This is a genomic window from Amycolatopsis sp. cmx-4-61, from assembly GCF_046548775.1.
Classification (GTDB): Bacteria; Actinomycetota; Actinomycetes; order Mycobacteriales; family Pseudonocardiaceae; genus Amycolatopsis.
In genome coordinates this window covers 225,275-281,279 of record NZ_JAEBEI010000008.1, presented here as the reverse complement: position 1 = coordinate 281,279, position 56,005 = coordinate 225,275, and the positions used below count along the sequence as shown (strand labels likewise).

Sequence of the window (56,005 nt, the reverse complement as noted above, 5' to 3'; positions counted from 1 at the left end):
GGCGGGCGCCCTGTGCTTCGGCCACCTCGCCGGCCTCGGGCACGAGCACGTCGCCCTGATCGGCTCGCCGGCCGCGGCCTACCGGCGCGGCAGCAGTTCCGCGACCCGGCTCGCGCGGGGCTTCGCGGCGGAAGCGAACCGGCGCGGCCTCCGCGCGACCACACTGGCCTGGGGCAACACCCACTGGCGGACGCTGCGCGGCCTGGACGAGCTGTTCGCCCGGCACCCCGACGTCACCGGATTGGTGGTGCACAACGAATCGGCGCTGCCCGCGGTGCTGGCCGGCCTGCACCGCCGGGGCCTGCGGGTGCCCGAAGACATCTCCCTCGTCGCGGTCTGCCCGGACAGCCTGACCGCGCCCGGCCTCCTCGACCTGACCTGCGTGGCGATCCCGGCGCGGGAGATCGGCGCGCTGGCCGTCGAAACGCTCATCGGGCAGCTCGACGGCACCGGCGCGCCCGGCACCCGGCTCCTCGCCCCAGCGCTGACCGCCCGCGCCAGCACGGCGCCGCCACGCCTGCCGGTGCCGCCCCCGGCATCCGGGTGAATTGAAATTCGCCCCATTTCGGGCGTGGCAGCATTCCGGTGATCAATTGTCGGCTGTTGGTTCACGGAATCGACGTATTGCCTGATCCGCCCCGGCCGGTGTTAACGTGTCCGCGGCCATTCCGCAGCATTGTGGACGGTGCCGACGTAAATCCGGGGGAAACGAGCTCGGCCGGAGGGTCCTGACATGCATCGAAGACAGCTGGCGGTGGCGACCGTGGTGGTGGCGGGTTTTTCCCTGCCCGTTCCGGCGGTCGCACAACCGGTCGCATTGCCCGCCGACCACGGCGATCCCGGGCAGTCGGTCACGCTGATCACCGGCGACCGGGTGCGGGTGCTGCCGAATCCACGCGGGAAAAGCACGGTCGTGGTCGAACCGGGCCCTGGCCGCGACCGGATCGGCTTCTTCCGCGAAACGACCACCGGCACGAAGCCCGGTGATATCACCGTGGTGCCGTCGGACGCGCTCGCGCTGGTGACCTCCGGCAGGCTCGATTCCCGGCTGTTCGACATTTCCGAACTGCTGCGCCAGCACCTGGCCGACCCGGCCGGCACCCTCCCCCTGATCCTCACCTATTCCGCCGGCGCCCCCGCCACGCCACCGGCCACCACGGCCGTCCGCGACCTGCCGAGCGTGCGCGGTTCGGCGCTGCGCCAGGACCGGCGCCGCGGGACGGAGTTCTGGCGCTGGCTCACCGCCGGGTCCGCGCTGCGGGGCGGCGTCGACCGGGTCTGGCTGGACGGCCTGGCCACCCCGGCCCTCGACGTCAGCGTGCCGCAGATCGGCGGCCCGGCCGCCTGGCAGGCGGGGTACACCGGCCTCGGTGTCACGGTCGGCGTGCTCGACACCGGGGTGAAGGCCGACCACCCGGACCTGGCCGGCAAGGTCGTGGCCGCCCGGGACTTCACCGGGACCCCGCCGGACGCGAGCGACGACCTCGGCCACGGCACGCACGTCGCCGGCATCATCGCCGGCACCGGCGCCGCCTCCGGCGGCCGCTACCGCGGGGTCGCCCCGGACGCCCGGCTGATCAGCGGCAAGGTCTGCGTCGCCTACGGCTGCCCGGAATCCGCGGTCATCGCCGGCATGGAGTGGCTCGCGCCGCAGGTCCGCGTGGTCAACATGAGCCTGGGCGGCGACGCGACCGACGGCACGGATCCGGTGTCGCAGGCGGTGAACACGCTGTCCGCCCGCTACGGCACCCTGTTCGTCGCCGCGGCGGGCAACGACCGCTCGCTCGACCTGCCCGAACCGATGCCGGTCGTCGCGCCCGCCGCGGCCGATGCGGCGCTGGCCGTCGGCAGCGTGTCGGCCCAGGACACCACCAGCGCGTTCTCCAACCGGGGCCTGCGGCTGGGCGACCACGCGGTCAAGCCCGACCTCGCCGCCCCGGGCGAGGGCATCGTCTCGGCCAGGGCGGCGGGCACGCGGGACGGCGACCTCGCGCCGGTGGACGCCGACTACGCCCGGCTGTCCGGGACGTCGATGGCGGCGCCGCACGTCGCCGGCACGGCGGCGCTGCTGCTCCAGCGGCACCCGGACTGGCTCGCCGGCCGGCTCAAGTCGACGTTGACGAGCACCGCGAAGCCCACCGCCGACGTCGTCGAGCAGGGCGCCGGCCGGGTGGACGCCGGGCGGGCGGTCACCCAGCAGGTCACCGCCACCACCGGCAGCCTCGGCTGGGGCTTCGTCGCCTGGCCGCGGGCGACACCCGTCACGAAGACCGTGACCTATCACAACGACGGCGATGCGGCCGTCACGCTGGCGCTGGCCGCGACCTCGCCGCTGTTCACGCCGTCGGCCGCGTCGGTCGTGGTGCCCGCGCACGGTGACGCCGACGTCGGCGTCACCCTCCGGGCGGGCGGGGACGCGGCCGGGCAGTACGGCGGCAGGCTGACCGCCACGGCGCCCGGGGTCACCGTGCAGACCGCGCTGGGTGCCTTCCTGGAAACCGAGAGCTACGACGTGTCCGTGCGGCTGATCGGCCGGGACGGGCGGTTCACCGCGGGCGTCGCCACGCTGGTCGACACCACGACGGGGGCCGCGTTCGGCGTCCGGCCGTTCCGCGCCGACGGCACGGCCGTGGTCCGGGTGCCCAAGGGGCGCTACGACCTCAACGCCTTCGACGTGTCCGGTGATCCCAGCGGGCAGACGCAGCCGGCGGCCGTCACCCTGCTGTCGCGGCCCGGGCAGGCGGTCACCGGCGACGTGGCGATCACGCTCGACGCCCGCACGGCCAAACCGCTGCGAGCGGTGGTCGACCGCCCGGACGCGCGGCTGCAGGGCGGCGAACTCGGCCTGGTTTCCGGAAATCCGGCCGGGACGCGCACGAACACGCTCGCGTGGATCATCCAGCCCGGCACCGAGCTGTACGCGGCCGGCTCGGACCGCGAGGTCACCGACCACACCTACGGGCTGTACTTCCGGGCGACGCTGGGCCCGCAGCCACCCGGCGGGTACGTCTACCAGCTGGCGCTGCTCGAACGCGGCCGCGTGCCGGCCGACCCCGTGTTCCGGGTGCGCGACCGCGATCTCGTGGTGGTCGACGCCCGGTACCACACCCAGGGCAAGCCGGCCGACAGCCTGCGCCTCGACGACGTCACCTTCGGCTTCCCGGGCGCCGACAGCGGGACCTACCAGGTCGCGGCGCAGGCGCTGCCGAGCCGGCGCACCGAGTACTACACGACCGGGGTGAGCTGGCAGCACCTCCTGGCGGTGTACCCGGATCCCTTGACCGACGCGGAAAGCAACTATTCGTACCGCACCTACCGGCCGGGGTTCCAGCGTTCGGGGTGGAACCGGGCGCCGCTCGGGCCCGCGTTCGGCGCGCCGCAGGACGGCTGGGGCGTGCTCCGCGCCGGGAACCAGCTGGTGTACGCGATCCCGCTGGTGTCGGGCAGCGACCCGGAGCAGTACACCACACCCCCGGCGGGCCTGACGGGCACGGCGACGCTCTCACGCGACGGCGTCACGCTGGCGACGGCCGCCAACCCGGCCATCGGGGCACTGGCCATCCCGGACGGCCCGGGCACGTACACCCTGCGGTCGGTCGCCACGCGCAGCGTGCCGTGGTCGGTGGTCGGCACCGGGGCGGACGTGGCCTGGACGTTCCACGAGCCGGGCCTGACGGCCCCGGCGAAACCGTTGCCATTGCTGGTGGTCCGGGCCGAAGGCGCGGTCGACGACCAGAGCCGCGCCCCGGCGGGCAAGCCGTTCGTGCTCGCGTTGACCGCGCAGCGGCAGCCGGGCGCGGGCGAGTTCCGGCTGGCGGACCTGCGCGTCGAAGCGTCCACGGACGACGGTGCACGGTGGACGGTGGTACCGGCGGCGCGCATCGGCAACGGCGGCCTCGCGGTGGTGCACAACCCGCCGGGCGAGGGATTCGTGTCGCTGCGGATCACGGCCCGGGACACGGAAGGCAACTCGGTTGTCCAGACGGTGATCAGGGCGTACCAGACGGCACCGTAACGGCGAGCGGGACGACAAAGGCGGCCCCGGTCAGGAGATTCAACTCCCGACCGGGGCCGCCGTTCGCCGTCCCGGCCACTCCCCATCCGCGACACCGAAGGCAACGCCGACAACCAGACCGCGATCAGGCCGTACCGGACAACACCGCGATCGCAGTCAGTGGCACGACGAAGGCAGCCACGGTCAGGAACTTCAGCTCCCGGCCGTGGGCCCGCCACTCACCATCCCAGCCGCTCTCCCCGTCGTACCGCAGGTTCGCCGTCGTCATCAGCGCCCGCCCCAGCCCGAATCCCACGCCCGCGCACAGGGCCGCGGGGATCGAAGCCGTCAGGGCCACCGCGATCGCCGCCACGTACGGCAGGCCGCTCGGGAGGTAGGTGCGCGCGCCCGTGCCCATTTCGAAGCCGAACTGGAGCGGGCCGAGGTGGCGGCCGAGGCGGAACACCGTGTCCGGGACCAGCCTGCGGTTCTCCGGCAGCCGGAACGACCACACGCCGGTTTCCCGCAGCAGCACCGCACCCAGCGCCGCGGCCACCACGGCCCAGCGCGCGAACCCCGGGAGCGGTTCGCGCAGCAGGGCACCGGCCACGATCAGGACCAGGGCGCTCAGCGCGCCACCGGAAACCAGGCCGGCGCAGAACGCCAGTGTCGGAGTGCCCCGCCAGACCGGCGAGCTCAGCACGAAGGCCGAGTTCCGGCTTCAACTGGAGCCGCTCGTGGCGAAGCCGGCCGACGCGCACAGGACCAGCCACGCGGCCGGCAGCAGCCGGCCCGGCGCGACCACCAGCGCGATCGTCACCGCGGCCGCCGCCAGCACGAGGCCGGCGGCGATCGTCAGCGGGTGCCACCGGCGCCGGGGTTCCCCGGCCGTCACAGGGCGGCGCGGCAGATCGTCAGGTAGGTCTGGCCGGTGTACCCGCCGCCCCAGAACGTCGAGAAGCCGTCGGAGCAGCGGTAGACCTTCTGATCCGGCGTGGTCCACCGCCACGCGTTCTTGCCGACGAACTGGCCGCACGTGTTGGCCACCGGCTGGTGGTCGACCTGGATGCCGCCCTCGTTCCACGTGCCGTACTTGTGCCAGCCCGCTTCGCAGTAGGTGCTGCCCCGCCAGAACCCGCCGAAGCAGGCGGCGTAGCTGCCGACGTACGCGCCGCTGGTGTCGGTCAGTTCCGCGTAGCCGGTCGGGTAGGCGTCCCGGCAGTCGTTGCGGTCGAAGCCCGGCATGCCGTACGGGCTGAACTCCGCGTTCGCCTGCCGCACGCGGGACAGGCCCGACCAGTCGAGCGCGGTCGCGCCGATCGTCAGCGCGCCCAGCGCCACCGCGCGCAGGAACGTCCGGCGCGTGCCGCGGGTCTTCAGCTTCCGCCCCGCGCGCGTCTCGCCGGCCACCGGCCCGGGCCGGTCAAGCTCCGGGATGTGCGACAACTCCAGCGTCACCGGCTCCACCTCCTGACTGCGGGCCGGCCCATTCGGCCAGCGTCGTGTCCACTTCGGCCGCCCGGACCGGCAGCAGCACCCGGCGAACGCGACCGGTTTCGCCGAGCAGCATCAGCACCGGCGGCGAAAGGTGGGAGACCGATCGCCACGCTTCGCCGTCGCTGACCACCGGCAGGCCGCGAGCCAGGTCCGCCCACCTCGCCGGGGACTCGTGGGTCAGCAGGGTCGCGTCCGCGCCGAGCCCGGCCAGCCGCTCGACCACCGTCAGGCACAGCGGGCAGCCCGAATCGACCGCCGCCACGATCCGGCCGCTCTCGCCGGCGAACCGCGGGCCGAGGTCGAGATCGGGGGGTGCGGCCGTGAACCCGTCGGCGTTCCGGGCGACCACGCCGCGCAGCAACCGGACTTCGCGCAGGACGGCCGCCAGCCCGAAGAACAGCAGGAGGATCGCCGCCCAGGTGAGCAGGGTGACCGCGAGGGACGGGGTCATCGGCGGTCCCAGGCGATGTCGATGCCGTCGAGCCAGTCGAGCCGTTCCCGCTCGGTCCTGGCCGGCGTGTCAGCGAGGTGGACCTCGGCCACGCCGGCCGGGCAGCCCAGCACGAACGAGCGCGCGGCATCCCCGCCGTACCCGGCCTTCCAGACCTCGCCGTGCCGCGTGCGCGCGCCCGCGTGCCGCGGCAGCAGGGCCGCGGCCTGGCGCGGCGCGGGGATGGACAGCGAACCGTGGTCCTGCACCACGACCACGAAGTGCTCGTTCATCGCGTCCAGCAGCGTCTCCGCGCGCGGGACGACGGTCATGCCGTCGACGTGGTCTTCGATCCGCAGCGCCCCGAACAGGTCGAGCACGCGGCCGCGGCGGGGCGCCGGCCCGGCGAACACCGTCATCAGCTCGTGGTGTTCGCCGATCAGGGTGGCCACGGACGACTGCCCGTCGCGCGCCTCGGCGACGACCACCTCCCGGCCGTGCACGACCAGCCGTTCGCGCGGGTCGGCCGGCGCGACGTACGTGCACGCGAAGTCGTGGTAGCCGCGCGCGCCGATCTGGAACCCGGTGCCGTACGAGCCGCCGACGAACCGGACGCCGGCCACCACGTGGGAAACCGGGGCGGCCGAGGGCAGGCCCACGGTCACCCGGTCACCGCCCGGTGCCACCAACCGCAGCCGTCGAGTCGCCATGTGCCCTCCGATTTCCGGAATCCGCCCGGTGAGACTAACCGACGGATTCGGCGGTGGCCACGATCGTTTTCCGATAACGGAAAGATTGCTCCGATCGGGGACGGCATTTTTGTCAGGGAATACACTGGGTCTCATGCACACGGCGTTCACGCCCACGTTCTGGTCCGCGGGAACGACGGCACTGACGGCGTTCGGGGCGATTCTCCTGACCGCCGCCGGCGCGGTCCACGCGGTACGGCCCCGGGAGCACCGGGCGGTGCTGCGGGTGCACCGCCTGCTGCCGCCGGCCGTGGCTGCGGCGAGCACGGCCGCGGAACTGCTCGTGGGCGCGGCCGTGCTCGCCGTCCTGCTCACCGCCCCGGCGGCCGCGGGCGTGCCCGTCACCGCGCAGGCCGTCCTGTACTGCGCTTTCGCCGGTTACACGGCAGTGTTGCGCACCCGCCGGGCGGGGGTGCCGTGCGGGTGTTTCGGCGCGGGGACGGTGTCGTGGGCGGTGGTGGTCCGGGCGGTCGCGCTCGCCGCGGGCAGTGCCGGGTGCGCGGTGCTGGGCGCGCCCCAGCCGGTCCCGGACCGGTGGTCGTGCGCGGCGGCCGGCGTGGTCCTCGCGATGGCGCACCACCTGCTTCCCGCGTGGCGCGGTTCCGGCGCTCGAAAATCCCCCCGCGCTTTTCGATGATTCTTTTACGAACGCCCGGTCGGTGAATCTCCGGGTGTTCGCCGGAAAATCACCGCCGTCAGGGCCCGCGTTCTCAATTCCCGGAAAATCGGCTGCGTGGCGCCCTCGGCATGGGTCGCGTGCCTGAAGATCGGCTTTTGCCCCGGGCTCGCGAACCAAGTCGTCGCCCGCGGAACTACGACGGTTTGAGGATCTCCGTGGGCAGCCCCAGTGTCTCGACGATCCGCGCGACGGCGTCGCCGATGCGCACGAAGTCCGCGCCCAGCGGATCCACGACCAGACGGCGGACCGTCGCGACGTGCTCGGGCGCGGCCGCCGCCAGGTGCGCGCGGCCGGCGTCGGTCAGCGTCGCGGTCGTGAACCGGCGGCCCTGCCCCGTGCAGACCTCCCGCGTGACCCACCCGCGGTCCTCCAGGCGCGCCACCGCGTGGGAGATCCGGGGCAGTGACCCGTTCGCCATCTCCGCGATCTCGCTCATCCGCAGGCTTTCGCCCGGCACCGCCGAAAGCCGGGCCAAGATCATGTAGCCCAGCAGCGTCAGGTCGGCGTCCCGCAGCAGCTGGCTCTCCAGCGCACCCGGCAGCGTGAGCAGGACCTTCGCCAGGTTGATCCAGGCCCGCCGCTCGTCTTCGCCGAGCCAGCGGGCCGGCTGTTCGTCGCTCACGGCCTTGACTTTAACACGCAACCCAACCTACCTTCTGGTTGAACACGCAACCCAAGGAGAACCGATGTCCCCCAAGCTCACCGCGCTCCGCCTCGGCTTGGCCCTGCTGGCCGCGGCCGCGGCGAACACCGTCATCGCGCTCGGCGCCTCGGCCCTCGACGACGGCGGGATCGGCATGGGCCTGTCCCCCGCGGCCTACCTGCCCGCCACCGTGCTCGGCCTGCTGCTGGGCACCGTCGGGTGGTCGGTCATCGCCCGCCGGGCGCCGCACGCGCTGCGCGTGGTCGTCCCCGCGGTCCTGGTTCTGACCTGGATCCCGGACCTGATGCTGCTCACCGCGGGCGCCACGGCGGCCAACGTCGTCGGCCTGATGCTGATGCACCTGGTCGTCACCACGGCGTTGGTCACCGCACTCCGCCCGACGCTGACGCCGGCCGCCCACCCGCAGCCGGTCGCCGCCGCCGACTAGGGTGCTCTGCCGGACCAGGTGTGGGCGGTGCTCGAGCCGACCTGCGCCGGTGCCGGGATGGTGGGGAGCACCGCCCAGTCGGCTCCGCGATTCCGGGAAGCACCGGCGCGTGGCGTGCCTTGCGTGAACGTCGAAGTCCCGGTGCCGCTGCCGGACGGCATCAGCGTCGCACTCCTCGTGGGCCGGGCGTCACCGGCCGGCCGACAGGACCGTGCGTGGGCTCAGGCGGCCCTTCTCCGGTTGCCGCGTGATCTGGCCGGCCGCCACGGCGGCGGTCAGCGCGCCGACCGCGTCTTCGGGCCGGTAGATCGTCTCGAGCAGCGTGAAGCGCTGGAGCTCGGCGACGGTGCCGGTGCCGCGCCGGGCCAGTTCCGCCAGCAGCGCCCGCCGCAACGGCAGGAGCGGCGGGGTGAGCGAGATGTCGACCAGCGTGCCCTCTGCGTCACCCGGGTCGCGGTAGCGGATGCCGGCGAACTCGTCCACCGCCCACAGTTCGTTCTTGAACGTCGCGAGGGTGCCGGCTGTCCGCCGTCGCGAAGACCAGCGTGCGGGCTGTCCCGTCCTCGGCGACGAGGTCCACGGCCACCGCGCACCCGAGCCCGGCGGCCCGCAGCCGCTCGCGGTGGCCCGTTCCCGGTGGCGCCGTGAGCAGGACCTCGTGCGCCTTCCCCCGCACCAGGGACGGCGGCCAGGCCCCGGCCAGGTGCGCCAGCATCGGCCCGGGCACCCGGACGTCCCCGAGGTCGCCGGCCGTCCGGACCGGCAGACCCGCCGGCACCCCGTCCGGCACGCCCGCCCCGACGAGCACCACCTCGAGGTGGTGGCCGTCCAGCCGGTCGGCGAATTCGCCGAAGACCCGGACGGCGTCGGCCGCGAAGGCGCCGCACTCGACGTAGGTGCCGCCGCGCGGCGACCGCAGCACGGTCGCGGTCCACGCGTCGAGGTACCGCACCAGCACGTCACGCTCGACGGAACCGTGCGGGTCGGGACGCCGGACGCGCTCGGCCACCTTCCGGTTGTACCGCACCGCCCCGCGCGTCACCAGGGTGAACACCCGGGCCGCAACCTCCCAGGACCTCGACACCGAGCCGGCGGCCATCGCCGCGACCCTCGTCCGGAACGACCCCCGTGCCCGCCCCGGCCGGAGAGGGAGTGACGCCCAGCGGGTTTCCGGTTGGCCGGAGCCGCCCCGGGTAGCGGCCCGGATGACCGACAACGGGAATCCCGCACCGGGCGTGTCCGTCCGGCAGTTCACCGACGAGCTGCTCGGCGCCGCGACGGCGGGCGACTACGACGACGTGACCGAGGCGGTGGCCGTCCTGGCCCGCTCGGGTTCGACCCGGGTGGCGGCCGCGGTCGCCGGCGAGCTCGTCGACCGGTGCCGCACGGCGATCGGCGCGCGCCGGGGCGCGGACGCCGGGGCGTTCTTCACCGTCGTCGTCGAAGACGCCCACGGTGAGTCCGCCGAAGTGGAGCGGCTGCCCCCGGGGCCGCGCTCGGCGTTGCGCGCGCTGCTCGCGGCCCTCAACGACGACGGGCCGAGCCGCGACATCCACGTCGAGCTGGCGGCGCGCGGCCGTCCGCCGGACCTGGTCGCGGTGCTCACCCACCTGGTGGTCTGGTACCTGGAACTGTCCGGTCCGGCGGCGGCGGTGTTCCCGCTGCTGAGCTGCTTCTCCGACTGACCCTCACCCCGCGGCCGCCCGCGACCGCGCCGGATCCACCGCCGCCAGCAGGTCACGCGCGCACGCCCGCGCCGCAAACACCGCCGGGCCGCGGTACCCCGGCCCCGCGTGCCGCGCCGGATCGAGCAGGCGCTCCGCCCGCTCGGCCGCCGCCACCGCCCGGTCCACGCTTCCGGCGTCGGCCAGCACACCGCACGCTTCCGCCAGCTCCGCCACCGCCTCGTCCCACGCCCGCGGCAGCTCTTCGCCGGCGTCGACGGCGGCGCGGGCGACGCGCACCAGCCCGAGCACCGCGTTGGCCTGCAGGGTCAGGTGCCTGCTGCGGGCGATGGCCTGGAGCACGTCGCGCCGCGACCGCCACCGGAGCGGGGCGATCAGCACCACCTGGCGCGCCGTTCCGCGGGCCTGGGACAGGGCCGCCAGCCGGGTGTGGATGCGCTGGCCCGTCGCCAGTTCGCGATCGGGGTCGGCCCCGCCGGCGGGGACGTCCGAGAGCCCGGCCAGCGCGTCGCGCAGTTCCGCGAACAGGCCGCGCTCGGCTTCGGCGAGCAGGCGGTGCGGGTCCGCCGGCACCAGCAGGACCCCGATCACCACCACCACACCCCCGCCGACGAGCGCGTCGACCAGCCGTTCGGTCCCCGATCCCGGGCGGTGCAGCGCCAGGATGAGGATCGCCGACGCCGCGGTCTGGTTGACGAACATCAGCCCCTGGCCGAACGGGCCGCCGCCGAAGGCCAAGGCGCCGTACACCGCCAGGAGCGCCGCCGCCGCGAACGCGACCGGCCCGGTGCCCGCCACCGCCTCGACGACCGTGCCGAGCACGATCCCCAGTGCGACCCCGCACATCAGCTGCAGCGCCCGCTGGCCGCGCAGCACGTCGCTGGCCGACAGCGAAACCGCCGCCGCGATCGGCGCGAAGAACGGCTGCGGGTGCCCGAGCAGGTCGTGGGCGACGAACCAGGACACGCTCACCGCGACGGCGGTCTGGACCACCGCCCACCGCGGCCGCCGGAACCGCGCGGCGGCCGCCCGCGCCGCCTCGCGCAGGCGTTGCCGCGCCCGGACTTCCATCACCGGCGGGTACCCGCCGGGGCGACGGTCAAGCCGGAAGTCCACTGTGGACTTTCCGGCGCGGCGGAACGCCGGCGGGCCGTGGTGGGGCAACCGCCGACGCTCCTGGTGACCACGCCGTGCGTGGTGGTCAGCCCAGTCCCGGCCCCCGCGCCGCCTGCGGGCCCGCCGTGCTCCGGCCCGCGCGGGACGTCAGCAGGCCCAACGCGATCATGCCGACACCCAGCACCAGGTGCAGCCAGTTGTCGGCGTTGTTCACCGGCACGAAGTTCGCGTCGCTGCCGCGGTCGATCAGCAGCCCGTACAGCCACAGCACCAGGTACACGACCCCACCGGCGATCAGGAACAACCGCGCGCCCCGCGCGGTCCGGGCCGAGGCCAGCCCGACCACCCCGAAGAGCAGGTGCACGATGTTGTGCAACACGGACACCATGAACAACCCCAGCAACATCGCCATCGAATCGTGCCCGGCGAAACTCAGCTGGTCGTAATGAGTGGTGACACCCGGGATGAACCCGAGCACGCCGACCAGCAGGAAAACGACCGAAACGACCGCGGCCGCGACCTGCACCGGCGTCCGGGAGCCCGTGTGAGTGGCAGTGGACATGGCATTTCCTTTCCGCACGCGCCACGGGAGCGGCGCCACGACCTGCGCATACCCGCGCTCACCTCCGTTAAGCGGACGTTCGCCGCCGGCTTCGGGGCGCGATCGGCAGGCATATCCGGCGTCGCAGCGGTTAATCTGAGCCGGACCAGACGAACAAGTGCCACTCCCCTGGCGTAACGCTGCGGTCCCGTGCGCGGCCGCGGAAAGGCGAGGGTCATGGCGGAAGTCCGCATGGAGCTCACCCACCGGCCGCGCTCGGCCGTGCTCACCCTGAGCGGAACCCTCGACCTGCGGTCCCACGCCACCGTGCGCGACGGCCTGCTGAAGGCCGGCACCGAAGCGCCGGACGGCCTGATCGCCGACGTCTCCGGCCTGGACTTCGCGAGCGACGCCCGGCTGAGCGTCTTCGCGCTCGTGGCGATGCGCCTGGGCAACTGGCCGGGGATCCCGTTCGCGCTGGTCGCCCGGTCACCGGAGAAGGCGGCGCTGCTCCGGCGTCTGCCCATGGCGCGCTACGCGCCGGTGTACGGCGACGCGGGCGAAGCCGAGCGCGAGTTCGGCGGTCCGGTGCGCCGTCGTGCCGTCCGCGAGTTCGCGCGCACCGGCACGACCGCGCTCGCCGCGCGGGAGTTCGTCGCCGAGGTGTGCCGCGCGTGGGGCGTCCCGGACCTCGTCGAGGACGCCCTCGTGATCGTGACCGAGCTGGTGGAGAACACGCTTCAGCACACCGGCTCCTGCCCGGAAGTCCGCGTCGAGCTCCGCCACGGCCTCTGCACGATCGCCGTCGCCGACGACGACCCGCACCCGGCCGAGCTCCGCGAGCGGCAGTCGACGACGGAACCCGGCCTCGGCCTGAAGCTCGTGGCGCAGTTCGCCCGCGTGTGGGGCTGCAGCGGATCCTGGCGCGGCGGCAAGGTCGTCTGGGCCACGTTGAGCGTGGCCACGGACCTCCTGGGCGCCGACGCGGCCCGGACCGGCCGGCGACTCCGCTGACGGGTCCCGCCTCGGTCAGGCAAGGCAGGGGCGGCCGCGAGCGGAAGCGGAGACGGCGCCGGGCTCGGCCGGAGAGGGACGCGGCCGGTGGTCGGGCCCGCACACCCACGATCCGGTGAGCGGCGCCCCACGCGTGCGGGGCGCCGCTCACCGGCGTCAGCGCTGCAGGGTCAGGACACCCGGGCGCCAGGGCAGGTGGTTGTAGTCCGTGCCGTCGGAGCTCGGGTTCCGGCCCTGGTACAGCAGCTGCAGGTGGCAGGGATCGATGGTCTTCGTCTGGTCCGGGTTGGCGCGGACCAGGTCACCGTGGCTGATGTCGTTCGTCCAGGTCGTTCCGCTGTTGGCCTTGCCCGCGAAGGGGTTGCTCTCCGTCGCCGCCTGCGGGGTCCACGAGCCGCCCAGGCTGGTGGCCGTGAAGGAACGGAAGAACCGCCCGTTCGCGCCCATCGCCTCGACCAGCATCAGGTACTGGCTGCGGCCCTGGACCTTGTAGACCTCGACCGCTTCGAACAGGTTGGCCGTCGTGTCGCTCATGATCGTCGTGTACGACGAGCCGAAGCTGCCCGGGAAGCTGCCGATCGGCATCGTCGCCCGGTAGATCCGGCCGTTGTCACCGGCGAAGAACAGGTACATGTTCGTGCCGTCGCCGATGAGGGTCTGGTCCAGGGGCGCCGAGCCGGGGATGCTGCCGGAGAACAGTTCCTGCGGCGCCGACCAGCCGTTCGCGTTGGCGGGGTCGCTCGACGTCCGGTAGCTGAACGCGGTCGGGCCCCACTGGTAGGCCAGCACCCAGACGTTCTTGGGCGCGAAGTAGAACAGCGTGGGCGCCACGGTGCCGGAGTTCATCCCGTTCTGGCCCGCCGAAGCCATGTCGGACCAGTTGGTGAACGGGCTGAAGGCCATCGAGCCGTACGACCCCGCCGAATTGACCGTCGACCCGTAGACCAGGTGCTTGCCGTTGTAGACGACGCTGCTGAAGTCCTTGAGCGCGATCCAGTCCCCCTTCGGGGTGGCCAGCGGACCGGTCGAGGACCAGCGGTACGTCGACGGCAAGGCGCACGAGGAGGTGTCGCCGACCCGGACGAGCTGCCACTGCTGGTTGGCGCCGTTCCAGTCGCCGTACTGGACGACGGCCGCGCCGTCCGCGGTCGATGCGCCCGTCACCTCCACGGCCTTGCCGCTGTTGCGGTTGATCAGCCGGACGTAACCGCCGTCGGAGTCGGCGAGGGCGAACTGCTGGTTCGTGCCGTTCAGGTCCGTCCACTGCTGGACTTTCGCGCCGTCGGCGGTGGACCGGTTGCCGATGTCGAGGACCTTGCCGGAGTTCTTCGACTTCAGCCGGTAGTACCCGGCGCCGGAGTCGGCGAACTGCCACTGCTGGTTGGTGCCGTCGTGGCGGGACCACTGGTTGATCGCCGCGCCGTCGGCGGTGGACGCCCCCGAGACGTCCATCGCCTTGCCGCTGTTCCGGTTGATCAGCACGTACCAGGCATTCGGGTCGACGGTGGCCGCCGACGCCGCAGCCGCGCCGGCCACGACCACCCCGGTGGCCCCGAGGACTGTGGCGAGCAGAGCGCTCAGCGCGCGCCCCCACCGGCTGCGGCGCCGTGGCACCGGACCCGTCGAATTCATGGGGTTTCTCCTTCGTCGAGACCAAGTCGAGTTAGCGCTAACACAATTGGCCGGGCAAATCACCGGCCCGCTTCCGCGCCGGTAAGCGGAAACTGCGATTGCGGGTTGCCACACCTGGGGTTCGAGCCAATGTAACCAGCCGACGTGACCCCGTCAACGGCCGATCTTCAGTCCCAGAGCCGGAAATTGGCCACCTCTGCACCGATCGACCACCGCCCACCTTGTCGAATGCCATTCGACAAGCCGCTCCGGGAAAATATCTCCGGACCGCCGCGACAAACGAATTCTTCGAACGGCGGCCCGCCCGGTTGGCCGAAGCCGATTACCCCTTCGGCCGCGTTGCTTTCGCCCCGCGTCGGGTAACGTCGACCGGTCGTTGCCCGCCACCGGACGTCCGGTACCGCACCGAGCGGAGGCCACCGGGCGCGCCTTCCTCACCGGACGCCGCACCGGCGGAGTCGCGGCGGCCGGCCGCACAAAGCGGGCGCTTACAATGAGCACGACCGGGCCGGCCGTCGTGGCCGCCGGGGCGGCGGTACCAGCTGGGAGGATCACCGGATGACGATGTCGCTGTCGGCCGAGCTCTGGCCGGACGTGCAGCCGGAGACCGCCCGCCGGCTCATGCTCGCCGGGGTGGAGGCGTTCGCCCAGCGGGGCTACCACGCCACCACCACCCGGGACATCGCCGGCGCCGCGGGGATGTCGCCCGCCGCGCTTTACGTGCACTTCCCCTCCAAGGCCGCGCTGCTGTTCGCCATCAGCCGGTACGGCCACGAGCAGACCCTCGCGCTCGTCGAGAACGTCGTCGCCAAGGAAGCCGATCCCGTCGAGCGGATCCGGCTGATCGTCGAGGACTTCGTCGCCTGGCACGCCCGGCGCCACACCGTCGCGCGGGTCGTCCAGTACGAGCTGCAGGCCCTGCCCGAGCAGGAGTTCGAGGTGGTCGCCGCCCTGCGGCGCCGGATCGAGCGGATCGTGCGGGACGTCATCGCGGAGGGCGCCGGCGCCGGTGTCTTCACCGTGTCCGACCCCCACGTCGCCGCGCGCGCGGTGCTTTCGCTCGGCGTCGACGTCGCCCGCTGGTACAGCGAGCGCGCCCGCCAGACGCCGGCCGCGCTGGGCAAGGAGTACGGCGGGCTCGTGCTGCGCATGCTGGGCGTGTCCGCCGAGTAGCGGACACATCCTGACCGCTATCTCTGGCACGGTGCCCCCGTGTCCAACGTTCTCGACGCGCGGGCCCTCAACCGCGCCACCCTCGCCCGGCAGCTGCTGCTCGAACGCGCCGAGCTGCCCGTGCTCGACGCCGTCGCCCACCTCGGCGGCCTGCAGGCGCAGGAGCCGCAGGAACCGTTCACCGGGCTGTGGTCGCGCCTGCGCGGGTTCGACCCGGCCGCACTGGACGCGCTGCTGACCGGGCGGCGGGTCGTGCGCACCCACCTCCTGCGCCGCACCGTCCACCTCCTCGCCGCCGACGACGTGCTGGCGTGGCGGAGCCGGTTCGACGCCATGCTGCTGCAGCGGGTCGTCGGCGTCTACCGCCGCGAGCTCGAGGGCGTCGACTTCGCGGAACTGGCCGCGGCCGGCCGGGCGGTGCTGGCCGACGGCGAGCCGCGTTCGATGGGCGAGCTCGCGCGGGCGGTCGCCGACCGGTGGCCCGAACCGGGCCCGCGTCCGCTCGGCGAGCTGCTGGTCGCCGCGCTGATCCCGTCGGTGCAGCTGCCGCCGCGCGGGCTGTGGCGCACCAGGGCGGGCGTGCGGAACCTCCCCCTGGCCACCTGGCTCGGCCGCGAGGCGGACCCGCTCGACCCCGGCGACGGCGTCGGGCGCGCGCTGGTGCGGCGCTACCTGGCGGCGTTCGGCCCGGCGGCGACGGCGGACCTGCGCGCGTGGTGCGGCCTGGCCGGGCTGCCGGCGGCGGTGAAGGCGGTGCGCGAGGAGCTGGTGGTCTTCCGCGACGAGCGGGGCCGCGAGCTGCTCGACCTGCCCGGAGCGCCCCGCCCCGACCCGGACACTCCGGCCCCGGTGCGCTTCCTGCCGGCGTTCGACAACGCGATCCTCGGCTACGACGACCGCTCCCGCATCATCGACGACGCCCACCGCGGGCTCTCGGTCGCGGGCGAGCGGGTGGTCCTGCTCGACGGCCGTGTCTCGGCGACCTGGACGGTGGCGGACGACGCGGTGGTGGTCCGGCCACTGCGGCGGTTGACGAAGGCGGAACGCGCCGAGGTGACGGCCGAGGGCAGCGAGCTGGCCGCGTTCTTGAGCGAGGGCGAAAGCGCTTGCGTCCGGGTGGAAGCGCCCTAGCCGGCCCTCCTCAGCCCACCGCGCGGGCGAACCGCTCCGCCACCTCCCGCAGCCGCTCGACCAGCCCCGGTGGGGCCTCTTCCACCACGAAGTCGAACCCCCACTGGGCCAGGTGGTACGGCACCGCATCGAGGTCGTTCGCCCCGGTGCGGACCCGGCAGCTGTGCTCGTCGATCGCCTCCACGACGCCCGACGTCGGCGGCACCCGGCGGGCCACCACGCCGGCCGGGACCGCCACGCGCAACACGAGCTGGTGCGGGTACGGCGCCGTCGAAATCTGGCGGGACACGTACTCCGCGAGGTCCGGCGCGGGCGGCTCGCGCGGGGTGAAGCGGAACCCGGCCACCGGCACGCCCGTGATGCGGTCCACCCGGAACGTGCGCCAGCCCGCGCGGTCGACGTCGAAGGCGACCAGGTACCAGCGCCACCCCGTGTGGACCAGCCGCAGCGGCTCGACCGACCGGTGCGTCGCGGCGCCGGACCGGTCGGCGTAGCCGAAGCGCAGCCGCTCGTGGTCGCGGCAGGCCGCCGCGATCGCCGTCAGCACCGAGGCGTCCACCGTCGGACCCGTGCCGGGCAGGGAGACCGTGGCCGCCTGCAGAGCGCCGACGCGGGGACGCAGGCGGGCGGGCAGCACCTGCTCCAGCTTCGCCAGTGCGCGCACCGACGTCTCCTCGATGCCGGCGACCGTGCCGCTCGCCGCCGTGCGCAGGCCGACCGCGACCGCGACGGCCTCGTCGTCGTCCAGCAGCAGCGGGGGCAGCGCCGCGCCCGCCCCCAGCCGGTAGCCGCCCGCCACGCCCGGCGTCGCGTGCACCGGGTAGCCGAGGGAGCGCAGCCGCTCGACGTCACGGCGGATCGTGCGGACGTCGACCTCGAGCCGCGCCGCGAGGTCCGCGCCCGGCCAGTCCCGGCGCGCCTGCAGCAGGGACAGCAGCCGGAGCAGCCGTTCCGAAGTGCCGTACATGAGCACGCAGTGTGCCAGACATCGCGGACAGCTCCTGTCCGTGATTCGCCGGAAGGTGCCGAACACTTGCCAGGCACCACCCCGGCCGGAAAGAGTGACGCATGCCGATCGATCCGCACGCGCTGCTGGCCGTCGCCCGCGAAGAAGCCGAACTGGGCAAAGCCGAAGGGGGCGTTCCGATCGGGGCCGCGCTCTTCGACTCCGCGGGCACGCTGCTGGGCCGCGGGCACAACCGGCGGGTGCAGGACGGCGATCCGTCGATGCACGCCGAGACCGCGGCGTTCCGCAACGCCGGCCGCCGCCCGCACTACCGGGACACGATCATGGTCACCACGCTCTCGCCGTGCTGGTACTGCTCGGGGCTCGTCCGTCAGTTCGGTATCGGGCGCGTCGTCATCGGTGAGGCCGAGACGTTCCACGGCGGTCACGACTGGCTCGCCGGGCTGGGGGTCGAGATCACCCTGCTCGACGATCCCGGCTGCACCGCGCTGATGACCGGGTTCATCGCGGCGCGCCCGGACCTGTGGTTCGAGGACATCGGGGTCGAGAAGTCCGAATAGGACAGTTCTGGCGAGGAGCCGGTATGCCGTCATCCGTTCCGCTCGTGGACCTTTCGCCGTGGTTCGCGGGCACGTCCGAGGGCCGGGCCGAAGTGGCGGGCCGGATCGACAGCGCGCTGCGGGAGTCCGGCTTCCTGCTGGTCACCGGGCACGGCGTCCCGGACGACCTGCGGCACCGGACCCGCGAGCTGGCGCGGGAGTTCTTCGCGCTGCCCGAGGACGTCAAGCAGCGCTACGCCGTCACGGTCGGCGGCCGCGGCTGGCTGCCGCCGGGCGTCGAGGCCAACGGCTACGCCGAGGGCACCGAAACCCCGCCTGACCTCAAGGAGTCCTATTCGGCGGGTGCCGACACCCGCACCGGCGTCGCGGAGATCGACGGGTTCTGGTTCCAGCCGAACGTCTGGCCGCACGAGGTGCCCGGCCTGGGCGAGGCGGCCACGGAGTACATGCGCCGGATGCGGGCGCTGGCGGACCACCTGCTGGAGATGTTCGCCGCCGCGCTCGGCCTCGCCCAGAGCCACTTCACCCGGCACACCGGGCACCCGACGTACACGTTCAACATCAACTGGTACCCGCCGCTGACCCGCGTCGGCCCGCCGGCGCCGGACCAGTTCCGGATCGGCCCGCACACCGACTTCGGCACGGTCACGGTGCTCGACCGCCAGGCCGGCGCGGGCGGCCTGCAGGTCTGCACGGCCGGCGGCGAGTGGGCGGACGCGCCCTTCCACCCGGACGCGTTCACGGTCAACATCGGCGACCTGATGGCCCGCTGGACGGGCGACCGCTGGCGGTCGACGCGCCACCGCGTCCTCCCCCCGCCCGCGACGGCACCCGACGAGGACCTCGTGTCGCTGATCTTCTTCTACGAGACCGACCACGACGCGCGGATCACCTCACTGGCGCCGCCGCTGGGCACCCGGACCTACCCCGAGGTGATCGCGTCGCAGTACCTGAAGGAAAAGCTCAACGCGATCACGATGAGCTGACGATCAGTCGCAGATCCGTGCGGCCACCGCGCCCGGGAGAACCGCCGGTTGCACCCCTTCCACAACGGTGGGGTCACGACTCCCGCTCGGCGCACACCGTCCGGTTCCGGCCCGCCGCCTTCGCTTGCAGCAACGCCTGTTCCGCCGCCAGCAGCGCGTCCGCGAGGACGCCGTCCGGCGCGCAGCCCGCCACGCCGATCGACACCGTCACCCCGACGAACTGCGGGCCGTCGCCGGAGGCCTTCAGCGCCACCAGGGTCGAGGCGATCCGCAGCCGGATCCGCTCGGCGATCGCCATCGCGTCGAAGGGGCCGGTGCCCGGCAGCAGCACCGCGAACTCCTCGCCGCCGGAGCGGCCCACGAGGTCGGCGGCCCGGACCTCGTCGCGCAGGGTGCCGGCGACCGCCCGCAGGACCGCGTCGCCGACGCGGACGCCGTAGCGGTCGTTGAGCAGGCGGAAGTGGTCGAGGTCGAGCAGCAGCACGGCCGGGCCGGGACCACCCGGGCGGTCCAGCCGGGCTTCGGCGGCGCCGCGCCAGGAGGCGGCGGTCAGCACGCCGGTGCCGGGGTCGAGGGTGACGTGGTCGCGGCGCCCGGCGCCCAGCCCGCCGCGGTGCAGCACGACGGTGGCGCCGGCCAGCACCGGGACCAGCAGCGGCGCCGCGACGACGGCCCAGGCGAGCGGGAGGCCCAACGCGGTCATGGCGGCGTCGAAGGCGTGTCCCGCCGCGGCTTCGCGCGGGCGGCGGGGGCCGTCGGCACCGGTCACCAGCGCCGCGTTCACCACGAGGAACACCAGCCCGGCCACGGTCAGCAGGCCGACGGTCCGGGCGTCGAGGACCTCGCCGAGCGGCCGGACGCCGGTCGCGGTGAGGAACGCACCGGCGGCGAGCCCGGCCAGCGTGGTCGCCGCGGCGCCGAACACCTGCCGGTACCCGGGTTTTCTGCGGACCCGGGACCACTGGTGCAGCGCCGAGAGCACCACCAGCGCGACGGCGAAGCCGGGCCGCAGCACGAGCACCCCGGCGAAGATCCACGGCGTGTCGACGCCGGGCCCGAGGAGGGTGTCCTCGCGGTGGCGTTCGACCGGCCGCGCGAGCTCCGCCGAAACCAGCATCCCGGCCGCGAGCAGCGCGAACGGCGTCAGCATGGCGGTGGCGGGCGGGAACCGGAGGGCGGCGAGCGCGACCGCGGCGACGGCGAGCGCGTCGACCCCGACGAGGTAGCAGACGCTGCCGCGGCGCGGCAGCCCCCACAGCGCCCACCGCCGCAGGGCCCAGCGCCGCGGGACGAGGGCGGGCAGGAACCGGCCCGGGCGGCGGTCGCCGCCGGCGGCGACCGTGGAATCCCCCACCATTTCGGCAAAGTAGCCGGAATGCGCGCCAGTGTCGATCCGCCTTAAGGGGAATTTAACACGGTGGGATCGCACCGGCACCGTCAGTCATTTTCCGACCGACGGAGGGTTGACACGCAACATTGGTCTAGTCCACTGTGTGGTGGCACACAGCACTCCTCCCGGGTTGATCCCGCCGCCTCAAACCGGAGGTGCTCCACCCTGCACGTTCGGAGGACCCCCATGAAATCAGTGCGCCGTCTGCTCACCCTCGCGGCCGCGGCTTCGGCCGCCCTGGCCACGACGGTCGGGCTCGCCCCGCAGGCCATGGCCGCGGTCGACCCGGTGCTCGCCTCCCCGTACCTCTACCAGTGGGGCGGGCAGACCAGCCCGACCGCGGCGATGTCCGCGACCGGCGTGAAAGCGTTTACGCTGGCCTTCGTCCTGTCGGACGGCACCTGCAACCCCAAGTGGGACGGCACCCGGTCGCTGACCGGCTCCGACAAGACGATGATCCAGAACATCCGCAACGCGGGCGGGGACGTGATCCCCTCCTTCGGCGGCTGGTCCGGCACGAAGCTGGGCTCGAAGTGCACGTCGGCCTCGGCGCTCGCGGGTGCCTACCAGAAGGTGATCGACGCCTACGGCCTCAAGGCGATCGACCTGGACATCGAGAACACCGACGAGTTCCAGAACAACACGGTCCAGGACCGCATCCTGAACGCGGTCAAGCTGACCAAGCAGAACAACCCGAACCTCAAGGTCGTCATCACCATCGGCACCACCACGACCGGCCCCGACTCGTGGGGCAAGCGCCTGATCAACCAGGCCAAGGCGATCGGCGCGCCGGTCGACGTCTGGTCGGTCATGCCGTTCGACTTCTCCAGCGGCGGTGACATGGCGGCGCTGACGAAGTCGGCGGTCGACGGGCTGAAGAACCAGCTCAAGACCACGTTCGGCTGGAGCGACGACACCGCCTACCGGCACAGCGGCCTCTCCTCGATGAACGGCAAGACCGACAACGCGGGCGAGACGGTCACGGTGGCGAACTTCAATTCCATCCGCGGCTACGCGGCGAGCCACCACCTGGCCCGCTTCACGTTCTGGGCCACCAACCGCGACTGCAGCGGCGGTGGCGAGTGCAGCGGCATCACGCAGGACAAGTACGCGTTCACCAAGATCGTCGCCGGCTACACCGGCTGACACGGGCCCGTAGTGGGGCAGTCGGAGGCCCTCTCACCGGCATCGGGGCCGGTGAGGGGGCCTTCGCGGGTCAGCGTCGCCAGCCGCCGCAGTAGTACGGGTTGCACGGGTAGGAGTTCCACCGCGGGTCCCATGTGGACGGCTTCGTCGTGACGGGGGCCGGAGGCGGCAGTTCGACGGTCACGGTCGGGGTGGGAGTCGGCGTCCGGCGCGCGTGCATGACCACGGGTGACGGCGTGGTCGTCTCGGTCGGGACGGCGAGCGCGGTCGACGACGGGGGAACGGCGGTGGCCGGCTGCAGCTGCGGGAACTGCGTGGACCCGGGCACGGGATCCGGCCGCGTCGCCAGCACGAGCACCAGCCCCCCGAGCACGACGATCACCGCCGACGCCAGCGCCATCCGAGCGGCCCCACCGGTCGCGCGTCCGGGCTCGCCGCCGCGCAGCGCCGCCAGCTCGGCCGCGCGCGAGCCGGGTTTGCGCGGCCGCGCCCCGGTCTGTTCCAGCAGTTCGTCGACCGTGACCCGGTCCCGCCGCCTGCGCGCCCTGCGCGTCATGCACGACCTCCACCCGTACCCGGCCGCCGCGCTCGCCCGCGGCCGCATGATCCGGGGTGGATAGTAGAAACCCTTGCGGCAATTGTAAACGCGCTGATCGCCGCGGTCTCGTTACCGGTTCGAGACAACCGGACGGCGTTCCCGGCCGTAGCTGTCAACGAGGCCGAGCGGCTTTGGGCCGCACCCTTCACCGGGCCACGAGCCGCCGCCGCAACCCCGCCACCCGGCGGGTCACCGGAGCGAACTCGGGCAACCTCAGCAACGCCAGCAACCCGAACGGCACCGCCATCCCCAGCAGCCCCTGCACCGGCAGCTTCACCCACGCCCCCGCGATCACCCCGAGCGAAGCCGGTACCGCGCGCCCCGCCAGCACCGCCGCCACCACGCCCAGGCCGCTCACCGACAGGGTGATCAGCCCGACCCGCAGCGACCGCTTGCTGCGCAGGTGCCCGAGCCGGACCCACAGCCAGACCTGGCCCAGCACCGCCCCCACCACGAACCCGGCGCCGTTGACGAGCATGACTCCGTAGACCACGTGCTCGCCGTCGAGCAGACCCCGGCACAGCAGGAGCAGGGGGATCTTCACCGCCGTCATCACCAGCATGATCAGCGTGGGCGTGCGGGCGTCCTTCATCGCGTAGAACACCCGCAGCTGCAACATCACCAGCGCGAACGGCAGCAGCCCGACCGCCGACACGGCCAGGGTCTGGCCGAGCCGCTCGGCGTCGTCGAGGGTGCCGCGGCCCCACGTGAAGATCGCGATGCCGATCGGGGTGCCGACCACCGCCAGCACCGCCGAAATCGGGACGAAGAGCACCGTCGACATGCGGGAGGCGAGCGAAAGGTCGCCGACGAGCGAGACCGTGTCGCCGTCCGCGGCGGCGCGGCTCATCCGCGGCATCAGTGCCGTCAGCAGCGAGACCCCGAGAATCCCGTACGGCAGCTGGAAGAGCAGGGACGCGTAGCTGTAGGCCGTGACGCCACCGCTGTTGCCGCCGGTCAGCACGCGGGTGGTGATGACGAACCCGACGTGGCTGACCACGACGTAGCCGAGGATCCACGCCGCGAGGCCGCCGAACTCCTTGATCCGCGGGTCGAACCCCCAGCGCCAGCGGAACCGGAACCCGGTGCGCAGCAGCGCCGGGACCAGCACGACCGCCTGCGCCACGATGCCGAGCGTGGTGCCGAGGCCGAGCACCAGCAGCTTGGGGTCGCTCATCCGGACCGGGTCGAGGGTCAGCTCCCCCGGCACGACGGCGAACACCACCAGCGTGCCGGTGACGACGACGTTGTTCAGCACCGGCGCCCAGGCCGGCGGGCCGAAGACGTTCTGCGCGTTGAGGATGGCCGAGAACAGCGCGAACAGGCCGTAGAAGAGGATCTGCGGGAGCAGCAGGTACGCCAGCGCGGTGGTCAGCGCCGAGTTGGCCGTCGCGGACGATCGGTCGACGTAGAGCGCGGTGAACAGCGGGGCGATCGCCACCGCGACGGCCGTGCCGACGGTCAGCAGCACCAGCGCCATCGTGATCAGCCGCTGGGTGTAGGCGCGGCCGCCGTCCGGGTCGTCGTGGGAACGGACCAGCAGCGGCACCACCACGCTGGCCAGGACACCGCCGAAGAGCAGTTCGAAGACGATGTTGGGCAGCGTGTTGGCGACGGTGAAGGAGTCGTTGACGACCCCGGCCCCGGCCACGGCGGCGAGCAGCAGCTTCGCGACGAATCCGGTGACCCGGCTGACGGCGGAGGCGACCGCCATCCGGCCGCTGGAGCGGGCCAGCGACGAGCCGGCGCCCTCCCCGCGGCCGGCGCTGACCGGCGACGCGGGCGGCCGCGCGACGATCTGGCCGGCGAACTCATCGTACGGCCGCCGCGAGACGTCGAGGTCACGGGTGGGCCAGTGCGGGCCCCGCAGCTCGCTCGGGAGGAAGACCGTCGCCTCGTCGTCCACCGGTGGTGGGTGCTCCGCCATGGGGACAAGCCTGCCAGTTCAAGGCCTTACACGGGAGTCCGAACACCTGTTCGAACGCGCGACCCTCCGTGACGCTCAGGCCGCGACGGTGATCGCCAGCGCGGCCCGCCCGGCCTCGGTCAGTTCGGCGGGCACCCGCCCGGTGGCGCCCTCGACGGCTGGCCGCAGGTAACCGCCGTGCGCGAGCGCGTGCGCGGTCATCTGATCGCAGCAGGCGAATCCGTCGATGAAGAGGTCCGGCTCGCAGCTGCACGACATCTGCGCACGTCCCGCGGCCACCGCCTTCAGCATGGCCATCGCGCGGTGGGTGAGCTCGACTCCTGAACCGGACACCGGACTGCCTTTCTCGTTGCCGCTACAACGGGTTATTCGCCCGTTGGGCCGATTGTGTTACTTACGGCACTATGACGCCCGGGACGCGACCGAGGTTCCGTCCGGGCGCTCAGCGGCGGGGTTCGAGCTTCAGGTCCCCGCGCATCACCGCCCGGATGTGGTCGCTCGCCAGCAGGTCGTGCGGGTAGCCGAGGTCGACGGCGCCGGCCTCGTCGAGGCGCGCCAGCTGGTCGCCGGTGAACTCGACCGCCAGGGCGTCCAGGTTGCCGGTGAGCTGCTCCGGTGTGCGGGCCCCGACGATCGGGGCGGTCACGCCCGGGTTCTGCAGGGTCCAGGCCAGCCCGACCTGGGCGGGTGTCCGGCCCAGCTCCGCGGCGACCGCCTCGACCACCTCGGCGATGGCGAGGTTCCGGTCGGTGACCACGCCCAGCCCGGCGTTGAACTTCGCGCGGACGCCTTCGGGGGTACCGCCGCGGCGGTACTTGCCGGTGAGCAGGCCACCCGCCAGCGGCGAGTACGGCGTCACCCCCAGTCCCATCGCCCGCGCCATCGGGATCAGGTCGCGTTCGGCGGCGCGGTTGACCAGGTTGTACTCGATCTGCAGCGCGACCAGCGGAGACCAGCCGCGCAGGTCGGCGATCGCCTGCATGCGCGAGATCTCCCACGCCGGGGCGTTGGAGATCGCCACGTACAGGACCTTGCCGCGGCGCACCAGGTCGTCCAGACCACGCAGGATCTCCTCCACCGGGGTCGTGAAGTCCCACACGTGCAGGTAGAGCACGTCGAGGTAGTCGGTCCCGAGCCGCCGCAGGCTGGTTTCCACCGACGCGAACAGGCTCTTGCGGTGGGCCCCGGTGGCGTTCGGGTCGCCGGGGCGGCGCAGCGTCGTGTACTTCGTGGCCAGCACGAGGCTCTCCCGGCCGCTGCGGGTGAACTCGCCGAGCAGCCGCTCGGAGCTGCCGTCGGTGTAGGTGTTCGCGGTGTCGATGAAGTTCCCGCCGCGTTCGACGTAGGTGTCGAACAGCTTGCGCGCTTCGGCTTTCTCCGCGCCCCAGCCCCATTCCGTGCCGAAGGTGGCCGTGCCCAGCGCCAGCGGGGAAACCCGCAGCCCGGATCGGCCCAGCAGCCGGTAGGTGTCGAGGGTGAGTGGCATCCGTCCTCCCGTTGATCTGTCGGGAGTGAGTCTCGGGCCGCGGCGGCCGCGGGGTAAGGGAAGCGGTTTCCTGGGAACACGAGTCCCACCCCGGCTGTTGCAGTGATCATGACGACGCCCACCGCGGAGCTGGCCGCGTTCCTGCGCGCCCGGCGGGAACGCCTGGACCCGCGCGACTTCGGGCTGCCGCCCCGCCGCCGGACGCCGGGACTGCGCCGTGAAGACGTCGCCGAGCTGGCCGGCATCAGCGTCGACTACGTCGTCCGGCTGGAGCAGGCGCGCGGGCTGCGGCCGTCGGCCGAGGTCGTGGAGGCACTGGCCGGCGCCCTGCGCCTGACCCCCGGCGAACGCGCGTACCTGTTCGACCTGGCCGGGCAGCGCCCCCGTGACACCGGCGGGGTCGCCACGACCGCGGCGGCGCCGCTGGCCCGGCTCGTCACCGACCTGTCCCCGCTGCCGGCCATGCTCCTCAACCACCGCTACGACGTCCTGGCGTGGAACCCCGAGATGGCCCGGCTGCTGGTGGACTTCGGCACGCTGCCGCCGGCCCGGCGCAACGCGATCTGGCTGTGCCTGATGCACCCGCGGGTGCGCGAGTTCTACGTCGACCGGGACCGCGTGGTGCGGGAGGGGATCGCCCACCTGCGGGCCGCGTGGGCCGCGCACCCGGACGACCGGGCGCTCACCGGCCTCATCCGGGAACTGACGAGCGGGAGCGCGGAGTTCGCGCGGCTGTGGGACCGGCAGGACGTCAAGGTCAACGGCCGCGGGCGCAAGGTCGTGCGCCACCCCGAGGCCGGCGTCCTCACCGTGCAGTTCGAGACGCTCCGGCCGCTGGAGGACCCCGGCCAGCTGCTGGTGATCCACCGCGCCGCCGACGAGCCGAGCCGGGCGGCGCTGGACCGGCTCACCCGAGCCGCAGCTCCAGCGTCCGCGCCCACTCCCTGACGATCTGCTTCCGCCGCCGCGCGTCGTCGGTCAGCAGGTTCGCCAGGCCGAGGCCGCGGGCCAGGTCGAGGGTGGCCTGGACCAGTTCGCGCACCCCCGGCCGGGACTCGTCGACGCCGAGCAGCTCCACCGTCACCCGGTGCGCCTCGCGGCCGACCCGGGCTTCCAGCGGCACGAGCACGTCGCGCAGGGCGTCGTCGGTCGCCGCCACCGACCACAGCTGCAGGGCCGCGCGGAACAGCGGGCCCGTGTACAGGTTCAGCACCATCTCCACGACCCGCTCGATGCGGGACGCGCCGCTCGGCAGGTCGGCGGCCTGCGCGCGCAGCTCGTCGATCTGGGCCTCGCCGAGCAGGTCGACCGCCGCCACCACGAGGTCTTCGCGCGCCGGGAAGTGGTGCTGGGCCGCGCCGCGGGAGACGCCCGCGCGCTCGGCGATGCCGGCCACCGTCACGCCGTGCCAGCCGCGCTCGCCGAAGCTGTCGAGCGCGGCTTCGATCAGCCGCCGCCGTGTGGTGCGGCTGCGTTCCTGCTGGGGTTCGCGGATGCCGGTCAAGCCGGCCCCTAGTACGACTTCGGGAGGCCGAGGCTGTGCTGGCCGACGAAGTTGAGCACCATCTCGCGGCTGACCGGGGCGATCCGGCCGAGCCGCACCGCCGTGACCAGCGTGCCGAGGCCGTATTCGGTGGCCAGGCCGTTGCCGCCGTGGGTCTGCACGGCCTGGTCGGTGGCGCGGATGGCGACCTCGGCGGCCGCGTACTTGGCCATGTTGGCCGACTCGCCCGCGCCGAAGTCGTCGCCGGAGTCGTAGAGCGACGCCGCCTTCTGCGTCATCAGCTTCGCGAGTTCCAGCTCGATCTTGATCTCCGCGAGGGGGTGCGCGAGGCCCTGGTGGGTACCGATCGGGGTGCCCCAGACCTGCCGCTGGTTCGCGTAGCCGACGGCCTTGGCCAGCGCGTACCGCGCGATGCCGAGGGAGAACGACGCGCCCATGATGCGTTCGGGGTTGAGCCCGGCGAACAGCTGCGCGATCGCGGCGTCCTCCTCGCCGACCAGCGCCTCGGCGGGGAGCTTGACGTCGTCGAGGAACAGCGAGAACTGGTTCTCCGGCGCGACGATGTCCATCGGGATCTTCGTGTACTCGAAGCCCGGGGTGCCGGTCGGCAGGATGAACAGCGCGGGCTTGAGCCGGCCGGTCTTGGCGTCCTCGGTGCGGCCGACGACGAGCACGGCGTCGGCCTCGTCGACGCCGGAGATGTAGACCTTGCGTCCATTGAGGACCCAACCGTCGCCGTCGCGCTTGGCGGTGGTGGTGATCTTGTGCGAGTTCGACCCGGCGTCCGGCTCGGTGATCGCGAAGACCATCCGCTTGGTGCCGTCGGCGATGCCGGGCAGCCACTGCTTCTTCTGCTCTTCGGTGCCGAAGCGGGAAATCACCGTGCCGCAGATCGCCGGCGAGACGACCATGAGCAGCAGCGGCGAACCCGCGGCGGCGAGTTCCTCCAGGACCGCGGCGAGGTCGGCGATGCCGGCTCCCCCGCCGCCGTACTGCTCGGGGAGGTTCACACCGAGGTAGCCCAGGCGCCCGGCCTCGTCCCACAGCTCGTGGGTCTTCTCGCCGGCGCGGGCCTTGCGGGCGTAGTACTCGTGCCCGTACTTGGCGCCGAGTTCGGCGACGGCCTTGCGAAGCGCGATCCGCTCCTCCGGCTCGATGAAGTTCATCGCGTTCATTCTGCTTCTCCCACCACGGTGTCCGATCGTGCGTCTCCGACGACGGCGAGGATCGCGCCCACTTCGACCTGCTGTCCCACCCTCACCGGCAGTTCCGCGACCACGCCGTCGGCGGGGGCGGCGATCCGGTGTTCCATCTTCATCGCTTCGAGCCACAGCAGCGGGTCGCCCGCCTTGACCGGGTCCCCCGCCTGGACGGCGAGCCGGACGACGGTGCCCGGCATCGGCGCGACCAGCGATCCCGCCGCGAGTGCGGCGTCCGGGTCGGCGAACCGCGGCTGCGCCTTCAGCGCCACCGAACCGAGGACCGAGTCCACATAGGACACGCCGTCGTGGCGGGCGACGTCGAAGGTGCGCCGCACCCCGGCGACGTCCAGCACGACCCGGCCGGGCTCATGGGACACCAGCTCGGTGTCGAAGCCCTCGGCCTCGAGGCCGTCGCGGGTGAGCGAGTAGACGATTTCGTGCTCGCGAGCGCCGACCGTGAAGACCTTGCGCTGCCCGGCCGACCGGACGTTGCGCCAGCCGCTGGGCAGCCTGCGCTGCGTCGTGGCTCGCGCCCGGTTGCCTGCGGCGTCCGCCAGGGCCGCCGCGAGCGCGGACAGCCGTTCGGTGTCGGGCGTGGCCAGCGGCGCGGCCAGGGTGTCGAGGCCGTGGCGGTCGAAGAACGCCGTGTCGGTCTCCCCGGCCAGGAAGGCTTCGTGGCGGAGGATGTTCACCAGCAGGTCGCGGTTGGTGACGACGCCGTGGATCTTCGTCGTCGCCAGGGCTTTGGCGAGCCGCCGGGCGGCTTCGGCGCGGGTCGGCGCCCAGGTGATGACCTTGGCGAGCATCGGGTCGTAGTGGACGCCCACCACCGAGCCGGTCTCGAAGCCGGAATCGAGCCGCAGCCCGGGTCCGTGGGTGAACGACCGGTCCACATCGGGCACTTCGAACGTGTGCAGCGTGCCGCTCTGCGGCTGCCACCCGGCGGCCGGGTCTTCGGCGTAGAGCCGGACCTCGATGGAGTGGCCCACGGTCGGCGGCGGGCCGGCCGGGAGCCGCTCGCCCTCGGCGATGCGCAGCTGCAGCGCGACGAGGTCGAGACCGGTCACGTTCTCGGTGACCGGGTGCTCGACCTGCAGCCGGGTGTTCATCTCGAGGAAGTAGAAGCGGCCGTCGGGTGCGGCGAGGAACTCGACCGTGCCCGCGCCGACGTAGTCGATCGCCTTCGCGGCCTTGCGGGCCGCCTCGAACAGCTCCTCGCGCATGGCCGCGTCGACGAACGGCGACGGCGCTTCCTCGACGACCTTCTGGTGCCGCCGCTGGATCGAGCATTCCCGCTCCCCCACCGCCCACACCGTGCCGTGGGAGTCGGCGAGCACCTGGACCTCGATGTGGCGCCCGGTCTCGAGGTAGCGCTCGCAGAAGACGGTCGGGTCGCCGAAGGCGGACCCCGCCTCGGCGCTCGCGCCTTCGACCGCTTCGGCCAGCTCGTCGAGGGACCGGACCACGCGCATGCCGCGCCCGCCACCACCCGCCGACGCCTTGACCAGCAACGGAAGGTCGGCTTCGGTGACCGAGTCCAGGTCCAGTTCGGACAGCACCGGGACACCGGCCGCGGCCATCAGCCGCTTGGACTCCACCTTGGAGCCCATGGTTTCGATGGCCTCCGGCGGCGGCCCGACCCAGGTGAGCCCGGCGTCGAGGACGGCCCGCGCGAACGCGGCGTTTTCCGACAGGAAGCCGTAACCCGGGTGGACGGCGTCGGCGCCGGTGTCGGCCGCGGCCTTCACCAGCAGCTCGGCCCGCAGGTAGGTCTCGGCGGGTGCGTTGCCGGGCAGCCGGACGGCCACGTCGGCTTCGCGGGCGTGCGGGGCGGCGGCATCGGCGTCGGAGAACACCGCGACCGTGCCGATGCCGGCGTCGCGGCAGCTGGAGAAGACGCGGCGGGCGATCTCGCCGCGGTTGGCGACCAGCAGGTTCTGGATCATCGCTGCCTCACATCCGGAAGACGCCGAAGCCCTCGGCGCCCTTCACTGGTCCATTGTGGATGGCGGACAGGCTCAGGCCCAGCACCGTGCGGGTGTCGCGCGGGTCGATGATGCCGTCGTCGTAGAGCATGCCGGAGAGGAACATCGGCATCGACTCGGCCTCGATCTGCCCCTCCACCATGGCCCGCATGGCCTTGTCGTGCTCCTCGTTGTACTCCTGGCCCCGGCTTTCGGCCGCGGCGCGGGCCACGATGGACAGCACGCCGGCCAGCTGCGCCGGGCCCATCACCGCCGACTTCGCGCTCGGCCACGCGAACAGGAACCGGGGGTCGTAGGCGCGGCCGCACATGCCGTAGTGCCCGGCGCCGTAGGACGCTCCCATGAGGACGGACAGGTGCGGCACCTTCGAGTTCGACACGGCGTTGATCATCATCGCGCCGTGCTTGATGATGCCGCTCTGCTCGTACTCCTTGCCGACCATGTACCCGGTCGTGTTGTGCAGGAACACCAGCGGGGTGTGGATCTGGTTCGCCAGCTGGATGAACTGCGCGGCCTTCTGCGACTCCTCGCCGAACAGCACACCCTGGGCGTTGGCGAGGACGCCGACCGGGTAGCCGTGGATACTCGCCCAGCCCGTGACCAGCGAAGAACCGTACAGCGGCTTGAACTCGTCGAAGTCGGAGCCGTCGACGACGCGGGCGATCACCTCGCGCGGGTCGAAGGGCACCTTGAGGTCGGTCGGCACGATGCCGAGCAGGTCCTCGGCGTCGTACCGCGGCTCGGCGTAGTCCGGCTTCGGCGTGGGCCCCTGCTTGGTCCAGTTGAGCCGCTTCACGATGTTGCGGCCGAGCCGGATGGCGTCCTGCTCGTCGACGGCCAGGTAGTCGGCCAGGCCCGACGTCCGCGCGTGCATCTCGGCGCCGCCGAGCGACTCGTCGTCGGACTCCTCGCCGGTGGCCATCTTGACCAGCGGCGGGCCGCCGAGGAACACCTTGGCGCGTTCCTTGACCATCACGACGTAGTCGGACATGCCCGGCAGGTACGCGCCACCCGCGGTCGAGTTGCCGAAGACCAGCGCGATCGTCGGGCAGCCCGCGGCCGACGCCCGGGTGAGGTCCCGGAAGATCCGGCCGCCCGGGATGAAGATCTCCTTCTGCGTCGGCAGGTCCGCGCCGCCGGATTCGACGAGGTTGATCGACGGCAGCCGGTTCTGGGCGGCGATGTCCGCGGCCCGGAAGCTCTTCTTCGTCGTCCACGGGTTGCTCGCGCCGCCCTTGACCGTGGGATCGCTGGCCGAAATCAGGCACTCGACGCCTTCGACGACCCCGATCCCGGTCACCAGGCTGGCGCCGACGCGGTAGTCGGTGCCCCACGCGGCCAGCGGCGACAGCTCGAGGAACGGCGAGTCCTCGTCGAGCAGCAGCTCGATCCGTTCCCGGGCCAGGAGCTTGCCGCGCTTGCGGTGCCGCTCGACGTACTTCTCGCCGCCGCCGGCGACGGCCTTGGCGTGTTCGGCGTCGATCTCGGCGAGCTTTTCCAGCATCGCCTCGCGGTTCGCGCCGAACTCCGCGGCCCGCGTGTCCACTGTGGACCTCAGGGTGGTCATGAGGTGTATCCCAATCGCTTCGCGGCCAGGCCGGTGAGGATCTCGGTGGTGCCGCCGCCGATGCCGAGGATCCGAACGTCGCGGTAGTGTCGCTCCACTTCGGACTCGCGCATGTAGCCGAGCCCGCCGTGCAGCTGGACGGCCTCGTTGACCACCCATTCGGCGGCCTCGACGGCGGTGTTCTTGGCGAAACAGGCTTCGGCGATGACCTCTTCACCCGAGACGTGCCGGATCGCGGCCTGCCGGGTGTAGGTCCTCGCCACGTCGACCTTCCGCGCCATCTCGGTGAGCTTGTGCTGCACGACCTGCCGCGAGATGAGCGGACGGCCGAACGTCTCGCGCAGCCGGCACCAGTCCAGGGTCAGGTCGAGGGCGCGCTGGGCGTGGGCGTACGCCTGCACGGCCAGGGACAGGCGTTCGGTGACGAACTGGGTGGCCACCTGCGCGAACCCGCTGTTCTCGGCGCCGACGAGGTGCTCCACCGGCACCCGGACTTCCACGTAGGACAGTTCGGCGGTGTCGGAGCAGAGCCAGCCCATCTTTTCGAGCTTGCGGCTCACCGTGAACCCCGGTGTCCCGCGTTCGACGACGATCAGCGAGAGCCCGTGGGCGCCATCGCCGCCGGTCCGCACCACTGTCGTCACGAAGTCCGCGCGGCACCCGGAGGTGATGTAGGTCTTGGCGCCGTTGATGACGTACTCGTCGCCCTCGCGCACCGCCGTCGTCCGGATGCCGGCGACGTCGGAGCCGCCGTCCGGCTCGGTCACCGCGAGGGCGCCGATCTTGGCGCCTTCCAGGGTCGGGCGCACCCAGCGTTCGATCTGCACCGGGTCGTTCGCCTCGGCGATGTGCGGGAGGGCGATGCCGCAGGTGAACAGTGAGGCGAACAACCCGCCGGAGCCACCGGCGTAGTGCATCTCCTCCGCGACGACCAGTGCGTCGAGGTAGTTGCCGTCTCCCCCGCCGACCTCCTCGGGGAACGCCACCCCCAGCAGGCCGAGATCACCGGCCTTGCGGTGCAGGTCGCGGGGCAGCTCCCCGGCGCGCTCCCAGTCGTCCAGGCGCGGCAGGACCTCCTGCTCGACGAACCTGCGCACGGTCCTGCGCAGCTCGGCCCGTTCGGGCGTCCGGAACGGGTCGGTCACAGCAGCACCTCCGGGACGTCGATCTCCCGCGACCGCAGCCACTCGCCCAGTGCCTTCGCCTGCGGGTCGAACCGCGCCTGCGAAGCGACGCCCTCGCCGAGGATCCCGTCGACGACGAAGTTCACCGCCCGCAGGTTCGGCAGCAGGTACCGGGTCACCGGCAGATCGGCGGTCTCGGGCAGGAGGAGCTTGAATTCGGCAACCGTGAGCCGGTGCGCCAGCCACCGCCAGGCTTCGTCCGAGCGGACCCAGACGCCGAGGTTCGCGTTGCCGCCCTTGTCGCCGCTGCGGGCCCCGGCGATCGAGCCGAGGGGCACCCGCCGCACCGGCCCGTGTCCGAGCGGCTCGGGCAGCGCGGGTTCGTCTGCTTCGGACAAGTCCTGAGTGGACGCCGAGGGCGCGATGTCGACCCGCATCCCGTCCGGCAGCACGGCGACGTGCGGCACCTTCGCCGCATCCACATAAGCCGCGGTGTAGACGCCGTACGGCGAGGCGTCCGACGGCGGCGCGGTGACGTGGAAGCCGGGGTAGCTGGCCAGCGCGAGTTCGACGGCCGCGCCGGTGAAGGCACGGCCGGCCACCTTCGGGTCGGCGTCCTTGACGGCCACGTGCAGCAGGGCGCTCGCGGTCTGCTCGGTGTCGGCGTCACGGTGATCGGTGCGGGCGAGCGTCCACCGGACGTCGGCCGGCGGCCGGTCCTTCAAGGACGCTTCGAGTTGGGCCTTGACCAGCGCGGCTTTCGCCTCGATGTCGAGTCCGGTGAGGACGAACGTCGTCTCGTTCCGGAAGCCGCCGAGCGTGTTCAGGGCGACCTTCAGCGTCGGCGGCGGCGCTTCCCCGCGGACGCCGGAGATGCGGACGCGGTCCGGGCCGTCCTGGCTCAGGGAAAGCGTGTCGAACCGGGTGGTCACGTCCGGCCCGGCGTACCGCGCGCCGGTGATTTCGTACAGCAGCTGCGCGGTGACCGTGCCGACGTTCACCACACCGCCGGTGCCCGGGTGCTTGGTGATGACGCTGGAGCCGTCGGCCTCGATCTCGGCGATCGGGAAGCCCGGGACGCCGAGGGAGTGCTCGGTGAAGAAGGCGTAGTTGCCGCCGGTGGCCTGGGCACCGCACTCGATGACGTGCCCGGCGGCGACCGCGCCGGCGAGGGCGTCGAAGTCGTCGCGGGCCCAGCCGTAGTGCGCGGCGGCCGGGCCGACGATCACGGAGGCGTCGGTGACGCGGCCGGTGACGACGACGTCGGCGCCCGCGTTCAGGCACTCGGCGATGCCCCAGGCGCCGAGGTAGGCGTTGGCGGTCAGCGGTTTCCCGAGGTTCAGCTCGTCGGCCCGGGCCACCAGGTCGTCGCCCTCGACGTGCGCGATCTTGACGTCGAGGCCGAGCTTGGCCGCCAGTTCGCGGAGGGCGCCGGCGAGCCCGGCGGGGTTGAGCCCGCCCGCGTTGGCCACGATCTTGACGCCTTTTTCCTGCGCCAGCCCGAGGTTTTCCTCCATCTGCCGGAGGAACGTCTTGGCGTAACCGCGGTTGGCGTCCTTCATCCGGTCACGGCCGAGGATGAGCATGGTCAGCTCGGCCAGGTAGTCGCCGGTCAGGACGTCCAGCGGGCCGCCGGTGAGCATCTCGCGGACCGCGGAGAACCGGTCGCCGTAGAACCCGGAGGCGTTGCCGATGCGGTACGGCTGGGTCACGGCCGGCTCCGCGGGGAAGAGTCCGTCGCCGGAGCGAACTGCCCCGGCTCACGGCCGTTCCCCGGCGGCCCCGCGAAGGCCTGCGCGACGGTGAGCCACTCCTCGACGTCGGCGCCGTGGGCGACGAGGCCGGTGTCGGCCGGGTGCCGCCGCTGGGTGACGACGAGGCAGAAGTCCAGGGCACTGCCGGTGAGCTTCTGCTCGGCGTCCTCCGGGCCGAACGCCCAGGTGGAGCCGTCGGGCGCGGTCAGTTCGACGCGGAATTCTTCGGCCGGCGGCGCGAGGGAGTTGACCTTGTAGGCGAAGTCGCGCGTGCGGGTGCCGAAGCGGGCGATGTGCCACAGCCGCATGGTCGGTTCGCGGGTGATCCCGAGCGCGTCGAAGATGTCCTGGCCGTGGGCCCAGGTTTCCATCATCCGCGCGGTCGCCATCGAGGCGGCGCTCATCGGCGGCCCGTACCAGGGCAGTTTCTGCCCGGCCGGCACGGCGGCGAGGGCTTCGGCCAGCTGCCTGCGGCCCTCGCGCCAATCGTCGAGGATCTCCTGCGGCGGGAGCTGGGCCCCGGCCGCGGCGCCGTCGTCGACGTAGGTCTCCCCGGCTGTGAGGAGCTCTTCGACCTCGGCCTGCCAGTCTTCCGGGTGCGCGGCGGCGATCAGCGCCTTCCGGTCGGTCCAGGCCAGGTGCGCGACCTGGTGCGCGATCGTCCACCCCACGGCCGGTGTTTCCCGCGCCCAGCCGGCCGCGGGCAGCGCCGCCACCACGTCGTCGATCGTCCGTGTCTCCGCGTCGAGATCCCCGAGGATCACGCCGAGGTCCGCCATCGCCCGCCTCCTTGCGTCCGGCAGCCAGCGTGGCACCGGCCCGGAGAAAAATCAAGCACGCCTGATTGTTTTTCCCGGGACGACCGGCGCGTGGTGGCCCAGCCCCTTCCGCCGACCTGCCCGAGCTAGCGCCGCCACAAGGAGAAGCGGCGGAGGACTTCAAACGCACGGCCACGATCGGCTCTCGGGACTCGCCGATCGCGGCTCAGATCGTCGACCAGGTCGAGGATCGTGATCCGGTCCAGGCCGACGTTGCCGACGGGGTTCATCCGGAAGTCTTCCGAGGTGTGCGTGCGGACGTCCACTGAGTCCGGGAGCCACGCGTGCTCGCCGAGCAGGATTTGGGCGAGCAACTCGGCCGCGTCGACACGCGCCACTCCTGTCATGCTCCGGTCGCCGACGAAACCGATGAGGAGGTGAACCGCGGCAGACTCGTCGATGGATCCCAGCAGGCCCGCGACGAAGACCCGGGCGCGGTCACCGAGGGAGCGGTCGCCGACCAACGACTTCACCGCGTCGGCACCTCGGGAGCCCCCGGCTTCGAGCATGATCTCGAGAAGCCGGAGCCGCCCGTCGTCGTCGAGCGTCGTGTCCCGGACCATCGACTCGAGCAGCTCCATCGGGTTGTACTCGTCCGTGGCGGCCAGCATTTCGACCGCGCCGATCCGCACGTTGGGGTCGCTCAGGTGCTGCATCGCGATGCGTTCGAGCTCCTTCAGCGCGTCCTTGTCCCCGCGTTCCGCCAGCGCACCGGCGGCGCGGATCCCGATGTGCGGCTCAACCGCAAGGTCCGACCCCAGTTTCGACAACACAGTCTCCGCCCTGGAGCCACCGTGCTTGACCAGCGCACGAACCGCCTCCTCGCGTATGTAGATCGGCAAGTCGGCGGCCCGGGCCAGCCCGTCGAGCAGCTCGATCCCACGCACGTCCCCCGCACCGGCGAGCACGCCGGCGGCCCGGACTCGCGAGTACCCGCTCATCCTGGTGTCCAAAGCGAGCTCGACGAACAGGTCCGACGCCAGCCGGGCGTCGTGACCGCGGAGAGTCATGACCGAAGCGACCCGCTCACGTCCGGCCAGCGTGGCGTCTCGGGCAAGCTCGGCGAGCAGCCGGGACACGTGGTCCGGATCCAGCGACTCGACCCGCGCCGCAAGGGTGGCCCGCATCCGTGAGCCGATCGATTTGTTCCTCGCCAGTTCGTCCAGCAATCCGACCGCGGTGGTCACATCGACGTCGAGGTCGAGAACGGCTTCGGCCGCTCTGGCTCGGACGGCGGGGTGAAGGTCGTTGTCGCAGGCGATCGAGCGCATCCAGTCGAGCGCGTCCTCCGAGCCGACGGAACCCAGCAGCCGAAGGGCCAGGAAAGCCTTCTCGAACCGCTCCTGATCACTGCGCACCACTCCTCGGGCACGACGAGGCGGCGCGGGCTTCACGGTGTTGCCCAGAATCCAGACCAGGTCCACGAGCTTCCTCGCCATCGCAAGGACGACGCTCCGCGGAACGTGGGTGCCGAGCCGAAGCAGTACGGCGATGAACCCGCACCCGGCCAAGCCACCGCGGTCGACCAGCCGGAGGAGGCAATCGGCGACCGCGTCCGGAACCGCACCGCACTGGTCGAGGACGAATCCCGTGTAAGAGGCGTCCACCTCCGGCGGCGGCGAGGCGCGCCGGACGAAGAGTCGTTCGACGAGGGGAACACGGCGCCTCGTAGGGAAGAGAGCGGCCAGCGACTCCACGCAGGCCGATGCCGATCGCGTCGCGTGCGCCGCGGCCAGGAACTCCCCGACCGTCTGGTGGAAGAACGACAGCTCCCCGCCCCGCAGGATCACCAAGCCGCTCCGCAGCAACAGGCTTTGCAGGTACTCGCGCCAGACGGTGACCGGTACGCGCTTGGGACACTCGGCACCCGGCAGCCCGGAGAAGACCTCCAAGATCGAATCCGAACGCCCACCGTGCAGCTCCGCGGCCGATCGGGAGATCAGTTCGGGCAGGCGTTCGAGCGTCCGCCAACCCTCTCCCAGCGCCTCGTCCCCGTAGCGGGTCAAGGCGGCCCGCACCTGTGCTTGGATACCCGACGTGTCCGCGCTCTGCATACGTCGCGTCAGCTGCTCCACGTACTTGCGGAAAATGTCGCCGCGGCTGGCCGGCAGCGGAGCGCTCGGGTTCGCACCGTGCAACTGGCAGAGCAGCGTCGCCATCAACGGTGTCCGCGCGAGCCCGAAAATCCTGGTCCGCCGCACCGCGCTCGCGAACCTCTCCGCTACCCGGTCCGGGTTCTGGAGTCCGAGGACCCGGAACCAGTCGGCGGAAACGCGGTTCAAGTCCGCCCAAGTGAACGGTTCCAGCTCGTAGACCGGAGCCTGTGCCCCGAGGACGGCGAGTTCCCATTCCGGCAGGGGACGGGTGGCGATGACGAACCGATATTGACCCCCACGGCCGCCGTCGGAAATCTGCTCCAGCGCGGCCAGCAGGTTCCGGCGGGCGGCCGGGTCGGTGATTTCGTCGAGGCCGTCAACCATGACGAGCCAAGGCACGTCCTCGTAGGGACAGTCCTTGAACAGGTCGTCCGGCAGCTTCTCGAGCAGGCCGAAACTGCCCAGTTCGGCGGTCGCCGCCTCCGCGAGCGCGGCCGCCAGCGGTCTGCCCGACAACGCGGCGGCGGACACCAGGATCGGCAGCGGAGTCTCGAGCTCACCCGCCGTCCTCGCCGCCACCGCCCGGACGAGGTGGGTCCGGAAGAGACTGGTCTTGCCTCCGCCGGGGGTTCCGACGATCACGCAGATGCGGTCTCTGGCCAGGATCTCTTCGGCGGACATCCGCTCGGACACCCGCCGGGGTGGCGGCACGGACGCCCACGCCGCCCCGTCACCGGCCACGGCGGAGACCGGTCCCCCGAGTTTCCCGGGGAGCGGGGGCCGTGGGCGTGCCTCCCCCACCCGGACCCGCTGACGGACGTAGACGTCCGTGAGGGGCGGCGTGTTTCCCGGCAGGACTCCCGGGTACGGGTGTTCTCGAGCCGCCCGGACGGCTGCCGCGATGTAGTCGTCGATCAGCGAGTGAGCCGGACTGCCTGCCGGCTCGGCCTCGGGTCGTGCCCGGCTCTTCGCGGATCGGTCGGGTTGGGCGGCCTCCAGCAGGTCGGCCCAGTACCGTTCGGCCGGAGCGGGAACGCCCGCCTGCTCGCTCCAAACCCGCACCAGCGCGAAGACCGCAGCCAAACTGCCTGGCGACGGTGTTCTCGTCTTCGAAAAATCTTCAGCCAGCCAGTCGCTGAGCCGCTGTCCCCGGAAATCGGCGACGAGATACGGCGATTTGCGCAAGATCCGTTCGGTTTCGTCTTGCGACAACGGACGGAGTCCGGCGTTACGGCGTGCGGCGTCGGCTTTGCCCTTGAGGGCACGCAACTCGTCGTACAAGCGACGCTCACTGCGCGTAGCGATGTCTCTCTCCCCGCCGCTATTCCTCGCCCGCAGCGGGTGAAATCTCGACCCGAAGCAACGTGCAGCGTAGCCCACGAGCTGCCCGCTTCACCCGTTCGGGGCACCGACTCGCCGCAACCACCGAAGGATCGTCCTCGGCAACCACCTGACCGAGGAGGACCTGTGCACAACCGGAAACCCGGACGCGACGAGAAGACGACAACAACGGAGCAGATCGGTGCCAACTCCAGCGAAGAATTGCACCGCCGGCCCGCGAACGCCCGTTCTTCGTCGCTCGCCCAAGTGATCATCTTTGTCTCCACCTGCGACCGGGGAACCTTTGTAAGGATCGTTTCGCTCTTCATCCTGATAGTCGGCGCCGTGGTTCTTGTCGGCACAGCGCTCCCGTGGGTCGCCACCGCTGCGGCAGGCGGCGGTTCGGCCTGGGCGAGCAGCCGGGCCCGACGCAGCGCCGGCACGTCCATCCAGGCACGGGCGTGAACAAAATCGGCGAATCCACCCTTCCCGACCACCGGCTTGCCCGCCCGGCCGTCGCGGAGCCTCTATTGACATCTTGCCAGTAGCACTCCCGCTGCCCTAGCGTCGTCGCATGGCCGACTACGCCGAGATCACCTACGCCGTCGCGGATCGGGTGGCCACGGTCACGCTGAACCGCCCCGAGGCGCGCAACGGCTACACGATCCGGATGGCCGACGAGCTCGCCGCCGCGATGGACCGGGCCGATCGCGACGAGGACGTCCGCGTCGTGGTGCTGACCGGCGCGGGCACGGACTTCTGCGTCGGCGCGGACCTCTCGCAGGGCGGCTTCGACTTCGACCCGGCGGACGGCCCGGACGCGGCCTGGCAGGAGCCCGCCGGGCGGTGCTCGAAGCGGATCTTCACCATGAACAAGCCCGTCATCGCGGCCTTGCACGGCGCGGCCGTCGGCGGCGGCCTGACCATCACGCTCTCCTGCGACTACCGGCTCGCGTCGGAGGACTCGCGGTTCGGGTTCGTCTTCACCCGCCGCGGCATCTACCCCGAAGGCGCCTCCGCGTGGTTCCTCCCCCGGCTCGTCGGCATGGGTACCGCGCTCGACTGGATGATCAGCGGGCGCGTCTTCGACGCCGCCGAAGCCCGGGAAAAAGGTTTGGTGCACCAGGTGTTCCCCACCGGAACCGTGCTCGAGGAGGCGGGGAAGCTCGCCCGGGAGATCGTCGAGAAGACCGCCCCGGTGTCGGTCGCCGTCACCCGGCAGCTGCTCTACCGGATGGCGAGCGCCGAGTCGCCGTTCCCCGTGCACGCACTCGACTCGAAGCTGATCGGCGGCCTCGGCGCGAACCCGGACGCCGTCGAAGGCGTGCTGTCTTTCTTGGGGAAACGGCCGCCGTCGTTCGGCATGCGCGTCGAAACGGACCTGCCCGACTACCTGCCCTGGCTGGAGAAATGACCCCGTACCCGCCGCAGCCCTGGAACCTGGTCGCCGACGCCCACGTCTCGATCTGGCGCGTCCCCGCGCGCGACGTGCACCCGGGCGCGCTGTCCGTCGCCGGGTACACGTCCGTGTTCACCGCCTGGATCGCCTACCGCGCGCCCGGGCAGCTCAGCTACCACGAGCTGCTCGCGGCCGTCCCCGTCCGCGGGAAGCGGGTCACCTGCACGATCACGCAGATCTGGGTCGACTCCGAAGTGTCCCTCGCCGGCGGCCGCGAGTTGTGGGCCATCCCGAAGGACCTCGCGGCGCTGCAGTTCACCGACCGCACGTACACCGCGGCGACCGACGGCGACTGGATCGCCACCGCGGCCTTCACGCCGAGGCCGGGTGCACCGCTCGCGCTCCCCGGCCGCTTCGACGTCCGCCAGGACCGCGACGGCACCCCGGTGCGGACGCCCGTCGCCGCGAAGGTCCGGCCCGCGCTCGCCGCCGCCGACTGGACGGTCAACCCGTCCGGTCCGCTCGGCTACCTGGCCGGCCGCCGGCCGTTCCTGAGCCTCGCCCTGCCCGGCAGCGAGCTGCGGTTCGGCACCGCTGGGTGATCACGTAATCCCGTCAGGGTGAACTCGCGACACGCCATCTAGGGGCCCGTGCGGGCGATCACCCCAACATGTAGTCTCTCAACACCGGCAGCCCCCAGCGACGGGGAGACCGCTGCGGAGGGTCGCCGGGCAGCTTTGGAGAAACCGCAGCACACGGCCTCATGCGGCCGTGTGGCGATCGAACGCGCCCGAAAACTTGGAGACACGCATGTCAGTCGATACCGGTCAGCGGCCCTCCGCGACCGCCTCACCCACCGCGATCCGGGTCATCCGGCGGGACGGCAGCGTGTCGCCGTTCGACGCCGGGAAGATCTCGGTCGCGCTCACCAAGGCGTTCCTCGCGGTCGAGGGCGGCGACGCCGCCGCGTCCTCCCGCGTGCACCACGTCGTCGCCGAGCTGACCCAGCAGGTCGAGACCACTCTCCTGCGCCACGCCGGCCCCGAGACCGCCCTGCACATCGAGCAGATCCAGGACATCGTCGAGCTCGCGCTGATGCGCGGCGAGCACCACAAGGTCGCCCGCGCCTACGTCCTCTACCGCGAAGAGCGCAGCAAGGCCCGCTCGGCCGTCAAGCCGGCCACGACCGAGGCCGCGCTGAACGTCAGGGGCACCGACGGTGTCCTGCGCCCGCTCGACTGGGCCCGCGTTTCCCACGTGGTGGGCGAGGCCGTCGCCGGCCTCGACGACGTCACGGCCGAGCCGGTGCTGGCCGAAACCAAGCGCAACCTCTACGACGGCATCAGCGCCGACGAGCTGGCGCTCGCCCAGGTCCTGGCCGCCCGCGTGCTCGTCGAGCAGGAGCCGAACTACTCCTACGTCTCCGCCCGCCTGCTGCTGGACAAGCTGCGCGGCGAGGCACTGAGCTACCTGGCGAAGCAGCCGCGCCAGGCCAGCCAGGACGAGATGGCGGCCGAGTACCCGGCGTACTTCCGCGCCTACCTGCGCCGCGCCATCGAGCTGGAGCTGGTCGACCCCGAGCTGCAGCGCTTCGACCTGGGCAAGATCACCGCCGCGATCCGCCCCGAGCGCGACCTCGACTTCGGCTTCCTCGGCCTGCAGACGCTCTACGACCGGTACTTCCAGCACCACGACGGCACCCGCTTCGAGCTGCCGCAGGCGTTCTTCATGCGCGTCGCCATGGGCCTGGCGATCCGCGAAGACGACAGGGAATCTCGTGCCATCGAGTTCTACGAGCTGCTGTCGAGCTTCCACTTCATGGCGTCCACGCCGACGCTGTTCAACTCGGGCACCACGCGCCCGCAGCTGTCGTCCTGCTTCCTGACCACGGTGGACGACGACCTGGACTCGATCTTCCAGGCGTACAAGAACAACGCGCTGCTGGCCAAGTACTCGGGCGGCCTCGGCAACGACTGGACCCCGGTCCGCGGCCTCGGCGCGCACATCAAGGGCACCAACGGCCAGTCGCAGGGTGTCGTGCCGTTCCTCAAGATCGCCAACGACACCGCCGTCGCGGTCAACCAGGGCGGCAAGCGCAAGGGCGCGGCCTGCGCGTACCTCGAGACGTGGCACGTCGACATCGAGGAGTTCCTCGACCTGCGCAAGAACACCGGTGACGACCGCCGCCGCACCCACGACATGAACACCGCGAACTGGGTGCCGGACGAGTTCCTCCGCCGCGTCGAGGCCGACGCGCAGTGGACGCTGTTCTCGCCGAACGAGACCCCGGACCTGCACGACCTGTACGGCAACGAGTTCTCGCGGCGCTACCGCGAGTACGAGGCGATGGCCGACCGCGGCGAGATCAAGGTGTTCCGGCGCGTCCGCGCGGTCGACCTGTGGCGCCGCATGCTGACCATGCTGTTCGAGACCGGTCACCCGTGGATCACCTTCAAGGACCCGTGCAACCTGCGCTCGCCGCAGCAGCACGTCGGCGTGGTGCACTCGTCCAACCTGTGCACCGAGATCACGCTGAACACCAACAGCGAAGAGGTCGCGGTCTGCAACCTCGGCTCGGTGAACCTGCTCAAGCACGTCACGCCCGAAGGCCTGGACACGAAGCGCCTCGAGAAGACCGTGCGCACCGCCGTCCGCATGCTGGACAACGTGATCGACATCAACTTCTACACGATCCCGGAGGCGCGCCGCTCGAACCTGCGTCACCGCCCGGTCGGGCTGGGGCTGATGGGCTTCCAGGACGCGCTGTTCGAGCTCGGCCTGCCGCTGTCGTCCGAAGCGGCCGTGCAGTTCGCCGACACGAGCATGGAGCACATCTCCTACTACGCGATCTCGGCGTCGACCGACCTCGCCGAGGAGCGCGGCCAGTACCAGTCGTTCGAGGGCTCGCTGTGGAGCAAGGGCATCCTGCCGATCGACTCGATGCAGCTGCTCATCGACGCCCGCCAGGGTGACAACCTCGACGTCGACCTGTCGACCACGCTGGACTGGGCGCCGCTGCGCGAGCGGGTCAAGACCGTCGGCATGCGCAACTCCAACGTGATGGCGATCGCGCCGACCGCAACGATCTCCAACATCTGCGGCGTCGGCCAGTCGATCGAGCCGCTGTTCCAGAACCTGTACGTCAAGTCGAACATGTCCGGCGACTTCACCGTGGTGAACCCGCACCTGGTCCGCTCGCTCAAGGCGCGCGGGCTGTGGGACGAGGTCATGGTGAGCGACCTCAAGTACTTCGACGGCAGCCTCGGTCAGATCGACCGCGTCCCGGACGACCTGAAGGCGCTGTACGCGACGGCGTTCGAAATCGAGTCGAACTGGCTGGTGGACGCCGGTTCGCGGCGCCAGAAGTGGATCGACCAGGCGCAGTCGCTGAACCTCTACATCGCGGCGCCGAGCGGCCGCAAGCTCGACCAGCTGTACCGCTACGCGTGGCACAAGGGCCTCAAGACCACGTACTACCTGCGGGCCCAGTCGGCGACGCACGTGGAGAAGAGCACCCTGCGCGGCACCGACGGCAAGCTGAACGCCGTCTCGGCCACCCCGGCCCCGGCTCCCGCCGCCGCGGCTCCGGCGCCGACGCCTGCCCCGGCTCCGGCTCCCGCGCCGACGCCTTCGCCTTCGCCGAAGCCCGAGCCGGACGTCGACTTCGTGGCCACCGAAGGCGCCGCCTGCCGCATCGACGACCCCGACTGCGAAGCCTGCCAGTAAAGGAATTCCTGCACCGATGACCAACGTGGAGACGACGGACGCGACCGGCCTCGGGGAGATCGAGGTCGGCGCCGCCCGGATCAACGTCGACGACAAGCGCATGATCAACGCGCGCGCCGACGTCAACCAGCTGCTGCCCATGAAGTACAAGTGGGCGTGGGAGAAGTACCTGGCCGGCTGCAACAACCACTGGATGCCGACCGAGGTCGCCATGCAGGCCGACATCGCGCTGTGGAAGTCCCCGGACGGCCTCACCGAGGACGAGCGGCAGATGCTCAAGCGCAACCTGGGCTTCTTCGCGACCGCGGAGTCGCTGGTGGCCAACAACATCGTGCTTGCGGTGTACCGGCAGATCACCAACCCCGAGTGCCGCCAGTACCTGCTGCGCCAGGCGTTCGAGGAGGCCGTGCACACGCACACCTTCCAGTACATCTGCGAAAGCCTCGGCCTGGTCGAGGGCGAGCTGTTCAACATGTACCGCGAGGTTCCGTCCATTTCGGACAAGGACGCGTGGGCGCTGAAGTACACGCAGAACCTGGAGAACCCGGACTTCGAGACCGGCACGCCGGAGGCCGACCAGGCGTTCCTGCGTGACCTGGTGGCGTTCTACGTGATCTTCGAGGGCATGTGGTTCTACACCGGCTTCGCGCAGATCCTGTCGCTGGGCCGGCGGAACAAGATGGTCGGCATCGCCGAGCAGTACCAGTACATCCTGCGCGACGAGTCGATCCACCTGAACTTCGGCATCGACTGCATCAACCAGATCAAGATCGAGAACCCGCACCTGTGGACCGAGGAGTTCCAGGAAGAAGTCCGCGGGATGCTGAAGGAGGCGTGCGAGCTCGAGGTCAACTACGCGCGCGACACGATGCCGCGCGGCATGCTCGGGTTGTCGGCGCAGCTGTGCGAGCAGTACATGCACTTCATCACCGACCGCCGCGCGCAGCAGATCGGCCTGGCCCCGATCTTCGGCGAGACGGAGAACCCGTTCCCGTGGATGTCCGAGGCGATGGACCTGAAGAAGGAGAAGAACTTCTTCGAGACCCGCGTGATCGAGTACCAGTCGGGCGGCGCCCTCGACTGGGACTGAGTCCCGACGTGAAACGGCCCCGCCCCGGTTCGCCGGGCGGGGCCGTTTCACGTCGTCACCCGCGCGGCGATCTCCGCGTCGAGCGGGCTGAGCCTCAGCCGGGGCGCGGTGGCGAGCTCGGTCCGGTAGACGGCGAGCAGGACGGCGCCGGCGTGGACGACCACGACCAGGGAGGCGGGCAGCGGGCCCAGGTGCGGCAGCTCATTTTCGGCGACGCGGCGCACGGCGAGCAGCACGTTGCCCGCCCGGTCCCGCAGCGGAAGCTCGGCCATCCCCGCATTCTCCCGGGTCAGTACGCGTAACGGCGCACGGTTTCCGGGTGGATCACCAGGCGGACCAGCTCGGATTCCAGGATCGCCTCGAGTTCGGCGGCGCGAGCCGGGTCGGCGAGGTCCCAGTACCGGGGCGCCAGGCGCGCGGCGAGGTCGTGGGCGCCGTCGGGTTCCACCGTGATCCGGCCGGCGACCGACACCCACCGCTCGCGCTCTCCCACCGGGGCCGCGACCACGAGCGACGCCCGGGGATCCCGGCGGGCGCGGCGCACCTTCAGCGCGTCCGTTTCGGAGAAGAGCTGGATCAGGCCGTCGCCGGTGGCCTCGAACCACACCGGGCGGGGCTCGCCGGTGGACACGGTCAGGAAGCCGTGCAGGGGACGCCGGAGGAACTCGAGATCGTCGGGGGTCAGCTCGTTCATGAGATCCAGTGAACCGCAGCGGCTCGGACGATCCCATGGGTGAAGCGCCCGGATCCCTGTCCATCCGTCTAATCTGGCCCCGTGGACGATCTCTTCCGCGGCGTGCGGGCCCGCGGCTCGCTGTTCGGAAGCTCGACGCTCTCCCCGCCGTTCTGCCTGCACTTCGTCGACGGCCCACCGCTGACCCTGTGCACCGTGCTCTCCGGCGGCGGCTGGATCGTCCCCGAACACGGCGAGCCGGAGCCGCTGACCGCCTACGACACCGTCGTCGTGCGCGGACCGGGCACCTTCACCTTCGTCGACGAACCCGGCACCGGCGCCGAAGCCGTCGCGTGCGGCGAGTTCTGCGCCGCTCCCGAACTCGGCGGCACGCGGCACCGGCGCGGCTGGCACGACGACGGCGACGGCCCGACGACGCTGATCGTCGGCGCCTACCCGGCCGGCGGCGAGGTCAGCCGTCCGCTGCTGGACGCCCTGCCCGTCGTGCTGCGCGTCGGCGGCGGGGGCACCGGCGACGCCGTGCTGGACCACCTCGCCGCCGAGGTCGCCACCGACACGCCCGGGCAGCAGGTCGTGCTCGACCGGCTGCTCGACTGGATGCTCGTCTGCACGCTGCGCGCGTGGTTCGACCGGCCCGGCGGCGAGCCCCCGGCGTGGTGGACGGCCCAGCGCGACCCGGTCGCCGGCCCGGTGCTGCGCCTGCTGCACGACGAACCGGCGGCGCCGTGGACGGTCGCCACGCTGGCCACGCGCGCCGGCGTGGCCCGCTCAACGCTGGCGAAGCGGTTCGCCGAGCTCGTCGGCGAACCGCCGCTGACCTACCTCACCCGCCGCCGGATGGCGCTCGCCGCGGACCTGCTGGCCGACCGGCCGTCGGTCACCGTGGCGGAAGTCGCCCGCCGGGTGGGGTACGCCGACGCGTTCGGCTTCAGCGCGGCGTTCAAGCGGGTCCGCGGCGTCACGCCGAGCGAGTACCGGCGGACCGCCCAGCGTCGCGCGTCCGAGGTTCGTGGACAGCGGCCCGGCTCTCAAGCGCCCCAAGGCGGCCTTGGTTGCGTCTGACGCACCGAAGGCCGCCTTGGGTGCGTCACACGCACCGAAGGCCGCCTTGGGGCGCCCGGGACCACCTGAAAGGACGGCCACCCAGGTATTGTCAGGTCGTCAACAAGGGGGCATCGTGGTGGCGTAGCCGTTCTCGACGCAGGAGATGGTCACTTTGCCGGGCACCGTGAGCCGAGCCACCGAAGCACTGCGGGAACGCGTGCCGCCGCTGACCGCCTTCCCCCTGCCGCACAAGGTCGACGAGCGGTGGCTGCGGTCGCGCTGGCCGGTCGAGGAACTCGCGGCGCCACCCGCCGGCAGCGGCCTCAAGCCGGTGCTCGGGGACGAAGGGCCGCCGGTGGTCGGGCACATGCTCGAGATGATGCGGTTCGGCCCGGCGTTCGGCCTCCGCCGCCACGAGCTCTACGGCCCGGTGTCGTGGACCGGCGGGTTCGGCCGCCGGATCGTGTCGCTGTCCGGCCCCGAAGCCACGCAGATCGCGCTCGTCAACAAGGACAAGGCGTTCTCCCAGGAGGGCTGGAAGTTCTTCATCGAGAAGTTCTTCGAGCGCGGCCTGATGCTGATGGACTTCGGCGAGCACCACCTGCACCGCCGGATCATGCAGGAGGCCTTCACGCGCCCGCGGCTGGCCGGCTACGTCGGTGAAATGGGGCCCGCGCTGCGCGAAGGCGTCGCGAGCTGGAACGGGGCCGAGCGGCCGCGGCTGTACTGGGCGCTCAAGCAGCTCACCCTCGACGTCGCCACCCGCGTCTTCATGGGGATGCGCAGCGGCGCCGACGCGGCCCGGATCAACCGCGCGTTCGTCAACTGCGTGCGGGCCGGCACCGCGTTCGTGCGCTTCCCGGTGCCGGGCGGGCGCTGGTCGGCGGGGCTGCACGGCCGGAAGGTGCTCGAGCGCTACTTCGGCGAAACCCTGCCCGCGAAACGGCGTTCGGGCGGTGACGACCTGTTCGCCGCGCTCTGCCAGGCGACCACCGAGGACGGCGACCGGTTCTCCGACACCGACATCGTCAACCACATGATCTTCCTGATGATGGCCGCGCACGACACGACGACCATCACCAGCAGCGCCATGGCCTACTACCTGGCGAAGCACCCGGAGTGGCAGGACCGCGCCCGCGAAGAGTCCCTGGCGCTGGGCGACGACCTGCCCGACATCGCGGCGCTGGAGCGGCTGGAGACCCTCGACCTCGTCATGAAGGAGGCGCTCCGGCTCGTCGCGCCGGTGCCGTCGCTGACCCGGCAGACCGTCAAGGACACCGAGGTGCTCGGCCACTACATCCCGGCGGGCACCCTGGTCGGCGTCTCGCCCGCGGTCAACCACTTCACGCCGGAGTGCTGGACGGACCCCTTCGCCTTCGACCCGGAACGCTTCGCCGAGCCGCGGCGCGAGGACAAGTCGCACCGGATGGCGTGGATGCCGTTCGGCGGCGGCGCGCACAAGTGCATCGGGTTGCACTTCGGCGGTCTCGAGGTGAAGTTGCTGATGCACGAACTGCTGCGGGCCTACCGCTGGTCGGTTCCGGAGAGTTACACCGCGCACTGGGACTACGTCTCGCTGCCGGTGCCCGCGGACGGTTTGCCGGTCCGCCTGACCCGTCGCTGACCCCTCTGCTGTCTGCTGCTCTCTACTGCTGTCCACTGATGCATACACTAGGTAACGAAACGTTACCGTTTGTGGAGATTCGTTCACTCGTTCAGCCGGTAGACACCCCGTTACGCACATGATGGCGTGGCATCGATCGTGGGCGAGGGCTGCCCAGCGTGGCGCCATGATCCCCGACACCGTGTCCGACCTGGCCATACCTGTGCGTGAAGAGGTGGAGTGTGCCTGAACCCGGTGCCGCGTCCGGACTACTGGACGTGGCGCGCCGGTGGGCGGCGACGTTGGCCGACACCAAAGGAGTAACGCTTCCCCCGGAGGAGCTCGAGGCGCTCCTGCTGGAGGTCGCGACCGACGCGGTCGACCGAGCCGGCTCGCAGCACGACGGCGCCCTGCTGCGGTTCACCGCGCTGTACGCCGCGTCGCCGATGGGCATCGCGCTGGCCGACCCCGACGGCGCCATCGTGGAGGCGAACCTCGCCCTCGGCCAGCTGCTCGGCTGCTCGCCGGAACGGTTGCGGGGCAAGCACCTCACCGAACTCGGGTCGACCGAGCACGACGTCTCCCGCCTCCGGGCCGGCCTGGAGCAGGTGCGCGCGGGACGCGACCGCTACCAGGAGCGGATGCTGCTCGACCACACCGACGACGGGCAGCTCTGGACCGACGTGACGCTCGCCCGGCTGCCCGGCGACCGCCCCGGCTCGGTCTACCCCGTGCTGATGGTGTCGGACGCGAACGAGCTGCACCTGCTGCAGGAGCGGCTGCTGCACCAGAACGTGCACGACCCGCTGACCGGGCTGCCCAACGCGTCGTCGTTCACCACCAAGCTGGAGGCCGCGCTCGGTGCCGGCGCGCGCGACGACATCGCGCTGGTCTACCTCGACGTCGACGGCTTCAAGGTGATCAACGACGGTCTCGGCGCCGGGGTCGGCGACCAGGTGCTGCGCGGGGTCGCGAACAAGCTGTCGGCGGTGTTCACCGGCCACCACGACGGGTTCGTCGCGCGGCTGTCCGGCGACGGCTTCGCGGTGCTGCTGCGCGGCGAGCTGACGGCGGCCGAGGTCGTCCGGCTGGTCGAGCGCGCCCTGGAGGACCTCAACGAGCCGATCTACCTCGGCGGGCACGGCATCGGCGTCAGCGCGAGCGCGGGCATCGTCGTGCGCGCGGCGGTCGAGGGCGGCGCCGCGGAACTGCTGCGGGCGGCCGAGATCGCGCTGCACCGGGCCAAGGAGGCCGGCAAGGCGCAGTGGATGCTGTTCGACCCGGAGGCCGACGCCCGCGACCGCGGCCGCTACCAGCTGGGCGCGGTGATCGCGGGCGCGCTGGAGAACGGCGAGTTCTCGCTCGTCTACCAGCCCACGGTGAAGCTGGCCCGGCCGGACGAGCTCGCCGCCGTCAACGCCGGGCTGCGGTGGAACCACCCGGAGAAGGGCGAGCTCGACTCCGAGGAGTTCTACCCGCTCGCCCAGACGACGGGCATGACGGTGCCGCTGGGCCGCTGGCTGCTCGCCGAGTCACTGGCGGCCACGGCCCGCTGGCGCACGCACCTGGGCGACGCGGCCCCGGACGTCTGCGTCCGGCTGCCGACCCGGCTGGCGATCGACCCGGACCTGGTGCTGCTGGTGAAGGAGCAGCTGGACAAGCACGAGCTCCCGGCACGGGCCCTGCGGCTGTGCACGGACCGCGCCTCGATGCTCGACCCGCGCGGCGAGGTCCTGGACTCCTTCGCGGTGCTGGCCGACCTGGGTGCGCAGCTGGTGCTGACGATCTCGGGGTCGGCGGACCTGGAACTGATCCCCCAGCACCGCCTCCCGGTCCGGCACGTGATCCTCTCGGGCCCGGTGGTCGACGCGCTGGACACCGACGAGCCGGCCGAGCCCGACCTGCGCCACTTGACCCAGCTGATCACCCGGGCCCGCGAGCTGCACCTGCGGGTCGGCGCGGAGGGCGTCCGCACCTACGAGCAGGCGGCCCGCCTGCGCCAGCTGGGCGTGATCGCGGCGCGGGGTCCGTTCGTGGCGGACTCGGCGACGGGAGACGAGGTCGACGAGATGATCGCCCGCCACCCGCGAACCTGACCCCCAGCGCCCCAATGTGGCCTTCGGTGCGTCTCACGCACCGAAGGCCGCCTTGGGGTGCTGGCAGCCGGACAACAGCGGTCCTGGACCAAGCCGGCGGCGCGGTGGCTCCGAACACCCGGCAAGATGGGTTCTGCCGCCGACGAGAAGGGACGTCCATGGACGCCGGAGACCTCGCCCCCGACTTCACGCTGCCCGACGAGAGGGGCCAGGAGCGGACGCTCTCGGACTTCCTGGCCACCGGGCCCGTGGTCCTGTTCTTCTACCCGGCCGCGATGACCGGGGGCTGCACCGCCGAGAGCTGCCACTTCCGCGACCTCGCCGCCGAATTCGCGGCCCTCGGCGCGCACCGGGTCGGGATCAGCCCGGACGGCGTCACCAAGCAGCGCGCCTTCTCCGACGCCAACGGCTTCGACTACCCACTGCTGTCCGATGTGGAGGGTGCGGTCGCGAAGCAGTTCGGCGTGTGGCGGAAACTCCTGCCGCTGCACACCAAGCGGGCCACCTTCGTCATCGGCGAAGACCGGAGGATCATCGCGAAGATCAAGAGCGAGCTGAAGTTCACCGTCCACGCCGACGAAGCGCTCAAGGTGCTGCGGGAGCGGAACAAGGTGTCCTAGCCAGCCGCCACACGTGGTCGGTGCCCGTGCAGGACGGGGCCAGCGGCTTCTCCGCCGGTTCCGTGCGCACCTGCGTGAACCCCAGGCGCGCGGGCACCGCTCCACTTCGGACGTTCCGCTCGTCGTGCTTGATCTCGACGTACCCGGCGCCCAGGCGGAACGCCTCCGCCGTCAGCAGCGTGACGGCCCGGGTCATCAAGCCACGGCCGGTGAACCCGCGAGCGAGCCAGTAGCCGATTTCGACGCCGCCGTCCCGCTGCATCACGCCGATCCCGCCGGCCACCTCGGCACCCAGCCGCAAGGCGTATTCGTACGCTTCGCCGCTGTCCCAACGCTTCGCGGTCAGCCGGAGGAACTCCGCCGAGTCGTCGTCGGTGTACCCGCCGGCGGCCCAGACCAGGAACGGGCTCAGGTGCGCCAGCGACCCGCTGACCACGGCGGTCAGCACGGCCTGGTCGGCGGGCTGCCAGCGGGTCAGCGTCAGATCGCCGTCGCGGTGGATCTCGGCCGGGATTTCCATGCACTTCATGGTGCCCCGGCCGGGACGTCGGGCGCGAACTAATTCACGATGACGCTGTCGGGCACCTCGGTGTCGTTCTTCAGCGCGTCGAACAGCTGCTTCGACTTGGCCTTGTCCCAGTTCTCCGCCGACCCGCTGGTCACCGGCACCGTCGTGGTCACCACGCCGCCGGAGGAGATCCCGCGCATCGCGATCGCCAGGCCGGCGAGGTTGTGCACGTGGTCGCCCGAGTCCATGGTCAGTGCGTCCGGGGCCGAGGACAGCAGCGGGAAGAAGTCGAACGGGTTGAGCAGCGTGCCCGGGCTCGCGATCTGGCTGACCAGCGCGCCGATGAACTTGCGCTGGTTGGCGACGCGGTCGAGGTCCGAGCGCGGGGTCGCCGAGCTGTGGCGCATCCGGACGAAGCCCAGCGCCTCGCGGCCGTCCAGCGTCTGCGGGCAGCCGGCCTTGATGCTGATCCCGGTCATCGTGTCGTCCATGTCCTTGTCGATGCACATCTCGACGCCGCCGATCGCGTCGACGATCTTCGCGAACCCGCCGAAGCCGATCTCCGCGTAGTGGTCGATGTGCAGGCCGGTCGCGCCTTCGACGGTCTGGGCGAGCAGCTTCGGGCCGCCGAGCGAGAACGCCGCGTTGATCTTGTTCTTGCCGTGCCCCGGGATCGACACCTGCGAGTCGCGTGGCAGCGACAGCAGCGTCGGCTTGGTGCTGTTGTCCGGCAGGTGCGCGACCATGATCGTGTCGGTGCGCTGGCCGCCGCCGGCCGCGGCGACGTCGCCGGTGGCGAGCCGCTCCTCGTCCGCCTCGGTCAGGCCCTCCCGGCTGTCCGAGCCGACGATCAGCCAGTTCGTCCCCGACGCCGCGACCGGACGGCCGGAGTAGTCGGCCAGCGCGTCGACGCGCTTGATCGAGAACTCGAGGTAGACCCAGATGCCGGCGAGGAACACGACGAACACCAGCACCAGCGCGCCCAGGACCTTGCCGATGCTCCAGCGGCGCCGGCGCGGCGGCCGGGACGGCGGGTAGTCGTCGACCGGACGGCGCGGCGGGTCCTGCCGCGGCGGCGGGGGCGGGGCGTACTCCGGCTCACGGGTGCCCATCGGGCGGGTGCGCTCGTCGTACGGGCTGCGGCCCCGCCCGGGCAGCGGCATCATCTGCGCGCGCTGGTGGTCCCGGGAACGGCCGGCGGGCGGCCGGGGCGGCGGCATCCGGCGCCCGCCGTCGTCGCCACGGTACGTCATCACCATCACCCAATCCCGATCCGGACAAATCTGTCGCCGTCAGTACACCGCACGTCCTCGGAAGGAGGACGCCCGGCACCGGGGTCGGGTTGCGGTTACCGGCCGGTTGCCTCGTAGCCGAACTGGTGGACCTTGAGGTACCCGGACCGGAACCCGGCCTCGGAATAGGCCAGGTAGAACTCCCACATCCGGCGGAAGACGTCGTCGAACCCGAACCCGGCGATGTCGGCCCAGCGGTGCAGGAACCGTTCGCGCCACCACCGTAGCGTGCGCGCGTAGTCCTGGCCGAACTCGCGCATCCCGGCCAGTTTGAGCCGGGTGTTCGCCTTGACGCCCTCCTCGATCGACCGCACCGAGGGGATGAGGCCGCCCGGGAAGATGTACTTGTGGATCCAGCCGTAGGCGCGCGAAGCCGCCAGCATCCGGTCGTGGTCCATGGTGATGGCCTGCAGGCCGAACCGCCCGCCGGGGCGCAGCCGCTCGCCGATCACCCGGTAGAACTCCGGCCAGTAGGACGCGCCGACGGCCTCGATCATCTCGACGCTGACCACGGCGTCGTACCGGCCGCTCGACTCGCGGTAGTCGCACAGCTTCACTTCGACGCGATCGGACAACCCGGCGGCCGCGATGCGTTCGGTGGCCAGCGCGCGCTGCTCCTCCGAGATGGTCAGTGACGTCACGTGCGCGCCGCGGGCGGCCGCGCGGATGGCGAGTTCACCCCATCCGGTGCCGATTTCGAGGACTTCGCTGCCGTCGCGGACGCCGGCGTAGTCCAGCACGCTGTCGATCTTGCGGTGCTGCGCGGCGGTGAGGTCGTCGTCGCCCGGCGCGAACAGCGCGGAGGAGTACGTCATCGACTTGTCGAGGAAGGTGCCGAAGAGGTCGTTGGACAGGTCGTAGTGCCGGTGGATGTTGGCCCGCGCACCCTCGAGGGTGTTCTCTTCGGAGGGCGGCTGCGTCCGCTCGGCGAGGCGGCGGAACTTCTGCAGCACTGGCGGGACGAGGGTGGCCATCCGCTCGGCGAACGGCGTCAGCACGTCGGCCAGGTCGGAGGCGGTCCAGTCACCGGCCATGTAGGACTCGCCGAAGCCGATCTTCGCGTCGACACCGAGGCGGTGGAAGAACGCCGCGGGCCGCAGGATCCGCAGTTCGGGTGCTTCCGGGCCGCCGGCGCCGAGCACGGTGCCGTCCGGGAAGGTCACCCGCACGTCGAGCGGGCGGACCGCGTGGCGGAACAGCGCGGCGGCGATCCGCGCGCGGACCGCCGAGTGCGGCGGGGTGGCCAGGCCCGGCCACCGGGTCCCGTCGGGGACGGCCCGGGCCGACGCCCGGTCAGCGCTCGAAGTGGTCACGGGTACTCCCTCCGGCCGGCCAGGTTCGCCGGTGATCGATCCTAGTCGCCGCACCCCCGCGGCGCGCTTCGCCGAAATGCCCTGTTCGGGGCTCTTTCACACGGGTATCCGCAGCCGTCCCGGCCCGGTCGCGGCCCAGGCGCCGCGCAGCGCTCCGCCGTCGTCCCCGGCGAGCAGCTCCATGGCGAACGCCACCGTCAGCCGGGTCCAGACCCGGGCCCGGCGCAGCATGGCGTGGCCTTCGTTCGCGATCTCGAACCGGGCAACGCGGGCGGCGACCCGGGCGGCCCGTTCGGCGAAGGCGTGCGACTCCGCCGGGCTGGTCATCCGGTCGCGGGTGCCGTGCACGATGAGCACCGAGCGCCCGGCGACGGCGTCGACCGGCTCGCCCCGCGGCGTCCACGGCGCCAGGGCGCAGACCCCGCGCACGGCCGGGTCGTCGGCCACCCGCAGCGCCACCCGTGCCCCCATCGAGTGACCGACCAGCACGACCGGCAGGCCGGGGTGGTCGGCGTGGATGCGCTCGAGGGCCCAGCGGGCGTCCTCGACCGGGTCCTCGGCGGGGGCGTTCCAGCCGTACCGCCGGTTGCGCAGCAGCCGCACCTCGACGCCGTCCCCGGAGCCGGCCCGGTGCAGGGCGTACGCGATCGGCACCATCCGCAGGTAGGCCAGCTTCCAGGGCGCCACGCTGCCGGTTCCCCGCTCCGCGCCGCCGTGCAGCACGAGCACCACGGCCCGCGTGCGCCCGCGCGCGGGCCACACCGACACCGCCGGATCTGCTTCGCCCACCCGTGTCCTCCTGTTCCCCGCTCCCGGGTCAACCTCGGCCCCCACCCGGCTATTCCACCGTGCGAAGTGGTCCGCACGGTAGATTCGGCGGCCGATCCCCGACGGAAGGGTGGGTGTGGTGAGCGCCACGGACATCGCAGGCAGCGTCGCCCGGCAACTGGCGGACGTCCAAGAGGCCAACGCCGACGCGGTGCGGGCCGCGGCGGACCTGGTGCTGGGGGTGATCCGGGCGGACGCACTGGTCTACACCGCGGGCGCCGGGCACTCGCTGGCCGCGGTCGCCGAGACGTTCTACCGGGCCGGGGGGCTGGCCTGCGTCTACCCGCTGTACCACCCCGACCTGCTCCCGCTGCACGGCGCGGTGCCCAGCACGCAGACCGAGCGGCGCAGCGGCCTGGCCGCGGAGGTCCTGGCCGAGCGCGCGCCGGGGCCGGACGACGTCCTGGTGGTGTTTTCGACCTCCGGCGTCAACCCCTACCCCGTCGAGCTGTGCATCGAGGCGCGCCAGCGCGGTGCGGCGGTGATCGCGGTGACGTCGCGGGCGTGCGTGGCCGCGGCACCGCGGCGGTCGTCGAGCACGCTGGTCGAGCAGGGCACGGTCGTGCTGGACTCGCTGGTCCTCCCCGGCGACGCGAGCTACCCGGCGGACGCCCCGCGCACCGCCCCGTT

Annotated in this window: 53 protein-coding genes (2 of these 53 cut by a window edge); 22 read left to right on the top strand and 31 right to left on the bottom strand. The window is 72.0% G+C overall.

All coding sequences use genetic code 11. The features are described 5' to 3' along the window. Positions 1–547 carry the 3' portion of a LacI family DNA-binding transcriptional regulator gene (locus ACLJOU_RS24150; protein WP_410570116.1) on the top strand. 368 nt of this gene lie to the left of the window's left edge, so only the last 547 of its 915 coding nucleotides appear in the window; its start codon lies beyond the left edge, outside the window; it ends in the stop codon at positions 545–547. 186 nt (positions 548–733) lie between these two features. Then, the gene (locus tag ACLJOU_RS24145; RefSeq protein WP_410570114.1) at positions 734–4,015 is read left to right on the top strand and encodes a S8 family serine peptidase; all 3,282 of its coding nucleotides are present in this window, start codon (positions 734–736) and stop codon (positions 4,013–4,015) included. A 124-nt stretch (positions 4,016–4,139) separates the two neighbouring features. Here the strand turns inward: ACLJOU_RS24145 and ACLJOU_RS24140 are convergent, their stop codons facing one another. Genes ACLJOU_RS24140 through ACLJOU_RS24120 form a run of 5 tightly spaced genes read right to left on the bottom strand, consistent with a single transcriptional unit; the run spans position 4,140 to position 6,631 of the window. Further along, complete coding sequence (locus ACLJOU_RS24140; protein ID WP_410570112.1) at positions 4,140–4,697, bottom strand: hypothetical protein; 558 nt, start codon at positions 4,695–4,697, stop codon at positions 4,140–4,142. 18 nt (positions 4,698–4,715) lie between these two features. After that, positions 4,716–4,889: a hypothetical protein gene (locus ACLJOU_RS24135; protein WP_410570111.1), complete on the bottom strand. Its 174-nt coding sequence runs from the start codon at positions 4,887–4,889 to the stop codon at positions 4,716–4,718. Beyond that, complete coding sequence (locus ACLJOU_RS24130) at positions 4,886–5,452, bottom strand: hypothetical protein (protein ID WP_410570110.1); 567 nt, start codon at positions 5,450–5,452, stop codon at positions 4,886–4,888. Before ACLJOU_RS24130 ends, ACLJOU_RS24135 begins: the two co-directional genes overlap by 4 nt. Continuing rightward, positions 5,418–5,942, bottom strand: coding sequence for a hypothetical protein (locus tag ACLJOU_RS24125; protein WP_410570109.1), 525 nt, complete (start codon positions 5,940–5,942; stop codon positions 5,418–5,420). The genes ACLJOU_RS24130 and ACLJOU_RS24125 overlap by 35 nt, the downstream gene beginning before the upstream one ends. Beyond that, positions 5,939–6,631 (bottom strand): hypothetical protein, encoded by a 693-nt coding sequence (locus ACLJOU_RS24120; protein WP_410570107.1) that lies wholly within the window; start codon positions 6,629–6,631, stop codon positions 5,939–5,941. The genes ACLJOU_RS24125 and ACLJOU_RS24120 overlap by 4 nt, the downstream gene beginning before the upstream one ends. Before the next feature lie 133 nt (positions 6,632–6,764). Here ACLJOU_RS24120 and ACLJOU_RS24115 point away from each other — a divergent pair, with 133 nt between their 5' ends. Beyond that, on the top strand, positions 6,765–7,307 hold the full coding sequence (locus ACLJOU_RS24115; protein WP_410570106.1) for a MauE/DoxX family redox-associated membrane protein: 543 nt from the start codon (positions 6,765–6,767) through the stop codon (positions 7,305–7,307). Between the two features lie 175 nt (positions 7,308–7,482). Here ACLJOU_RS24115 and ACLJOU_RS24110 read toward each other — a convergent pair whose 3' ends face one another. Then, complete coding sequence (locus tag ACLJOU_RS24110) at positions 7,483–7,971, bottom strand: MarR family winged helix-turn-helix transcriptional regulator (protein ID WP_410570104.1); 489 nt, start codon at positions 7,969–7,971, stop codon at positions 7,483–7,485. Positions 7,972–8,035: 64 nt separating this feature from the next. On the opposite strand from ACLJOU_RS24110, the gene ACLJOU_RS24105 reads away from it, so the two are divergent. Beyond that, a complete protein-coding gene (locus tag ACLJOU_RS24105) occupies positions 8,036–8,440 on the top strand; it encodes a DUF6069 family protein (protein WP_410570102.1) in 405 nt (134 codons plus the stop codon). A gap of 189 nt (positions 8,441–8,629) precedes the next feature. Here ACLJOU_RS24105 and ACLJOU_RS24100 read toward each other — a convergent pair whose 3' ends face one another. Further along, entirely contained in the window at positions 8,630–8,923 is a 294-nt protein-coding gene (locus tag ACLJOU_RS24100; protein WP_410570101.1) for a hypothetical protein, read from the bottom strand. Further along, positions 8,883–9,539, bottom strand: coding sequence for a hypothetical protein (locus ACLJOU_RS24095; protein ID WP_410570100.1), 657 nt, complete (start codon positions 9,537–9,539; stop codon positions 8,883–8,885). The genes ACLJOU_RS24100 and ACLJOU_RS24095 overlap by 41 nt, the downstream gene beginning before the upstream one ends. Positions 9,540–9,645: 106 nt before the next feature. Here ACLJOU_RS24095 and ACLJOU_RS24090 point away from each other — a divergent pair, with 106 nt between their 5' ends. Then, the gene (locus ACLJOU_RS24090) at positions 9,646–10,125 is read left to right on the top strand and encodes a hypothetical protein (protein ID WP_410570098.1); all 480 of its coding nucleotides are present in this window, start codon (positions 9,646–9,648) and stop codon (positions 10,123–10,125) included. A 3-nt stretch (positions 10,126–10,128) separates the two neighbouring features. Here ACLJOU_RS24090 and ACLJOU_RS24085 read toward each other — a convergent pair whose 3' ends face one another. Further along, complete coding sequence (locus ACLJOU_RS24085; protein ID WP_410570096.1) at positions 10,129–11,289, bottom strand: FUSC family protein; 1,161 nt, start codon at positions 11,287–11,289, stop codon at positions 10,129–10,131. 37 nt (positions 11,290–11,326) lie between these two features. Next, complete coding sequence (locus ACLJOU_RS24080) at positions 11,327–11,803, bottom strand: DUF4383 domain-containing protein (protein WP_410570094.1); 477 nt, start codon at positions 11,801–11,803, stop codon at positions 11,327–11,329. Positions 11,804–12,019: 216 nt separating this feature from the next. Here ACLJOU_RS24080 and ACLJOU_RS24075 point away from each other — a divergent pair, with 216 nt between their 5' ends. Continuing rightward, complete coding sequence (locus ACLJOU_RS24075) at positions 12,020–12,796, top strand: ATP-binding protein (protein ID WP_410570092.1); 777 nt, start codon at positions 12,020–12,022, stop codon at positions 12,794–12,796. A 156-nt stretch (positions 12,797–12,952) separates the two neighbouring features. Here ACLJOU_RS24075 and ACLJOU_RS24070 read toward each other — a convergent pair whose 3' ends face one another. After that, entirely contained in the window at positions 12,953–14,428 is a 1,476-nt protein-coding gene (locus ACLJOU_RS24070; protein WP_410570090.1) for a non-reducing end alpha-L-arabinofuranosidase family hydrolase, read from the bottom strand. 558 nt (positions 14,429–14,986) lie between these two features. Here ACLJOU_RS24070 and ACLJOU_RS24065 point away from each other — a divergent pair. Together ACLJOU_RS24065 and ACLJOU_RS24060 are read left to right on the top strand one after the other, a co-directional pair. After that, positions 14,987–15,601, top strand: coding sequence for a TetR/AcrR family transcriptional regulator (locus ACLJOU_RS24065; RefSeq protein ID WP_410570088.1), 615 nt, complete (start codon positions 14,987–14,989; stop codon positions 15,599–15,601). A 39-nt stretch (positions 15,602–15,640) separates the two neighbouring features. Then, positions 15,641–16,732, top strand: coding sequence for a winged helix DNA-binding domain-containing protein (locus ACLJOU_RS24060; protein WP_410570087.1), 1,092 nt, complete (start codon positions 15,641–15,643; stop codon positions 16,730–16,732). A gap of 10 nt (positions 16,733–16,742) precedes the next feature. On the opposite strand, the gene ACLJOU_RS24055 is transcribed toward ACLJOU_RS24060, so the two are convergent. Beyond that, positions 16,743–17,699: a helix-turn-helix transcriptional regulator gene (locus ACLJOU_RS24055; RefSeq protein WP_410570085.1), complete on the bottom strand. Its 957-nt coding sequence runs from the start codon at positions 17,697–17,699 to the stop codon at positions 16,743–16,745. Positions 17,700–17,800: 101 nt separating this feature from the next. Between ACLJOU_RS24055 and ACLJOU_RS24050 the strand changes: the two genes are divergently transcribed. Both ACLJOU_RS24050 and ACLJOU_RS24045 read left to right on the top strand, forming a co-directional pair. Continuing rightward, positions 17,801–18,259, top strand: a complete 459-nt coding sequence (locus ACLJOU_RS24050) for a nucleoside deaminase (protein ID WP_410570084.1) — start codon at positions 17,801–17,803, stop codon at positions 18,257–18,259. A gap of 23 nt (positions 18,260–18,282) precedes the next feature. Beyond that, on the top strand, positions 18,283–19,245 hold the full coding sequence (locus ACLJOU_RS24045; protein ID WP_410570082.1) for an isopenicillin N synthase family dioxygenase: 963 nt from the start codon (positions 18,283–18,285) through the stop codon (positions 19,243–19,245). Between the two features lie 73 nt (positions 19,246–19,318). Here the strand turns inward: ACLJOU_RS24045 and ACLJOU_RS24040 are convergent, their stop codons facing one another. Continuing rightward, positions 19,319–20,602 carry a diguanylate cyclase gene (locus ACLJOU_RS24040; protein ID WP_410570081.1) on the bottom strand — a complete coding sequence of 428 codons (1,284 nt, stop codon included), beginning with the start codon at positions 20,600–20,602 and terminating at the stop codon, positions 19,319–19,321. A gap of 219 nt (positions 20,603–20,821) precedes the next feature. Between ACLJOU_RS24040 and ACLJOU_RS24035 the strand changes: the two genes are divergently transcribed. Further along, a complete protein-coding gene (locus ACLJOU_RS24035; RefSeq protein WP_410570080.1) occupies positions 20,822–21,781 on the top strand; it encodes a chitinase in 960 nt (319 codons plus the stop codon). 70 nt (positions 21,782–21,851) lie between these two features. Here the strand turns inward: ACLJOU_RS24035 and ACLJOU_RS24030 are convergent, their stop codons facing one another. The 4 genes from ACLJOU_RS24030 to ACLJOU_RS24015 all read right to left on the bottom strand — a co-directional run bounded on the left by ACLJOU_RS24030 (position 21,852) and on the right by ACLJOU_RS24015 (position 25,792). After that, positions 21,852–22,337 carry a hypothetical protein gene (locus tag ACLJOU_RS24030; protein ID WP_410570079.1) on the bottom strand — a complete coding sequence of 162 codons (486 nt, stop codon included), beginning with the start codon at positions 22,335–22,337 and terminating at the stop codon, positions 21,852–21,854. Positions 22,338–22,524: 187 nt separating this feature from the next. Next, positions 22,525–24,306, bottom strand: coding sequence for a murein biosynthesis integral membrane protein MurJ (gene murJ / locus ACLJOU_RS24025; protein WP_410570078.1), 1,782 nt, complete (start codon positions 24,304–24,306; stop codon positions 22,525–22,527). A gap of 75 nt (positions 24,307–24,381) precedes the next feature. Further along, positions 24,382–24,639, bottom strand: a complete 258-nt coding sequence (locus ACLJOU_RS24020; RefSeq protein ID WP_410570077.1) for a hypothetical protein — start codon at positions 24,637–24,639, stop codon at positions 24,382–24,384. A 109-nt stretch (positions 24,640–24,748) separates the two neighbouring features. Then, on the bottom strand, positions 24,749–25,792 hold the full coding sequence (locus tag ACLJOU_RS24015; RefSeq protein WP_410570075.1) for an aldo/keto reductase: 1,044 nt from the start codon (positions 25,790–25,792) through the stop codon (positions 24,749–24,751). A gap of 108 nt (positions 25,793–25,900) precedes the next feature. On the opposite strand from ACLJOU_RS24015, the gene ACLJOU_RS24010 reads away from it, so the two are divergent. Next, positions 25,901–26,740 carry a helix-turn-helix domain-containing protein gene (locus ACLJOU_RS24010; protein WP_410570073.1) on the top strand — a complete coding sequence of 280 codons (840 nt, stop codon included), beginning with the start codon at positions 25,901–25,903 and terminating at the stop codon, positions 26,738–26,740. On the opposite strand, the gene ACLJOU_RS24005 is transcribed toward ACLJOU_RS24010, so the two are convergent. The 8 genes from ACLJOU_RS24005 to ACLJOU_RS23970 form a co-directional block, all read right to left on the bottom strand. After that, positions 26,700–27,296 (bottom strand): TetR/AcrR family transcriptional regulator, encoded by a 597-nt coding sequence (locus tag ACLJOU_RS24005; RefSeq protein ID WP_410570071.1) that lies wholly within the window; start codon positions 27,294–27,296, stop codon positions 26,700–26,702. The two genes, ACLJOU_RS24010 and ACLJOU_RS24005, sit on opposite strands and share 41 nt — an antisense overlap. 8 nt (positions 27,297–27,304) lie before the next feature. After that, positions 27,305–28,471 carry an acyl-CoA dehydrogenase family protein gene (locus tag ACLJOU_RS24000; RefSeq protein ID WP_410570069.1) on the bottom strand — a complete coding sequence of 389 codons (1,167 nt, stop codon included), beginning with the start codon at positions 28,469–28,471 and terminating at the stop codon, positions 27,305–27,307. Beyond that, positions 28,468–30,444, bottom strand: a complete 1,977-nt coding sequence (locus tag ACLJOU_RS23995; RefSeq protein WP_410570068.1) for an acetyl/propionyl/methylcrotonyl-CoA carboxylase subunit alpha — start codon at positions 30,442–30,444, stop codon at positions 28,468–28,470. The genes ACLJOU_RS24000 and ACLJOU_RS23995 overlap by 4 nt, the downstream gene beginning before the upstream one ends. Before the next feature lie 7 nt (positions 30,445–30,451). Further along, positions 30,452–32,050, bottom strand: a complete 1,599-nt coding sequence (locus ACLJOU_RS23990; protein WP_410570067.1) for an acyl-CoA carboxylase subunit beta — start codon at positions 32,048–32,050, stop codon at positions 30,452–30,454. Then, positions 32,047–33,195 carry an acyl-CoA dehydrogenase family protein gene (locus ACLJOU_RS23985; protein WP_410570065.1) on the bottom strand — a complete coding sequence of 383 codons (1,149 nt, stop codon included), beginning with the start codon at positions 33,193–33,195 and terminating at the stop codon, positions 32,047–32,049. The genes ACLJOU_RS23990 and ACLJOU_RS23985 overlap by 4 nt, the downstream gene beginning before the upstream one ends. Continuing rightward, complete coding sequence (locus ACLJOU_RS23980; protein ID WP_410570063.1) at positions 33,192–34,886, bottom strand: acyclic terpene utilization AtuA family protein; 1,695 nt, start codon at positions 34,884–34,886, stop codon at positions 33,192–33,194. Before ACLJOU_RS23980 ends, ACLJOU_RS23985 begins: the two co-directional genes overlap by 4 nt. Next, positions 34,883–35,707 (bottom strand): TIGR03084 family metal-binding protein, encoded by an 825-nt coding sequence (locus ACLJOU_RS23975; protein WP_410570061.1) that lies wholly within the window; start codon positions 35,705–35,707, stop codon positions 34,883–34,885. The genes ACLJOU_RS23980 and ACLJOU_RS23975 overlap by 4 nt, the downstream gene beginning before the upstream one ends. 125 nt (positions 35,708–35,832) lie before the next feature. After that, positions 35,833–39,123, bottom strand: a complete 3,291-nt coding sequence (locus ACLJOU_RS23970; RefSeq protein ID WP_410570060.1) for an NACHT domain-containing protein — start codon at positions 39,121–39,123, stop codon at positions 35,833–35,835. Between the two features lie 186 nt (positions 39,124–39,309). Here ACLJOU_RS23970 and ACLJOU_RS23965 point away from each other — a divergent pair, with 186 nt between their 5' ends. From ACLJOU_RS23965 to ACLJOU_RS23945, 5 genes are all read left to right on the top strand, one after another. After that, complete coding sequence (locus ACLJOU_RS23965) at positions 39,310–39,627, top strand: hypothetical protein (protein WP_410570059.1); 318 nt, start codon at positions 39,310–39,312, stop codon at positions 39,625–39,627. A gap of 109 nt (positions 39,628–39,736) precedes the next feature. Beyond that, positions 39,737–40,576, top strand: coding sequence for an enoyl-CoA hydratase-related protein (locus tag ACLJOU_RS23960; protein WP_410570057.1), 840 nt, complete (start codon positions 39,737–39,739; stop codon positions 40,574–40,576). Next, the gene (locus tag ACLJOU_RS23955; RefSeq protein ID WP_410570055.1) at positions 40,573–41,163 is read left to right on the top strand and encodes an acetoacetate decarboxylase family protein; all 591 of its coding nucleotides are present in this window, start codon (positions 40,573–40,575) and stop codon (positions 41,161–41,163) included. Before ACLJOU_RS23960 ends, ACLJOU_RS23955 begins: the two co-directional genes overlap by 4 nt. Positions 41,164–41,371: 208 nt before the next feature. Next, a complete protein-coding gene (locus ACLJOU_RS23950) occupies positions 41,372–44,287 on the top strand; it encodes a ribonucleoside-diphosphate reductase subunit alpha (protein WP_410570053.1) in 2,916 nt (971 codons plus the stop codon). Between the two features lie 16 nt (positions 44,288–44,303). Beyond that, complete coding sequence (locus ACLJOU_RS23945) at positions 44,304–45,377, top strand: ribonucleotide-diphosphate reductase subunit beta (protein ID WP_410570052.1); 1,074 nt, start codon at positions 44,304–44,306, stop codon at positions 45,375–45,377. Positions 45,378–45,424: 47 nt separating this feature from the next. Here ACLJOU_RS23945 and ACLJOU_RS23940 read toward each other — a convergent pair whose 3' ends face one another. Together ACLJOU_RS23940 and ACLJOU_RS23935 are read right to left on the bottom strand one after the other, a co-directional pair. Then, positions 45,425–45,649 (bottom strand): hypothetical protein, encoded by a 225-nt coding sequence (locus ACLJOU_RS23940; RefSeq protein ID WP_410570051.1) that lies wholly within the window; start codon positions 45,647–45,649, stop codon positions 45,425–45,427. A 17-nt stretch (positions 45,650–45,666) separates the two neighbouring features. Then, positions 45,667–46,071, bottom strand: coding sequence for a pyridoxamine 5'-phosphate oxidase family protein (locus ACLJOU_RS23935; protein ID WP_410570049.1), 405 nt, complete (start codon positions 46,069–46,071; stop codon positions 45,667–45,669). Positions 46,072–46,152: 81 nt separating this feature from the next. Here ACLJOU_RS23935 and ACLJOU_RS23930 point away from each other — a divergent pair, with 81 nt between their 5' ends. The 4 genes from ACLJOU_RS23930 (at position 46,153) to ACLJOU_RS23915 (ending at position 51,434) form a co-directional block, all read left to right on the top strand. Then, entirely contained in the window at positions 46,153–47,133 is a 981-nt protein-coding gene (locus tag ACLJOU_RS23930) for an AraC family transcriptional regulator (RefSeq protein ID WP_410570047.1), read from the top strand. 145 nt (positions 47,134–47,278) lie between these two features. Further along, a complete protein-coding gene (locus tag ACLJOU_RS23925; protein ID WP_410570045.1) occupies positions 47,279–48,739 on the top strand; it encodes a cytochrome P450 in 1,461 nt (486 codons plus the stop codon). Positions 48,740–48,996: 257 nt separating this feature from the next. Further along, positions 48,997–50,814, top strand: coding sequence for a diguanylate cyclase domain-containing protein (locus ACLJOU_RS23920; RefSeq protein ID WP_410570294.1), 1,818 nt, complete (start codon positions 48,997–48,999; stop codon positions 50,812–50,814). Positions 50,815–50,972: 158 nt separating this feature from the next. After that, the gene (locus ACLJOU_RS23915) at positions 50,973–51,434 is read left to right on the top strand and encodes a peroxiredoxin (protein ID WP_410570044.1); all 462 of its coding nucleotides are present in this window, start codon (positions 50,973–50,975) and stop codon (positions 51,432–51,434) included. Here ACLJOU_RS23915 and ACLJOU_RS23910 read toward each other — a convergent pair. The 4 genes from ACLJOU_RS23910 to ACLJOU_RS23895 all read right to left on the bottom strand — a co-directional run bounded on the left by ACLJOU_RS23910 (position 51,400) and on the right by ACLJOU_RS23895 (position 55,336). Beyond that, a complete protein-coding gene (locus ACLJOU_RS23910) occupies positions 51,400–51,954 on the bottom strand; it encodes a GNAT family N-acetyltransferase (RefSeq protein WP_410570043.1) in 555 nt (184 codons plus the stop codon). The two genes, ACLJOU_RS23915 and ACLJOU_RS23910, sit on opposite strands and share 35 nt — an antisense overlap. Before the next feature lie 38 nt (positions 51,955–51,992). After that, positions 51,993–53,201: an LCP family protein gene (locus ACLJOU_RS23905; RefSeq protein WP_410570041.1), complete on the bottom strand. Its 1,209-nt coding sequence runs from the start codon at positions 53,199–53,201 to the stop codon at positions 51,993–51,995. Positions 53,202–53,290: 89 nt separating this feature from the next. After that, complete coding sequence (locus tag ACLJOU_RS23900) at positions 53,291–54,547, bottom strand: class I SAM-dependent methyltransferase (protein ID WP_410570039.1); 1,257 nt, start codon at positions 54,545–54,547, stop codon at positions 53,291–53,293. Between the two features lie 96 nt (positions 54,548–54,643). After that, complete coding sequence (locus tag ACLJOU_RS23895; protein WP_410570038.1) at positions 54,644–55,336, bottom strand: alpha/beta hydrolase; 693 nt, start codon at positions 55,334–55,336, stop codon at positions 54,644–54,646. A gap of 115 nt (positions 55,337–55,451) precedes the next feature. On the opposite strand from ACLJOU_RS23895, the gene ACLJOU_RS23890 reads away from it, so the two are divergent. Next, positions 55,452–56,005: the 5' portion of an SIS domain-containing protein gene (locus tag ACLJOU_RS23890; protein ID WP_410570036.1), read on the top strand. Its footprint extends 175 nt past the window's final position; the window shows 554 of its 729 coding nt (coding positions 1–554); its start codon is at positions 55,452–55,454; the stop codon falls past the right edge of the window.

What these genes read in the sequence shown, in the direction of transcription:
- ACLJOU_RS24145 (WP_410570114.1), top strand. Translation starts at nt 734, where the DNA reads ATGCATCGAAGACAGCTGGCGGTGGCGACCGTGGTGGTGGCGGGTTTT.
- ACLJOU_RS24125 (WP_410570109.1), bottom strand. Translation starts at nt 5,942, where the DNA reads ATGACCCCGTCCCTCGCGGTCACCCTGCTCACCTGGGCGGCGATCCTC.
- ACLJOU_RS24120 (WP_410570107.1), bottom strand. Translation starts at nt 6,631, where the DNA reads ATGGCGACTCGACGGCTGCGGTTGGTGGCACCGGGCGGTGACCGGGTG.
- ACLJOU_RS24115 (WP_410570106.1), top strand. Translation starts at nt 6,765, where the DNA reads ATGCACACGGCGTTCACGCCCACGTTCTGGTCCGCGGGAACGACGGCA.
- ACLJOU_RS24105 (WP_410570102.1), top strand. Translation starts at nt 8,036, where the DNA reads ATGTCCCCCAAGCTCACCGCGCTCCGCCTCGGCTTGGCCCTGCTGGCC.
- ACLJOU_RS24095 (WP_410570100.1), bottom strand. Translation starts at nt 9,539, where the DNA reads ATGGCCGCCGGCTCGGTGTCGAGGTCCTGGGAGGTTGCGGCCCGGGTG.
- ACLJOU_RS24090 (WP_410570098.1), top strand. Translation starts at nt 9,646, where the DNA reads ATGACCGACAACGGGAATCCCGCACCGGGCGTGTCCGTCCGGCAGTTC.
- ACLJOU_RS24080 (WP_410570094.1), bottom strand. Translation starts at nt 11,803, where the DNA reads ATGTCCACTGCCACTCACACGGGCTCCCGGACGCCGGTGCAGGTCGCG.
- ACLJOU_RS24075 (WP_410570092.1), top strand. Translation starts at nt 12,020, where the DNA reads ATGGCGGAAGTCCGCATGGAGCTCACCCACCGGCCGCGCTCGGCCGTG.
- ACLJOU_RS24070 (WP_410570090.1), bottom strand. Translation starts at nt 14,428, where the DNA reads ATGAATTCGACGGGTCCGGTGCCACGGCGCCGCAGCCGGTGGGGGCGC.
- ACLJOU_RS24065 (WP_410570088.1), top strand. Translation starts at nt 14,987, where the DNA reads ATGACGATGTCGCTGTCGGCCGAGCTCTGGCCGGACGTGCAGCCGGAG.
- ACLJOU_RS24055 (WP_410570085.1), bottom strand. Translation starts at nt 17,699, where the DNA reads ATGTACGGCACTTCGGAACGGCTGCTCCGGCTGCTGTCCCTGCTGCAG.
- ACLJOU_RS24050 (WP_410570084.1), top strand. Translation starts at nt 17,801, where the DNA reads ATGCCGATCGATCCGCACGCGCTGCTGGCCGTCGCCCGCGAAGAAGCC.
- ACLJOU_RS24045 (WP_410570082.1), top strand. Translation starts at nt 18,283, where the DNA reads ATGCCGTCATCCGTTCCGCTCGTGGACCTTTCGCCGTGGTTCGCGGGC.
- ACLJOU_RS24040 (WP_410570081.1), bottom strand. Translation starts at nt 20,602, where the DNA reads ATGGTGGGGGATTCCACGGTCGCCGCCGGCGGCGACCGCCGCCCGGGC.
- ACLJOU_RS24035 (WP_410570080.1), top strand. Translation starts at nt 20,822, where the DNA reads ATGAAATCAGTGCGCCGTCTGCTCACCCTCGCGGCCGCGGCTTCGGCC.
- ACLJOU_RS24030 (WP_410570079.1), bottom strand. Translation starts at nt 22,337, where the DNA reads ATGACGCGCAGGGCGCGCAGGCGGCGGGACCGGGTCACGGTCGACGAA.
- murJ (WP_410570078.1), bottom strand. Translation starts at nt 24,306, where the DNA reads ATGGCGGAGCACCCACCACCGGTGGACGACGAGGCGACGGTCTTCCTC.
- ACLJOU_RS24015 (WP_410570075.1), bottom strand. Translation starts at nt 25,792, where the DNA reads ATGCCACTCACCCTCGACACCTACCGGCTGCTGGGCCGATCCGGGCTG.
- ACLJOU_RS24010 (WP_410570073.1), top strand. Translation starts at nt 25,901, where the DNA reads ATGACGACGCCCACCGCGGAGCTGGCCGCGTTCCTGCGCGCCCGGCGG.
- ACLJOU_RS24000 (WP_410570069.1), bottom strand. Translation starts at nt 28,471, where the DNA reads ATGAACGCGATGAACTTCATCGAGCCGGAGGAGCGGATCGCGCTTCGC.
- ACLJOU_RS23995 (WP_410570068.1), bottom strand. Translation starts at nt 30,444, where the DNA reads ATGATCCAGAACCTGCTGGTCGCCAACCGCGGCGAGATCGCCCGCCGC.
- ACLJOU_RS23990 (WP_410570067.1), bottom strand. Translation starts at nt 32,050, where the DNA reads ATGACCACCCTGAGGTCCACAGTGGACACGCGGGCCGCGGAGTTCGGC.
- ACLJOU_RS23975 (WP_410570061.1), bottom strand. Translation starts at nt 35,707, where the DNA reads ATGGCGGACCTCGGCGTGATCCTCGGGGATCTCGACGCGGAGACACGG.
- ACLJOU_RS23960 (WP_410570057.1), top strand. Translation starts at nt 39,737, where the DNA reads ATGGCCGACTACGCCGAGATCACCTACGCCGTCGCGGATCGGGTGGCC.
- ACLJOU_RS23955 (WP_410570055.1), top strand. Translation starts at nt 40,573, where the DNA reads ATGACCCCGTACCCGCCGCAGCCCTGGAACCTGGTCGCCGACGCCCAC.
- ACLJOU_RS23950 (WP_410570053.1), top strand. Translation starts at nt 41,372, where the DNA reads ATGTCAGTCGATACCGGTCAGCGGCCCTCCGCGACCGCCTCACCCACC.
- ACLJOU_RS23945 (WP_410570052.1), top strand. Translation starts at nt 44,304, where the DNA reads ATGACCAACGTGGAGACGACGGACGCGACCGGCCTCGGGGAGATCGAG.
- ACLJOU_RS23940 (WP_410570051.1), bottom strand. Translation starts at nt 45,649, where the DNA reads ATGGCCGAGCTTCCGCTGCGGGACCGGGCGGGCAACGTGCTGCTCGCC.
- ACLJOU_RS23935 (WP_410570049.1), bottom strand. Translation starts at nt 46,071, where the DNA reads ATGAACGAGCTGACCCCCGACGATCTCGAGTTCCTCCGGCGTCCCCTG.
- ACLJOU_RS23925 (WP_410570045.1), top strand. Translation starts at nt 47,279, where the DNA reads ATGGTCACTTTGCCGGGCACCGTGAGCCGAGCCACCGAAGCACTGCGG.
- ACLJOU_RS23915 (WP_410570044.1), top strand. Translation starts at nt 50,973, where the DNA reads ATGGACGCCGGAGACCTCGCCCCCGACTTCACGCTGCCCGACGAGAGG.
- ACLJOU_RS23910 (WP_410570043.1), bottom strand. Translation starts at nt 51,954, where the DNA reads ATGGAAATCCCGGCCGAGATCCACCGCGACGGCGATCTGACGCTGACC.
- ACLJOU_RS23905 (WP_410570041.1), bottom strand. Translation starts at nt 53,201, where the DNA reads ATGGTGATGACGTACCGTGGCGACGACGGCGGGCGCCGGATGCCGCCG.